The organism is Rhizobium sp. NFR07, from assembly GCF_900111905.1.
Taxonomy (GTDB): Bacteria; Pseudomonadota; Alphaproteobacteria; order Rhizobiales; family Rhizobiaceae; genus Neorhizobium.
Map to the genome: position 1 here is coordinate 1 of NZ_FOKM01000010.1, position 57,671 is coordinate 57,671.

Annotated in this window: 48 protein-coding genes and 2 pseudogenes (1 of these 50 running past the window's edge); 22 read left to right on the plus strand and 28 right to left on the minus strand. The window is 60.5% G+C overall.

Going from position 1 to position 57,671, the window contains the following annotated elements:
- The coding region (locus tag BM216_RS20195) for an IS3 family transposase (RefSeq protein WP_143102806.1) at positions 1-332 on the plus strand (332 nt) is incomplete at its 5' end.
- A 62-nt stretch (positions 333-394) separates the two neighbouring features.
- On the opposite strand, the gene BM216_RS20200 is transcribed toward BM216_RS20195, so the two are convergent.
- The 3 genes from BM216_RS20200 to BM216_RS20210 form a co-directional block, all read right to left on the minus strand.
- Positions 395-1,630 (minus strand): PQQ-dependent sugar dehydrogenase, encoded by a 1,236-nt coding sequence (locus BM216_RS20200; RefSeq protein WP_093001022.1) that lies wholly within the window; start codon positions 1,628-1,630, stop codon positions 395-397.
- A gap of 226 nt (positions 1,631-1,856) precedes the next feature.
- Positions 1,857-2,285, minus strand: a complete 429-nt coding sequence (locus BM216_RS20205) for a DUF3597 domain-containing protein (RefSeq protein ID WP_093001023.1) — start codon at positions 2,283-2,285, stop codon at positions 1,857-1,859.
- A 92-nt stretch (positions 2,286-2,377) separates the two neighbouring features.
- Entirely contained in the window at positions 2,378-3,565 is a 1,188-nt protein-coding gene (locus BM216_RS20210; protein WP_093001024.1) for a calcium:cation antiporter, read from the minus strand.
- Between the two features lie 217 nt (positions 3,566-3,782).
- Here BM216_RS20210 and BM216_RS20215 point away from each other — a divergent pair, with 217 nt between their 5' ends.
- The gene (locus BM216_RS20215; RefSeq protein WP_093001025.1) at positions 3,783-4,043 is read left to right on the plus strand and encodes a DUF2188 domain-containing protein; all 261 of its coding nucleotides are present in this window, start codon (positions 3,783-3,785) and stop codon (positions 4,041-4,043) included.
- Between the two features lie 141 nt (positions 4,044-4,184).
- On the opposite strand, the gene BM216_RS20220 is transcribed toward BM216_RS20215, so the two are convergent.
- From BM216_RS20220 to trxB, 4 genes are all read right to left on the minus strand, one after another.
- Positions 4,185-5,306, minus strand: a complete 1,122-nt coding sequence (locus BM216_RS20220) for an alkene reductase (RefSeq protein ID WP_093001026.1) — start codon at positions 5,304-5,306, stop codon at positions 4,185-4,187.
- Positions 5,307-5,361: 55 nt separating this feature from the next.
- Positions 5,362-5,658 carry an ArsR/SmtB family transcription factor gene (locus BM216_RS20225; protein ID WP_093001225.1) on the minus strand — a complete coding sequence of 99 codons (297 nt, stop codon included), beginning with the start codon at positions 5,656-5,658 and terminating at the stop codon, positions 5,362-5,364.
- A gap of 542 nt (positions 5,659-6,200) precedes the next feature.
- Positions 6,201-7,103, minus strand: coding sequence for a LysR family transcriptional regulator VtlR (locus BM216_RS20230; RefSeq protein ID WP_093001027.1), 903 nt, complete (start codon positions 7,101-7,103; stop codon positions 6,201-6,203).
- 2 nt (positions 7,104-7,105) lie between these two features.
- Positions 7,106-8,080: a thioredoxin-disulfide reductase gene (trxB, locus tag BM216_RS20235; protein WP_093001028.1), complete on the minus strand. Its 975-nt coding sequence runs from the start codon at positions 8,078-8,080 to the stop codon at positions 7,106-7,108.
- A 244-nt stretch (positions 8,081-8,324) separates the two neighbouring features.
- Between trxB and BM216_RS20240 the strand changes: the two genes are divergently transcribed.
- The 3 genes from BM216_RS20240 to BM216_RS20250 are packed head-to-tail and all read left to right on the plus strand — an operon-like array spanning position 8,325 to position 10,647.
- Positions 8,325-8,792, plus strand: coding sequence for an Lrp/AsnC family transcriptional regulator (locus BM216_RS20240; RefSeq protein WP_093001029.1), 468 nt, complete (start codon positions 8,325-8,327; stop codon positions 8,790-8,792).
- A gap of 4 nt (positions 8,793-8,796) precedes the next feature.
- Positions 8,797-9,606, plus strand: coding sequence for a glycosyltransferase family 2 protein (locus BM216_RS20245; RefSeq protein WP_093001030.1), 810 nt, complete (start codon positions 8,797-8,799; stop codon positions 9,604-9,606).
- A 12-nt stretch (positions 9,607-9,618) separates the two neighbouring features.
- Positions 9,619-10,647: a glycosyltransferase gene (locus BM216_RS20250; RefSeq protein WP_093001031.1), complete on the plus strand. Its 1,029-nt coding sequence runs from the start codon at positions 9,619-9,621 to the stop codon at positions 10,645-10,647.
- A 9-nt stretch (positions 10,648-10,656) separates the two neighbouring features.
- Here BM216_RS20250 and BM216_RS20255 read toward each other — a convergent pair whose 3' ends face one another.
- Both BM216_RS20255 and greA read right to left on the minus strand, forming a co-directional pair.
- Positions 10,657-11,742 carry a glycosyltransferase family 4 protein gene (locus tag BM216_RS20255; RefSeq protein ID WP_093001032.1) on the minus strand — a complete coding sequence of 362 codons (1,086 nt, stop codon included), beginning with the start codon at positions 11,740-11,742 and terminating at the stop codon, positions 10,657-10,659.
- A gap of 6 nt (positions 11,743-11,748) precedes the next feature.
- On the minus strand, positions 11,749-12,225 hold the full coding sequence (gene greA, locus BM216_RS20260; RefSeq protein WP_177230851.1) for a transcription elongation factor GreA: 477 nt from the start codon (positions 12,223-12,225) through the stop codon (positions 11,749-11,751).
- 239 nt (positions 12,226-12,464) lie between these two features.
- On the opposite strand from greA, the gene BM216_RS20265 reads away from it, so the two are divergent.
- Positions 12,465-13,697, plus strand: a complete 1,233-nt coding sequence (locus tag BM216_RS20265) for a putative DNA modification/repair radical SAM protein (RefSeq protein ID WP_093001033.1) — start codon at positions 12,465-12,467, stop codon at positions 13,695-13,697.
- Positions 13,697-15,145, plus strand: a complete 1,449-nt coding sequence (locus BM216_RS20270; protein WP_093001227.1) for a UdgX family uracil-DNA binding protein — start codon at positions 13,697-13,699, stop codon at positions 15,143-15,145. The genes BM216_RS20265 and BM216_RS20270 overlap by 1 nt, the downstream gene beginning before the upstream one ends.
- 837 nt (positions 15,146-15,982) lie before the next feature.
- Here the strand turns inward: BM216_RS20270 and BM216_RS20275 are convergent.
- The 6 genes from BM216_RS20275 to carB all read right to left on the minus strand — a co-directional run bounded on the left by BM216_RS20275 (position 15,983) and on the right by carB (position 22,579).
- Entirely contained in the window at positions 15,983-17,188 is a 1,206-nt protein-coding gene (locus BM216_RS20275; protein WP_093001034.1) for a T6SS phospholipase effector Tle1-like catalytic domain-containing protein, read from the minus strand.
- Between the two features lie 259 nt (positions 17,189-17,447).
- Entirely contained in the window at positions 17,448-17,675 is a 228-nt protein-coding gene (locus BM216_RS20280) for a hypothetical protein (protein ID WP_143102807.1), read from the minus strand.
- 68 nt (positions 17,676-17,743) lie between these two features.
- A complete protein-coding gene (locus tag BM216_RS20285) occupies positions 17,744-18,205 on the minus strand; it encodes an SRPBCC family protein (RefSeq protein ID WP_093001036.1) in 462 nt (153 codons plus the stop codon).
- 1 nt (position 18,206) lies between these two features.
- On the minus strand, positions 18,207-18,662 hold the full coding sequence (locus BM216_RS20290) for an SRPBCC domain-containing protein (RefSeq protein ID WP_093001037.1): 456 nt from the start codon (positions 18,660-18,662) through the stop codon (positions 18,207-18,209).
- The gene (locus BM216_RS20295; RefSeq protein ID WP_093001038.1) at positions 18,655-19,008 is read right to left on the minus strand and encodes an ArsR/SmtB family transcription factor; all 354 of its coding nucleotides are present in this window, start codon (positions 19,006-19,008) and stop codon (positions 18,655-18,657) included. Before BM216_RS20295 ends, BM216_RS20290 begins: the two co-directional genes overlap by 8 nt.
- An 88-nt stretch (positions 19,009-19,096) precedes the next feature.
- On the minus strand, positions 19,097-22,579 hold the full coding sequence (gene carB, locus BM216_RS20300; RefSeq protein ID WP_093001039.1) for a carbamoyl-phosphate synthase large subunit: 3,483 nt from the start codon (positions 22,577-22,579) through the stop codon (positions 19,097-19,099).
- A gap of 357 nt (positions 22,580-22,936) precedes the next feature.
- Here carB and BM216_RS20305 point away from each other — a divergent pair, with 357 nt between their 5' ends.
- A complete protein-coding gene (locus BM216_RS20305; protein ID WP_093001040.1) occupies positions 22,937-24,076 on the plus strand; it encodes an acyltransferase family protein in 1,140 nt (379 codons plus the stop codon).
- A gap of 144 nt (positions 24,077-24,220) precedes the next feature.
- Positions 24,221-25,432, plus strand: a complete 1,212-nt coding sequence (locus BM216_RS20310; protein ID WP_093001041.1) for an MFS transporter — start codon at positions 24,221-24,223, stop codon at positions 25,430-25,432.
- A 65-nt stretch (positions 25,433-25,497) separates the two neighbouring features.
- Here the strand turns inward: BM216_RS20310 and BM216_RS20315 are convergent, their stop codons facing one another.
- Positions 25,498-26,943 carry a methyl-accepting chemotaxis protein gene (locus BM216_RS20315; RefSeq protein WP_244530245.1) on the minus strand — a complete coding sequence of 482 codons (1,446 nt, stop codon included), beginning with the start codon at positions 26,941-26,943 and terminating at the stop codon, positions 25,498-25,500.
- A 291-nt stretch (positions 26,944-27,234) separates the two neighbouring features.
- Here BM216_RS20315 and BM216_RS20320 point away from each other — a divergent pair, with 291 nt between their 5' ends.
- The 3 genes from BM216_RS20320 (at position 27,235) to BM216_RS20330 (ending at position 31,689) form a co-directional block, all read left to right on the plus strand.
- The gene (locus BM216_RS20320; protein WP_093001042.1) at positions 27,235-28,140 is read left to right on the plus strand and encodes a KPN_02809 family neutral zinc metallopeptidase; all 906 of its coding nucleotides are present in this window, start codon (positions 27,235-27,237) and stop codon (positions 28,138-28,140) included.
- A 770-nt stretch (positions 28,141-28,910) separates the two neighbouring features.
- A complete protein-coding gene (locus BM216_RS20325; protein WP_093001043.1) occupies positions 28,911-30,164 on the plus strand; it encodes a TCR/Tet family MFS transporter in 1,254 nt (417 codons plus the stop codon).
- Positions 30,165-30,291: 127 nt separating this feature from the next.
- Positions 30,292-31,689 carry an MATE family efflux transporter gene (locus tag BM216_RS20330; RefSeq protein WP_093001044.1) on the plus strand — a complete coding sequence of 466 codons (1,398 nt, stop codon included), beginning with the start codon at positions 30,292-30,294 and terminating at the stop codon, positions 31,687-31,689.
- Positions 31,690-31,745: 56 nt separating this feature from the next.
- On the opposite strand, the gene carA is transcribed toward BM216_RS20330, so the two are convergent.
- Positions 31,746-32,951 carry a glutamine-hydrolyzing carbamoyl-phosphate synthase small subunit gene (carA, locus tag BM216_RS20335; RefSeq protein WP_093001045.1) on the minus strand — a complete coding sequence of 402 codons (1,206 nt, stop codon included), beginning with the start codon at positions 32,949-32,951 and terminating at the stop codon, positions 31,746-31,748.
- Positions 32,952-33,266: 315 nt separating this feature from the next.
- Here carA and BM216_RS20340 point away from each other — a divergent pair, with 315 nt between their 5' ends.
- The 4 genes from BM216_RS20340 to BM216_RS20355 all read left to right on the plus strand — a co-directional run bounded on the left by BM216_RS20340 (position 33,267) and on the right by BM216_RS20355 (position 39,812).
- Positions 33,267-33,719, plus strand: coding sequence for a GatB/YqeY domain-containing protein (locus BM216_RS20340; RefSeq protein WP_093001046.1), 453 nt, complete (start codon positions 33,267-33,269; stop codon positions 33,717-33,719).
- A gap of 142 nt (positions 33,720-33,861) precedes the next feature.
- On the plus strand, positions 33,862-35,880 hold the full coding sequence (gene dnaG, locus BM216_RS20345; protein WP_093001047.1) for a DNA primase: 2,019 nt from the start codon (positions 33,862-33,864) through the stop codon (positions 35,878-35,880).
- Positions 35,881-36,304: 424 nt separating this feature from the next.
- Positions 36,305-38,365 (plus strand): RNA polymerase sigma factor RpoD, encoded by a 2,061-nt coding sequence (gene rpoD / locus BM216_RS20350; RefSeq protein WP_093001048.1) that lies wholly within the window; start codon positions 36,305-36,307, stop codon positions 38,363-38,365.
- Between the two features lie 184 nt (positions 38,366-38,549).
- The gene (locus BM216_RS20355; RefSeq protein WP_244530246.1) at positions 38,550-39,812 is read left to right on the plus strand and encodes a DUF930 domain-containing protein; all 1,263 of its coding nucleotides are present in this window, start codon (positions 38,550-38,552) and stop codon (positions 39,810-39,812) included.
- Here BM216_RS20355 and BM216_RS20360 read toward each other — a convergent pair.
- The 10 genes from BM216_RS20360 to BM216_RS20405 form a co-directional block, all read right to left on the minus strand.
- Positions 39,809-39,994 carry a hypothetical protein gene (locus tag BM216_RS20360; RefSeq protein ID WP_177230852.1) on the minus strand — a complete coding sequence of 62 codons (186 nt, stop codon included), beginning with the start codon at positions 39,992-39,994 and terminating at the stop codon, positions 39,809-39,811. The genes BM216_RS20355 and BM216_RS20360 overlap by 4 nt on opposite strands.
- Before the next feature lie 218 nt (positions 39,995-40,212).
- Positions 40,213-40,458 (minus strand): DUF982 domain-containing protein, encoded by a 246-nt coding sequence (locus tag BM216_RS20365; protein ID WP_093001050.1) that lies wholly within the window; start codon positions 40,456-40,458, stop codon positions 40,213-40,215.
- A 188-nt stretch (positions 40,459-40,646) separates the two neighbouring features.
- On the minus strand, positions 40,647-41,381 hold the full coding sequence (locus tag BM216_RS20370; protein ID WP_093001051.1) for an SDR family oxidoreductase: 735 nt from the start codon (positions 41,379-41,381) through the stop codon (positions 40,647-40,649).
- Positions 41,378-42,706 (minus strand): FAD-binding oxidoreductase, encoded by a 1,329-nt coding sequence (locus BM216_RS20375; RefSeq protein ID WP_244530247.1) that lies wholly within the window; start codon positions 42,704-42,706, stop codon positions 41,378-41,380. Before BM216_RS20375 ends, BM216_RS20370 begins: the two co-directional genes overlap by 4 nt.
- A gap of 19 nt (positions 42,707-42,725) precedes the next feature.
- Complete coding sequence (locus BM216_RS20380) at positions 42,726-43,154, minus strand: GtrA family protein (protein WP_093001230.1); 429 nt, start codon at positions 43,152-43,154, stop codon at positions 42,726-42,728.
- Positions 43,151-44,602 (minus strand): UbiA family prenyltransferase, encoded by a 1,452-nt coding sequence (locus BM216_RS20385; RefSeq protein ID WP_093001053.1) that lies wholly within the window; start codon positions 44,600-44,602, stop codon positions 43,151-43,153. The genes BM216_RS20380 and BM216_RS20385 overlap by 4 nt, the downstream gene beginning before the upstream one ends.
- Positions 44,603-44,743: 141 nt before the next feature.
- On the minus strand, positions 44,744-46,264 hold the full coding sequence (locus BM216_RS20390) for a glycosyltransferase family 39 protein (RefSeq protein ID WP_143102809.1): 1,521 nt from the start codon (positions 46,262-46,264) through the stop codon (positions 44,744-44,746).
- Positions 46,265-46,914: 650 nt separating this feature from the next.
- On the minus strand, positions 46,915-47,373 hold the full coding sequence (locus tag BM216_RS20395; protein ID WP_244530248.1) for a hypothetical protein: 459 nt from the start codon (positions 47,371-47,373) through the stop codon (positions 46,915-46,917).
- 259 nt (positions 47,374-47,632) lie between these two features.
- The gene (locus BM216_RS20400; RefSeq protein ID WP_093001231.1) at positions 47,633-47,896 is read right to left on the minus strand and encodes a hypothetical protein; all 264 of its coding nucleotides are present in this window, start codon (positions 47,894-47,896) and stop codon (positions 47,633-47,635) included.
- Positions 47,897-48,355: 459 nt separating this feature from the next.
- Positions 48,356-49,279 carry a hypothetical protein gene (locus tag BM216_RS20405; protein ID WP_093001055.1) on the minus strand — a complete coding sequence of 308 codons (924 nt, stop codon included), beginning with the start codon at positions 49,277-49,279 and terminating at the stop codon, positions 48,356-48,358.
- A 333-nt stretch (positions 49,280-49,612) separates the two neighbouring features.
- Here BM216_RS20405 and tssI point away from each other — a divergent pair, with 333 nt between their 5' ends.
- The 5 genes and pseudogenes from tssI to BM216_RS34660 all read left to right on the plus strand — a co-directional run.
- Positions 49,613-51,946, plus strand: a complete 2,334-nt coding sequence (gene tssI, locus BM216_RS20410; RefSeq protein WP_093001056.1) for a type VI secretion system tip protein TssI/VgrG — start codon at positions 49,613-49,615, stop codon at positions 51,944-51,946.
- Positions 51,947-51,953: 7 nt separating this feature from the next.
- A complete protein-coding gene (locus tag BM216_RS20415; protein WP_093001057.1) occupies positions 51,954-53,015 on the plus strand; it encodes a DUF2169 family type VI secretion system accessory protein in 1,062 nt (353 codons plus the stop codon).
- Positions 53,015-54,664, plus strand: a complete 1,650-nt coding sequence (locus tag BM216_RS20420; RefSeq protein WP_093001058.1) for a PAAR-like domain-containing protein — start codon at positions 53,015-53,017, stop codon at positions 54,662-54,664. Before BM216_RS20415 ends, BM216_RS20420 begins: the two co-directional genes overlap by 1 nt.
- A gap of 8 nt (positions 54,665-54,672) precedes the next feature.
- Entirely contained in the window at positions 54,673-55,335 is a 663-nt protein-coding gene (locus BM216_RS20425; RefSeq protein WP_143102810.1) for a hypothetical protein, read from the plus strand.
- A 447-nt stretch (positions 55,336-55,782) separates the two neighbouring features.
- A pseudogene (locus tag BM216_RS34660) lies at positions 55,783-55,908 on the plus strand (ATP-dependent DNA ligase); the annotation flags it as partial.
- Positions 55,909-56,950: 1,042 nt separating this feature from the next.
- On the opposite strand, the pseudogene BM216_RS20435 reads toward BM216_RS34660, so the two are convergent.
- A pseudogene (locus BM216_RS20435) lies at positions 56,951-57,259 on the minus strand (SOS response-associated peptidase family protein); the annotation flags it as partial.
- A gap of 137 nt (positions 57,260-57,396) precedes the next feature.
- Here BM216_RS20435 and istA point away from each other — a divergent pair.
- A protein-coding gene (gene istA / locus BM216_RS20440) for an IS21 family transposase (protein ID WP_093001232.1) crosses the window boundary here: on the plus strand, positions 57,397-57,671 show its 5' end (the start). The gene runs 976 nt beyond the window's last position; 275 of the gene's 1,251 nt are visible here — the first part of the coding sequence; its start codon is at positions 57,397-57,399; the stop codon falls past the right edge of the window.

The window sequence follows — 57,671 nt, forward strand, 5'->3', positions numbered from 1 at the left end:
AAAAACTACCGGCCGGAGAAAAGCCGATCCTGCATTCCGACCAGGGCTGGCACTACCAGATGGTCGGCTATCAGCGGCAGCTCGAAAAGCACAACATCGTCCAGAGCATGTCGCGCAAGGGCAACTGCCTCGATAACGCAGCCATGGAAAGCTTCTTTGCCATTCTCAAATCCGAATTCTTCTACCCGACCAAATTCGAAAGCGTCCAAACTCTCAAAGACGGCATTGCCGACTATATCCGATATTACAACAACGACAGGATCAAACTGAAACTCAAAGGGCTGAGCCCTGTACAATACAGGACCCAGCCCTCAAAACTGCCCAGCGCCTAATCTGTCCAACTTAATGGGGTCAGTTCAGAAACGGCGGGCTTTTTCGTGCGCAGGGCTCAGGCTCAGGCCTTGGTCAGCTTGATGATGCTCGATTCACCGCTGCGGGTTTCCGTGACGGCGTAGACGGCACCATCCGGCCCGACCTTCACGTCACGAATGCGCGCATCGAGATCGACGCGCTCCTCATGGGCGACCTTGTCGCCGTCCAGATGGAGAACGACCACGCCCTGGCTGACGAGGCCGCCGACCAGGAAGGCGCCTTTCCATTCGGGAATGGCGTCGCCGTCATAATAGGCCATCCCGGATGGGCCGATGACCGGATCCCAGTAATAGACCGGCTGTTCGGTCTCTGCCTTTTCGGTAATGCCTTCGCCGACGGCGCTGCCGCTGTATTCGACGCCATAGGTCACTTCCGGCCAACCGTAGTTCTTGCCGGCCTGAGGCAGGTTCAGTTCGTCGCCGCCGCGTGGACCGTGCTCCACGGTCCAGAGACGGCCCTGGCCGTCGAGGGCTGCGGATTGCAGGTTGCGATGGCCGAGGCTCCAGATTTCCGGCAGCGCGCCTTCCTCGTTGACGAAGGGATTGTCCGGCAGCGCCTTGCCGGTCATGTCGATGCGGAAGACCTTGCCGAGGCCGCTTGCGAGATCCTGGGCCTGGACCCGCGGCTCGCTGTCGGAGCGCTCGCCAACGGTGACGTAAAGCTCGTTGTTCGGGCCGAAGACGAGGCGCGAGCCGAAATGCTTGTTGCCGTCATAGGTCGGCGTCTGGCGGAAGATGACGCTGACGTTCTCAAGCTTGCCGCCACCGTTTTCGTCCGCGACCAGCTTGGCCGAGGCGACCGACGTTCCATTGCCACCGTCGCGCGGCTCGGAGAACGAAAAGAAGATCATGCCGGACGTCGCATAGTCGGGAGCGAGCGCCACGTCGAGCAGGCCGCCCTGGCCACCGAAAGCAACTTCCGGAACGCCTTCGATCTCCGGACCGGCCTTGCCGTCGGCGGAGATGATGTGCATCTCGCCTTCCTTGGCGGTGACGAGCATCCGGCCGTCGGGCAGGAATTCCATCGCCCAGAGATGCGGCAGGCCTTCGGCGACGACCTCGGTGGCGATCTTCGGCATGGAGGCCGGCTGGGTGGCGCGCGTCTGGTTCTCGAAGGCTGGCTTCTGGTCCGGAGCGTTGGCGCGGCCGGTCTCGACAGGCTGGCCGGCGGTTTGCGCCAGGGCAGGTCCGGCAATGATGGCCGCCGAGAGGATGGTGCTGGTGATCAGGCTGGTTAGCAGGAGGCTGGGGCGTTTCATCGATAGCTCCCTTCGATGAGGCGTTGATGCGGTGTCGGCTTCCCTGTCGGCGCAGCTCCCTTCGGGAGAACGCCGGACAGTGGCAACGAGATAGGGCGCCGTGCGCGCGGGGCCGAACACGCGTCGTTCAAGATTACTTTATTGCCCGGGGCCGTCTTTCACGCACGGGACAAAAAAAAGCCCGCCTTGCGGGCGGGCTTTCGATCGAAGACGGTCAGTCGCGCCATCAGTCGAGAAGTTCGGCAGGAACCTTGCCACCGTTCTCGGACAGCTTTTTCATCAGCGCTTTGTGCAGCCAGATGTTCATCTCGGCGGAGCCGTCGTTGGCGCCGGTATAGCCCAGTTCATCGGCCAGTTCCTTGCGGGCGGCGAGGCTGGAATCGAGATCGAGGGCCTTCATCAGGTCGACGATCGACTTGCGCCAGTCCAGCTTCTGGCCGCTCTTGGCCACCGCGTCATTGAGGATGGGCGCCACATCGATGGGCGAGGAAGGCGTCGGCGCTCCTGCCTGGGGCGGCACGGGCGTGACCGGTGCCGGTGCGGCAGCCGAGGCTGCCGGCGGCGTCGGTGCGGCGCCCGCAGCTGGGGTCGTCTTGACGTCGGCGGCCTCGGCGCGGCCGAAAATCGCATTCTTGATCTTGTCGAAAATACCCATTGGTGAGTCTCCCATTTTTTAGGAATTCAGCATGGAAGTATCGCAGCAAGGTTCCGTTTCAAGACGCGCCAAAGGCGGAGCCGCCTGCGTTGCTACAATCCCAGGACCGTCAGCATGACGAAGGTGGCGAAGAGGACGAAATGCGTCATGCCTTCGATCGCATTGGTCTGCCCGTCGTTCAGGTTGATCGCCGCCACCACCAGCGTGATTCCGACCATCACGGTCTGGACGGGCGTCATGGCCATGATGAAGGGCTGGCCGGTATAAAGCGCGATGCCTTCCATTACCGGCACGGTCAGGATGACGGTCGAGAGCGACGCGCCCATGGCGATATTGACGACGGATTGCATGCGGTTGCGAAGAGCGGCTCTCAGCGCCGTCAGGATCTCGGGTGCGGCAGAGATCGCGGCGACCACGACGGCCATCAGGGCAGGGGGCGCACCGGTGCCTTCCAGCCCGGTGTTGAGGAAGGCGGACATGAATTCGGCGAGGAAGCCGATGATCAGCACGCCGACAAGAATTATGGCGATCGAGAGTGTTGCCGATTCCGCTTCGGCCTCGTCATGCGCAGGCCCATCGGGCATCGCTGCCTCCGTCTTCGTCACGGGCTGGGTGACCGCTGGAATGGCCGGCTGCGGAGCCGGCGAGGTAACCGGAGACGTTGCCATCGCCTGCGGCGTCCGCGGCGTGCGGCTGTAGCTGTAACTGAAGAAATAGCTGTGCGGGCCGACCTGCATGCGCAGGAAGAGCGCATAAAGCGCAATCATCGCAAGGATGGTGAAGGCCGAATAATAGTGCCATTTCGCCTCGGGAATGAATTCCGGCACGATCATCGAGATGCCCATCGCCGTCAGGATCATGGCGCTGTAGGTGCGGCTGGAATCGTCGTTGTAGATCTGCTCGCCATGGCGCAGGCCGCCGAGCAGGGCTGCAAGCCCAAGTATGCCGTTGATGTCGAGCATGACGGCCGAATAGATCGTGTCGCGCACCAGCGTCGGGGAATTGCTGCTGCCCATCATGATCGCCAGGATCAGCACTTCGACCGCAACGGCCGACAGGGTCAGGATCATCGTGCCGTAAGGGTCACCGACCTTGTGAGCGAGGATTTCCGCATGATGTGCGACACGCGTCGAGGCAAGCACGATGACGCCGATCAGCACTGCGGCGGCGATGAGAGACATCGTCTTGCCGCTTTCCAGCACGGCATGTTCGAACAGGTAGGCGACAAGCACGACGGCGAAGGCCGCAAGAAGGAAAGCCTCCTGCCGGACGAGCGACATTATTTTCAAAGATCCATCTCCTGTTCGCCGGGAAATCTAACGCGTCATCCGGCCGCATCAAGTCGAAGGGCGTAATGCCGCGGACCGTTTGCGCAAATTGTGCGATGATGACATTATTTCGCTCGTGGCCTGGAACCTCGCTGCGGTCTTTCGCATCTCCATTCAGAAGCCGTAGCCCAAAAATCAACAGTGATACGGCCACGCGTAAGGAGGAATTATGAGCAAGGTCGTTTACAAGGTCGTCCCGCATGACGGCGGCTGGGCTTACCGGCTCGGAGATGTGTTTTCAGAAACGTTTCCGACCCATTCGGATGCGCTCCAGGCCGCGCGCATTGTCGCTGCGGAACAGCAGGTAGGCGGAGAGCCCGAAGAGATCAGCTGGCAGGATGACAAGGGTGTCTGGCACACCGAGCACAGCGACGGTGGCGATCGGCCGGAAGCCGAGGTCCAGGACGAACAGCAGGCCGGCGCGCGATAAGCGCCGCTGTACGGCGTTGCTCCGGTTTGAAACTGGTCTCGCACCAGTTCTGCCTTGCGCATGCCATGGCGTAACGCGCCTTGCCCCTAGTGGCGGAAACGATTGGGGCCGTACGAAACGGCCCCAAAGTATGGTTGGAACTTAAGCGACCGTTTCGAGCGCCGGATAGTCGGTATAGCCCTTGGCGCCACCGCCGTAGAAGGTCGCCTTGTCGGGCTCGTTCAGGGCTGCGTTGTCCTTGAAGCGCTCGACGAGATCCGGGTTGGCGATGAACAGCTTGCCGAAGGCAACGGCATCCGCGTAACCGCTTTCGACGGCCTGTTCGGCGCTGTCCTTTATGTAGCCGTTGTTGACTACCCAGGCGCCGGTGCCACCCGCCTTGCGGTAGATGTTTTTCAGTTCGTGATAGTCGAACGGCTTGTCGCCCTGGGTGAAGTCGCGGTCACCGCCGGTCGCACCTTCCACGACGTGGATGAAGGACAGGCCGCGCGAGCCGAGTTCGTTGACCAGGTAGTTGTAGACTTCCTGCGGCTTCGTCTCGGTGATGCCGTTGGCAGGCGTCGTTGGCGAAAGGCGGATGCCGACGCGGCCGGCGCCGATTTCCTTGGTCACCGTGTCGACCACTTCAAGCGCGAAGCGTGCGCGGTTTTCGATCGAGCCACCATACTGGTCGGTGCGCTGATTGGCGCCTTCCTTGAGGAACTGCTCGATGAGATAGCCGTTGGCGGCATGGATCTCGACACCGTCGAAGCCTGCATCGATCGCGGCGCGTGCGCCCTTGCGATAGTCCTCCAGGATGCCGGCGATTTCAGCCGTTTCGAGCGCGCGGGGAGCCGAGGTCTCGACAAACGCACCGCTGCCGTCCGGATTGATGATGTAGGTCTTGCCGCCGGCCGGGATGGCGGAGGGGGCAACCGGCGCGCCGCCATTCGGCTGCAGCGAGACATGGCTGACGCGGCCGACATGCCAGATCTGGGTGACGATCTTGCCGCCCTTCCTGTGAACGGCGTCGGTCACCTTCTTCCAGCCGCTGACGGCTTCCGGAGAGTAGAGGCCCGGCACGTCGGCATAACCCTGCGCCTGCTGGGTAATCGGCGTCCCTTCCGTGATCAGCAGACCGGCGGTGGCGCGCTGCTCGTAATAGGTGACGTTGAGATCGTTCGGTGTCGCCTTGGGAGAGCGGTTGCGCGTGAGCGGCGCCATGACGATCCTGTTCGCCAGTTCGATGTCGCCGAACTTCACCGGGTCGAAGATAGTGGTCATTGCAGGGTCCTTTTGCCTTTGGCTTGGGAAGGGTGACGTTGAGGAGGAGGCCTGATCAGAGCGTCGATCTAAGCTCGGTCAGGAAGGTTGCGATCGTGTCCTCGTTGCGGGAATAGAAGGCCCATTGCCCGACGCGGTCCGATTTCAGCAGGCCTGCCTTCTCAAGGGCCGCCAGATGCGAGGAGACGGTGGACTGGGAGAGACCACATCTCTTTTCGAACTGCTTGGCGCAAATGCCCATTTCCAAGGGATGCGCCTGGTCGCTGAAATGCTGCTCTGGTTCACGCATCCATTCCAGGAACGAGATCCTTATCGGGTGGGCCAGTGCCTTCAGAATTTCCGTTTTGTCGATGGTCATCTATAAATCGCCTCCAGACGATATGTAGATCGTATTTTCTCGATTTAAAGAGGCAAAAAAATCGGGCCAACGGATTTCTCCGCGGCCCGCTAGGTGTGAAGGTCGATAACCTCCAGAGGGGAACAGCCAGCGCGGTGGCGGGGAAGCCACAAGTGGCGCTAGCTGATTATGAATATGGTCCCGCATATTCCGGACGACAAGGTCTGGATGGGATATTGAACGTTACTTTTGTAACGGCTTGCGTCTAAATTGTAATCGAGGGTTCCGGCCGGGCAAAAAAAAGAGGGCCACCGGATCACTCCAGGGCCCTTTTAAGTGTGAAGGTCAAAAAACCTCCAGAGGGGAACAGCTGGTGCGGTGGAACTGGGAGGAAAGCCACCGTGTGCATCAGCTGAGTGCGATATGGTGGTTTTTTGTGCAATGCGCAATCTTATTTTGTGCAGGACTGCCATGCAATGTGCGCAAGGCTGCTGTCTTAAAACCTGCATAATTGCCGGATGTGATCTTCGAATCGGAGGCTAAGCCGCTAATTCCGCTTAGAAATTCCAGTTTCTAGCCTTTGCGACGATGAAGTCACGAAAGACTTTCAGCTTCGCCGCGTTCTTCATCTCGTCCGGATAGCAGAAATAGGTGTCGAAGGTCGGAATGTCCGCATTGATGGCGAGCTGGATCAGGCCGGGGTCGCGACCGACGATATAGTCGGGCAGAACGGCGATCCCGATTCCCAGAAGGCAGGCGCGCTTGATCGAGGTCTGGCTGTTGATCTGCAGATGCGGCGTGCGCGTGTTGTCGGACGAGCGGCCGGCACTTTCCAGCCAGTTGACGTCCATCAGCCAGTTCGGCGCCGGCTCTCCGAAGGTGATGATGCGGTGGTTGTCGAGATCCTCGACCGTCTGCGGCTCCCCGAACCTGTTGATATAAGAGGGGGCCGCATAGACGTGCATATGCACGGTGAAGAGCTTGCGCTGAATGAGATCGGACTGCTGCGGCTGGCGAAGGCGGATGGCGCAGTCCGCATGGCGCATGTTGACGTCGACTTCCTCGTTGTCGAGGATCAGCTGGATCGACATTTCCGGATAAAGCTGCAGGAATTCCTGCACCTTGTCGGTCAGCCAGCCCTGGCCGAGACCGACCGTCGTCGTGACGCGCAGCTTGCCGGACGGCTTGTCGGTCGTTTCGGTGAGCTGGACCTTGACGGTTTCCAGCTTCAACAGAACGTCATGGGCCGTGCGATAGAGCAGTTCGCCCTGTTCGGTCAGGATCAGGCCGCGGGCATGGCGGTGAAACAGCTTCACGCCCACGTCCTGTTCAAGCGCGCTCACCTGGCGGCTGATCGCCGACTGGGAAAGGTGCAGCTTGTCCGCGGCATGGGTGAAGGAGCCAGCCTCCGCCGCCGCATGAAAAATGCGCAATTTATCCCAGTCGAGAGGAACGCCCATGCTTACTCCGCTGCTATGGCAACCGGCTGGATGCCTGCCAGATAACGTTCCGCTTCGAGGGCTGCCATGCAGCCCATGCCTGCGGCCGTGATGGCCTGCCTGAATGTGTCGTCGGTCACGTCACCGGCTGCAAAGATGCCGGGCACGTCCGTCGCGGTCGAGTCAGGCGCCGTCCACAGGTAGCCGCCGGTCTTCATCCTGAGCTTGTCCTTGAACAGCTCGGTCGCAGGTGCATGGCCGATAGCGACGAAGACGCCGTGGATCGGATGGTCGGTAATCGCGCCGGTCAGCGTGTTGCGCAGCTTGACGCCTTCCACCGATGGCGGGAGTGGCGGCTTGGCCGGCTTGCCGGTGATCTCGTGGATTTCGGTGTTCCACAGAATTTTGACGTTCTCGCGCTGGAACAGGCGTTCGCGCAGGATCTTTTCCGAGCGGAATTCGTCACGGCGGTGAACGACGGTCACCGTCTTGGCGATATTCGACAGATAGAGCGCTTCCTCGACGGCAGAATTGCCGCCGCCAACGACGATGACGTCCTTGTTGCGATAGAAGAAGCCGTCACAGGTCGCGCAGGCCGAAACGCCAAAGCCCTGGAAATGCTGTTCGCTTTCGATGCCGAGCCACTTTGCCTTGGCGCCGGTGGAGATGATGATCGTGTCGGCGGTCCAGACCGCGCCCGAATCGGTGCGGATCGTGAAGGGCCGGCCGGTCGTGTCGACTTCGGTCACGAGGTCGTTGACGATCTCGGCGCCGACATGGGTCGCCTGCTTGAGCATCTGCTCCATCAGCCAGGGGCCCTGGATCGGGTCGCCGAAACCTGGATAGTTCTCGACGTCGGTGGTGATCATCAGCTGGCCACCCTGTTCCATGCCGGCGATCAAGACCGGCTTCAGCATGGCGCGGGCTGCATATATGGCTGCCGTATAACCGGCGGGGCCGGAACCGATGATCAGCACTTCCGTGTGACGGGCGGACATGAAGACTTCCTTTCAAGGATCGGTCAGAACGTTCGCACCCAATATAGGAAGGCCTTTCCCGCTCTGCCGCTTTTTGTAAACCATGTAATGTTGATCCATGCGGTAGTGCAAGGGCAGGTTTGCATTAGTAACAGGACAGTTGGACGCAACAGCCTGAAAACCGGCGCAAAGCGGAGTGCATTCGCTTGCGCCTTGCGTTAAACGAGGTTTCGATTAAAAGCCTTCCCATTCATAGGGGAACACCGTGCTCCAGGCCGATCTCGACGCCATTGACATCAAGATATTGAGGGAGCTCCAGCGGGACGGCCGTATCACGAATGTGGAACTTGCCGAACGCGTGGGGATTTCCGCACCGCCTTGTCTGCGGCGTGTCCGCAAGCTGGAAGAAGCCGGAATCATCGAGGGCTACCACGCCCTTCTGAACGGCCCGAAGCTCGGCTTCGACCTCGTCGCTTTCTGCATGGTCGGACTGAAGCGCCAGTCGGATGCGGATCTCAAGGGATTTTCCGCCAGAATGCAGCAATGGCCGCTGGTGCGCGAAGCCTGGATGGTCAATGGCGACAGCGACTTCCTCCTGCGCTGCACGGCCGAGAACCTGACGAAATTCCAGGATTTCGTCATCGAGGTCCTGACCGCCGACGAGCATGTGGATACGGTCCGCACCATGCTGACCATTCGCCAGGTCAAGCAGCTCGGCCTCGTGGAAGTCTAGGGCCATGTCCAAGCTACCGATCTCGGCCTTCATCATTTGCCAGAATGAGGAGACCTATCTCGGCCGGTGCATCGAGAGCCTTGCCGACTTCTCCGAGATCATCCTGGTTGATTCTGGCTCTACCGACGGCACGCTCGATCTGATTCGCTCCTATGCCGACAAGGGCTGGCCGATCCGGCTGTTCGAGGAAAAATGGCGCGGTTATGCGGGACAGAAGCAATTCGCTCTCGAGCAATGCAACGAGGCCTGGTGCCTCAACATCGACTCCGACGAGCGGCTCGACCGTGACCTGAGGGCTCTTCTGCCCGAGCTGATCAAGGCGCCGGATGATGTCGTCGGCTGGCGGGTCGCAAGACGCCCTTACCTGATCGGCTTCGGCTATACGCCGGCGCATGTGAAGGAGCGCAAGAACCTGCGCCTGATCCGCAAGGGCAGGGGATGCTACGATCTTTCCCAGGCCGTGCATGAGGGGATCGTCCCGGATGGACGGGTCGACAATGCCGCGACGGGATCGCTCCTGCATTTCCGGCCGCTGATCATCGACGAGCAGATCCTCAAGGAAAACAAGTATTCGACGCTGAAGGCCGACCAGCAGTTCGCCTCGGGCAAAAAGCCGAGCACGTTGAAGCTCCTCTTTTCGCCCTGGGTCTATTTCCTGCGGCTCTATTTCAAGAACGGTCTATGGCGCTGCGGCGTGCCGGGTTTCATCGAGGCGATGACCGGCGCCGTCTATTCCTTCCTAACCCAGGCGAAGCTGTTTCAGCGCACAGCGCTCAGGGATCGGCCGAACCAGGATGATGCCGAACGGCACTAGGACATCGATGCAATGAAAGTACATCACTATCACTTCGGCAAGGACGGCGGTGCGGAGAAGTTCTTCGTCCATCTGGTGGGCGCGCTCGGTCGACGCGGCGTCGAGCAGAGCGCGATCATCAGGCCGGATCGCATCTGGCGAAAGGATATCGCACCCTACGCCACGATCATCGAGAGCAATTTCCGTAATCTCTCCCCGGACCGCCTGCTCCTGCCGATCAAGGCGACGATGATGGCGCGACGGGAAAAGCCCGATGCACTGATGTCGTGGGCCACGCGCGCAAGCCGCCTCATGCCCGCTTACAAAGGCTGCATCAAGCTTTCTCGGCTCGGCGACTATCCGACCAACCTCAGCTATTTCAAGAATACCGATACGCTCGTCTGCAACACGCCCGGCATTGCCGAACACGTGCGCCACAAGCTCGGATGGGACAGGGGCGTGGAGGTGATCTCCAACTTCACCAATACCGAGAAGGTCCTTCCCGTCGACCGTGCGGCTTACGACACGCCCGCAGATGTTCCGCTCGTCATGTCGATGGGCCGCTTCGTCCGGCGCAAGGGGTTCCACACGCTGATCGAGGCTGTCGCGCAGCTTCCGCATGCATGGTTGTGGCTTGCCGGCGACGGCGAGGAACGTCAGGCCCTGGAGGGGCTGGTGCGCGAAAAGGGTATGCAGGACCGGGTCCGCTTTCTCGGCTGGCAGAAGGATACGCGCGCCTTCGTCGCTGCCGCCGACGTCTACGTCATGGCATCCGATCACGAGCCGCTCGGCAACGTGATCCTGGAGGCCTGGGCCCAGGAAAAGCCGGTCGTATCGTCGAAATCCGAAGGGCCTGTCTGGTTCATGCGCGATGGGGAGAACGGGCGTCTCGTCGATATCGGTGATGCCACGGGGTTTGCGACGGCAATCGGAGAGATCGTGCTGGACGCGAAACTCGCCCGATCGCTTGCGGAAGGCGGCCATCGCACGCTGATGGCGCAATTCTCCGAGGAGGCGATCGCCGGCGCCTATATCGACCTGTTCAAGTCGCGACCGCGCTAGGTCTGGTTTTCAGCGAGAATTGAGCAGCGCGTCGTAGACCTGGCCCAGCGCCTCCACCTCGTTGGTGATCGAGAACGATGCGCGTGCGTGCTGCAACGCGCGCGCCGAGGCGGCATCGCGTCGAATGCCGTCATCCATGAACTGCGCCGCGGTGGTTGCCATGGCCTTCATGTCGTCGCGCGGGACGATGGCGCCGGTCTCTTCGTTGCCGGTGACGATGAGTTCAGGAAAAGCGCCGACATCGGTCGCGATGACCGGGACGGCGGTTGCCATGGCTTCCAGCGGCGTCAGGCCAAAGCCTTCCCAGCGCTGGGGAGCAATGAAGAGGTCGAGCGCGCGGTACCAGTCATTGATATTGGTGTGTTCGCCGACAAACAGGATGCGATCGGCAAGACCGGCTTTCGCTATCCTGTCGATCAGGCCTTTTTCGTAATCGACATGCGGACCGGTAGCACGGCCTGCCACGATCGCGATCCAGTCAGGACGGGCCGGCAGGACGTCGATCATCGCATCGACGAAGAGGTCGGTGCCCTTCTGGTGACGGACCCGGCCAAAGCAGCCGACGATCTTCTTGTTCGCGGGCAGGGCGCATACGCGCTTGGCTTCGGCCTTGTTGGCCGACGGTACAAAGCGCTCGGTGTCGATGCCGTGCAGGATGACGGTGTTCGGCACGGTGAGGTAACCCGACGTGCGGCTGCTGGTGGCGATCACCGCGTCCATCTTCGAGATCAGCCATTTCGTCCAGCCCGTGTGCTTGCGCTGCGAGGCCGAAGTGAAGGCGATCTTCAGCTTCATCCGCAAGACGTCGCGCAGGAAGATCGCCGGCAGCATCTCGATGTTACGGCGGGCATGCCAGACGCGCACGCGTTTTCCCCGCGGGGCCTTCCAGCCGTGCAGGAGATCGCGAAAACGGATATGGGGAGTACTCGACGGCAAGCCCGGCCCAAGCGCTGCCACCTTGTAGCCAAGGGCACGCTGGACCGGAACGAGCTGTATGATGGTCGAGGTGACGCCGGAAAGGCGCCGCTTGAAATTCGGCGCGATTACTTCGACGTCACTGATGTCGACGACGGCGTCGTCGCCTCTCTTACTCACCGGGCATCAGCCCCAGGAGATGGAGAGGATCTCGTAGGCCTTGGAACCGCCTGGCGCCACGACCTCGATCGAATCGCCGGCTTCCTTGCCGATCATCGCACGCGCGATCGGGGAGGAGATCGAGATGCGACCCTTCTTCACGTCGGCTTCCTGGTCGCCGACAATCTGGTAGATCTTCTCTTCTTCGGTATCTTCATCGACGAGCTTTACCGTCGCACCGAACTTGATCGTCGAGCCGGACATCTTGGAGAGGTCGATCACCTCCGCGCGGGCGGTGAAATCCTCGAGTTCGGTAATGCGGCCTTCGTTGTGGCTCTGGGCCTCCTTGGCGGCATGATATTCAGCGTTTTCCGAAAGGTCGCCATGGGCGCGCGCTTCCGCAATCGCTTCGATGATACGGGGACGCTCTTCCTGCTGTCTCCAGCGCAGTTCTTCCTGCAGCTGAGAGAACCCGCTCGGCGTCATCGGTACCTTATCAACCATTTCCTTGTCCTTCAGGGGTGTGCACGCGGCTACCGCGGACACAAAAAGAAACAGGTTCCGGAGCGTAAACTTCGGAACCATCACATCGTCAAAATATAGGTCACTATAGCAGAATTTCGATGTTCCCCGTGAGGAAATTCGAAAAACCGTCATGTCTCCCGCACAGATATCTGATGTGAACCGCGGTCGTTTGTCAATCTCTTGACGCCCAAAATGAGAACATATATAGAACAAACATAATGAAGAAGTCGCTGAAAGAACGATTGGCGATCCTGTCGGACGCCGCCAAATATGACGCTTCCTGCGCCTCCAGTGGGACGACGAAGCGGGATTCGTCGGCATCCGGAGGCTTGGGCTCGACGGAAGGCTCCGGCATCTGCCACGCCTATGCGCCAGATGGTCGCTGCATCTCGCTTTTGAAGATTCTGCTCACCAATTTCTGCGTCTACGACTGCGCCTATTGCATCAACCGCTCGTCCAGCAATGTCGAGCGGGCACGCTTCACCCCGGAAGAAGTGATCTGGCTGACGCTGGAATTCTACCGGCGTAACTATATCGAGGGCCTGTTCCTCTCCTCCGGCATCATCCGCTCCTCCGATCACACGATGGAGGAGATGGTGCGGATTGCCAGAGAGCTGCGGACGATCCACAATTTTCGCGGCTATATCCACCTGAAGTCGATCCCGGAGGCGTCGGCCCATCTGATTGAGGAGGCGGGGCTTTATGCCGACCGGCTGTCGATCAATATCGAATTGCCGACCGATGCCGGGATCGGCCAGTTCGCGCCGGAAAAGCGGCCTGACAATATCCGCCGCTCGATGGGCAATCTCAGGCTCAAGATCGAGGAAATGGCCGAGCCGACATTGCAGACGAAGCGGCGCAAGAAATTTGCGCCCGCCGGACAGAGCACCCAGATGATCGTCGGGGCGGACGGCGCCAATGATGCGACCATCCTCGGCACCAGTGCGCGGCTATACGGCAGCTATGGTCTGAAGCGCGTCTATTATTCCGCCTTCAGCCCCATTCCCGATTCGTCGCGCAACCTGCCGCTGATCAAGCCGCCGCTGATGCGCGAGCACCGTCTCTATCAGGCCGACTGGCTCTATCGCTTCTATGGCTTCGATATCGGCGAGATCACTGCGGGTGGCGTCAATGGCATGTTGGATCTCGATCTAGACCCGAAGCTCGCCTGGGCGCTCGGCCATCGGGACCGCTTCCCGGTCGATATCAACCGCGCCGACCGGGAGATGCTTTTGCGTGTGCCGGGCTTTGGCACCAAGACGGTCAAGGGCATCCTCTCGTCGCGGCGCTTCCGGCGCCTCAGGCTCGATGATCTGAAGCGGCTCGGGGTGTCGCTGAAGAAGGTGCAGCCCTTCGTCGTCTGCGACGGATGGACGCCGCACCGGCTCGTCGACCGGTCGGACCTCCGCGCCATGTTTCAACCAAAGCCGGAGCAACTGTCGCTGTTATGATGTTCCGCTATTCTTTGCGGGGGCGGGGGGATCCGACCGAGTGGCGGGATGCGGCCCGGGCTTTCATGCTGGCCGGCATCGAGCCTGACATTATCGACTGGCGCACGATGGACGATGCCGACGGGCTGTTCGGTTTCGACGACAACCGCCTGCCGGAACCGTCTCCTCTCTGCAACAAGCCGATCGTGTCGTCGGCATTCGTCCGGCTTGCCGAGGCGGTTCTCTGCCATTCCGACCCGACCCGCTTCGCGCTTCTCTATCGCATGCTCTTTCGCATCAGTTTCGGGCGCAGGCTGCTGCAGGATGCGAGCGATCCGGATGTGGTCGCGGCCAACCGCATGGCGAAGTCGGTCGGGCGCGATTACCACAAGATGACGGCCTTCGTGCGCTTCAAGGAGCTGCCGCTGCCGGAGGGGACTGTCGGGCGTCGGCGCTTCATCGCATGGTTCGAGCCGGACCACTTCATCGTCAAGCGCGTGGCGCCCTTCTTCCAGCGCCGCTTCACCGATATGGACTGGCTGATCCTGACGCCCAAAGGCTCGGCATCCTGGGATGGCGAGGAACTGCGCACCACCGACGACCCGGCGGAAAAGCCCGATCTTCGCGATGAGACCGACGAGCTTTGGCGCACCTATTACGCTTCGATCTTCAACCCGGCGCGGCTGAAGGTGAAGATGATGACGAAGGAGATGCCTAAGAAATACTGGAAGAACCTGCCGGAAGCCGAGCTGATCCCGAGCCTCATCGCCAATGCCGAAGCGAGCGTGCTGGAGATGGCAGCGAAGCAGGCGAGCGAGCCGCTGCCCTTCCATCATCGTATCCAGGAAGCGGCGGCGAAGGTGCCGGCTGCGCCGCGCGCCGCTTCAGGCACGCTCGAAGGATTGCGGGAGGAGGCACGGTCCTGCACGCGCTGCGACATCTATTGCCGTGCCACGCAGACGGTGTTCGGCGAGGGGCCGGCCAATGCCGCAACGATGATCATCGGCGAGCAGCCGGGTGACCAGGAGGACCTGGCTGGCAAACCCTTCGTCGGGCCGGCGGGACAACTGTTCAACACGACGCTGAAGGAGGTCGGCATCGACCGCCACAGCCTCTATGTCACCAATGCGGTGAAGCATTTCAAATACGAGCCGCGCGGCAAGCGCCGAATCCACCAGAAGCCGAATATGGGCGAGGTACGGCAGTGTCGCTGGTGGCTCACCCGGGAGATTGAGCTGGTGAAGCCGAAGCTCGTCGTAGCGATGGGCGCGACGGCGCTGTTTGCGCTCACCGACATGCGCCAGAAGCTGGAGGATGTGCGCAGCGAGCCGATCGCCATGGAGGATGGCCGCACGCTCTTCGTCACCGTCCACCCGTCCTACCTCCTGCGCATTCCCGACGAGGGCCGCAAACGGGAGGAGCTCCTTCGCTTCCGCGACGATATGGCGGCGGTTCAGCGCCTGATGTGATGCCGGGCAATCCGGCGTCGAGCGATCGGGCGGCGAGGGCGGTTGCGCGAGGTCAATGACATGGGCAGCAGTGCGGATCAGTCTTCCTATGAAGGTCCTGTTGCCTTCTGGAGGATAATGTCATGGACATATTGCAGCATTTTTCCCTGTTCGACGCCGGCCTGCTGGTCCTGCTCGCCGCGGCGCTGCTGGTGGGTCTCATCAACGAGGCGTGAAGCGATCGTCTTTACAGCGCCGGCATGCCGCCATGGTGTGAGGGCGATTTCGACCGGGATGGCGGCATCAGCACGATCGGCCTTGCGCAGTCTGCTGGCGCAACTTTCGCCGGAGCTTGGGCATTCCCGGTCGACGTCCGACACGCGGTGTCGCCCGCCTGCGACGCCATCCGGCAACCGCACAACGCGCGATAATCATGCCCTGTTTCCGTTGCAATCTCGCCGCGCCTGCTGTGCCATTGCGAGACCAAGTCGGCGCGAAACGATACGGGCTGCGAGATCTTGTGTGCACTGCAGCGTAGTCTCTTAAGACTTCCCAGTCTTCAATCGGGACAGGCCGAATTTTGGCCTCTAGCCTATCCCAGGATCAATTCTGGAGGTGCCGCCGCATGACGAGGCGGGTTGCTAACCTGATCATGTCGATCCTCGTCGCGGTCGCGACGTGGACAGCCTTGGCTATTGTCGCCTTGCTGATGTGGAAATATTTCCGGGATTATGCCGGATGACCCGCCAGCGGACATGTTGTATCGCGCCGCGGCGCGCAGCGATCCTTCGTATCTGATCCTCGGGCGTCCATACCGTTTCTGCGGAGCCACTCAGCCAGTTTCCCACGAGATAGCCGTCACGGCACGTAGACCGGATCCTTCGGCAGGTTCGGCGGATTGTAGCCGCCTGCGTCGATCCGGATTCTGACGGAATCGTGCAGCATCGCGCCGTCTGGAATGAGGCGTCGATCCTTGCAGGGGATGTAGATCGTGCGCCGGTCGCCACGCTTGCGCCAGGAGTTTTCCGGCACGCGACGGGGCACGGCCTCGAGCAGACGCCAGCCGAAGCTCATGGAATTGTGCAGGGTCGCGAGCGGATCGAGTGGCACGTATTTGTTGTCGCGCTCGCCGCGCACCAGATTGTCGACGGTATGCTGCTGAAAGAGCAGCCCGGTGGGTTCCGTCTCGCGGATCATCCAGTCGAGCGGGATCTTGATCTGGCCGCTTTCGGCCTCGGGATAACCGCCGCCGATATCGCCATGCACGCCGGAAAACCAGACTTCCCTGAAATTCTGCTTCGCCTTCACCTTCTTGAACGGGCTGCCCCTATAGTCCTGATCGGCCGCCCAGAGTTCCGGCTGGAACATGGTGCGGCGCTCGTCGATGGCGACCGCGTGGCGCACCCATTCGACGCTCGGGTTTTTCCGGGTGAAGGGATGGGTCTTCATCTGCAGCCAGTGTTTTCCGGGCTCGATGACGGAAGCGACCGTGTCGAACAGGCCGAGCAGCTTGATCGGCGGCCTGCCGGTGCGCAAAGTGCGCTCGTAGAGGCGCATCGAGGCGAAGGCCGACCGCGCATCGCCGTCCTGCACCATGTCCTGCCCTCTCTCTTCCCGGTCGGAAATCCCCTTGTAGGTGTTGTAGGCGTAATCCAGCAGGTTGAGATGGTACCGGCTCATGAAGCCGAGCGCGTGGATGAAGCCCGCCAGAACCCGGGCGGTATAGGCGCCGCGGCTGAAGCCGAAAATGTAGATGCGGTCGCGATCCACATGGTTGCCATCGGCATCCGTCGGACCGGCATCGTAGTTTTCGATGAGAAACCGATAGGCTTCCTTGACGTTCTGGTCGAGCCCCCAGCCGGTAGCCAGCCCCCAGACCTCGACCGAATTGCGATAAAGCTTCGACCAGGCATTGTTGGCGCCGAATGTGCCGACGCCTGGATCATAATGGACGATCTGGCGCTCCGAACGCTCCAGCGCGCCGAACAATCTGAGCACATTGGTACGGTCCGCAGAAATCTCGTTCGACGTCCCGTCGAACAGAATGACGATGTTCTTCGACATGCCCGCCCCCTCGCGAATGCATGAGGGAAATTACCAGCCGTGTCGGGGATGTTCAATGAAGGGCGGGTTTCAGATGGAATTGGGGGCTAGGGCTACTTTTCACAGATCAAGCCAAGGCAGGCGGCTTGTCGGCAGGTACTCGGAAATACAATGGCTTGCGGCAAGATCTTTGAAGATTGAGTCCGTGGTCTAATCCACATCCTGAACGCGGTCGGGAGGCGCGGCTCTCATTGCTGCCAATACCGCTCTATACGGGACGTTAACTCAGGGCCGCGCCGAGAATGTCCCAGATGATCGATGGTCGGGCGCCGATGAAGTAGCCCAGGCCACCTCCAAACGGGAAGAAAAGCACCGCGCCTATCCAGCCAGCCATCACGAACCCGAACCATGCGCCGGCAACAATGCCGACGCTGATCATGACAATCGCAATGATGGCCTGCGGCTTGCTCATGCAGGAGAAAATGGGTGCGCGGCAGCGCGTAATCAATATGCGCCTATTCCTGTGCTGCCCAGGAGCGGGAAGGGTGCTTGAGGCGAACTCTTCGAATCGATCTTCTAGTTCAACGTCCCCACATACCTATCGAGCTTCGCAAGCGTCTGCTGCCCACCTTCCACCGCGCCGAACTCGACAACCGCCTGCTTGGCCTCTGCGGTCGGCAGGATAAGGGTGAGCGTGATGCGGGTCTTGCCGCTTTCCTCGTCGAGCGTGATCAGGCCGGTGAAATGCGCGGGCTCATCCAGTTCGCCGCCGTGGTCATAGGCGATGCGGGAGGGGGCGGTGATCTCGGTGTAGCGGATCCAGTTCGGCCAGTCCTTTCCATCCGGACCGTGCATCGTGTAGTGCCACAGCCCGCCAACTTCGAAGGTCATGGCGTGCGTCTCGTTGGTGAAACCGTCCGGTCCCCACCAGGCGTCCAGATGCTTGGCATCGGAGAGGGCCGCGAAGACGAGTTCGCGCGGCGCGTCGATCAGGCGGTCGAGGCGGATGATTTTGCTCGGGTCGAGTTCTGCACTCATCTCAGCGATCCTTTTCCAAGTCGGACAAGACGGCTTCCAGCCGGTCGAAATTCTGCTCGTTGGCGGCCCGGAGGAGTTTCTCGATCTGCCGGTTCTCTTCCGTGTCCTCAAAGGACATGCGCCAGGTGAGGCGGGTATCGGCGTCAGCCTCATGGAAGCCGATCTCGAGGCCGAAGGCGTGCATCGGGCCGTGATGGAAGGCGACGATGCGCTCATCCGGGCGGATATCCTCGAAGGTCCAGTGGTTTTCGAAATCGGTGTCGCTGGAGGAGGTCATGACGATCATCCATGTGCCGCCGTTCTCGAACTCGAATTTTTCGATGCGGTTGGTGAAGCCATGTGGTCCCCACCATTTCGCCAGCACATCCGGGTCGGAGAATGCCTTGAACAGGGCAGAGCAGTCCGCCGCAAACACCCGTTCGTTCTCGATGATCAGTGAGCGGTTCCCATCAGCCATTGTCGTCCTCCCGTTTGTCTTCCGGCTGTTTCAGTGTCGCGAGATAGTTTTCCAGCCTGTCCAGCCGATGTTCCCAGAGCTTGCGGTAGTCGCCGAGCCAGCCGTCGACAGCCTTCAATGGTTCGGGCTCCAGGCGGCAGGGGCGCCACTGGGCGGTGCGGCTACGGGTGATCAGGTTGGCGCGCTCCAGTACCTTCAGATGCTTGGACACGGCCGGCAGGCTCATGTCGAAAGGGGCCGCCAGTTCGTTGACCGTCGCCTCGCCGGTCGCCAGCCGTGCCAGGATCGCCCGGCGCGTCGGGTCCGCCAGTGCGAACATCGTCTGGGAGAGTGGGTCGAGGGACATATTTATCCGATCGGTTAATTAACTGATCGGATAAATACACGGCAAAATAAAACCGGTCAACAGCGATGCTGACCGGTTCCGATTTGGCTTAGAAATAGCTCTGCAGCGGTTGGACTTCGAGATTGCCGGCCTTGAGTGCCTTGATTGCCATGGCGGCAGCTTCGGCGCCGGCCATGGTCGTGTAATAGGGCACCTTCTGCATCAGCGTGGCGCGGCGCAGCGACTTGGAATCCGAGATCGCCTTGTTGCCATCGGTCGTGTTGATGACGAGCTGGACCTGGCGGTTGCGGATGGCGTCCTCGATATGCGGACGGCCTTCCAGAACCTTGTTGATCTTGGTCGCCTCGATGCCGTTTTCGGCGAGGAAGCGGGCGGTACCGCCGGTTGCCATGACCTTGAAGCCCGATTCCGTCAGCAGGCGGATCGCCGGCAGGACGCGGGTCTTGTCGCTATCACGAACCGACACGAAGACCGTGCCGTCGCGCGGCAGCTCGACATTGGCGCCGAGCTGCGACTTGGCGAAGGCCAGCGCGAAATCCGTGTCGAGGCCGATGACTTCGCCGGTCGAGCGCATTTCCGGGCCGAGCAGCGTATCGACGCCGGGGAAGCGGGCGAACGGGAAGACGGCTTCCTTCACGGCGATGTGCTTGAGGTTGCGCGGGTCCGGCTTGGTGCCGTAGGCGGAGAACAGCGGGTCGAGCTTCTCGCCGGCCATGGCGCGGGTGGCGATCTTGGCGATCGGCGCGCCGATCGTCTTCGCCACGAACGGCACGGTACGCGAGGCGCGCGGATTGACTTCCAGTACGTAGACCGTCTCGTCCTTGATGGCGAACTGGACGTTCATCAGGCCGACGACGTTGAGCGCCTTAGCCATGGCCTTGGCCTGGCGCTCCAGCTCGTCGATCATCTCATTCGACAGAGTGCGTGGCGGCAACGAGCAGGCACTATCACCCGAGTGGATGCCGGCTTCCTCGATATGTTCCATGATGCCGGCGATGAAGACGTCCGTGCCGTCGCAGAGGCAGTCGACGTCCACTTCGATGGCATTGGACAGGTAGCTGTCGAACAGAAGCGGGTTCTTGCCGAGGAGCGTGTTGATCTGGCCGGTCTTGTCGTTCGGGTAGCGCTGCTTGATGTCCTCCGGGACGAGTTCCGGCACGGTGTCGAGCAGGTAGGTCTGCAACTGGCCTTCCGAATGCAGGATCTGCATGGCACGGCCGCCGAGAACGTAGGACGGGCGCACGACGAGCGGGAAGCCGATCTCGCTGGCAACAGTACGGGCCTGTTCGACCGAGTATGCGATGCCGTTGTTCGGCTGCGTCAGGTCGAGCTTCATCAGCAGTTTCTGGAAGCGGTCGCGGTCTTCGGCAAGGTCGATCATGTCCGGAGCGGTGCCGAGGATCGGGATGCCGTTCTTTTCCAGTGCTTCTGCGAGCTTCAGCGGGGTCTGGCCGCCCAGCTGGACGATGACGCCGACGACTTCGCCCTTTTCCTGTTCCGCGCGGAGAATTTCGATCACGTCTTCTGCCGTCAGCGGCTCGAAATAGAGGCGGTCGGAGGTGTCGTAGTCAGTCGACACGGTTTCCGGGTTGCAGTTGATCATGATCGCTTCATAGCCGGCATCCTTCAGGGCGAAGGCGGCGTGGCAGCAGCAATAGTCGAACTCGATGCCCTGGCCGATACGGTTCGGGCCACCGCCGAGGATGACGACCTTCTTGGCGGCCGAGACTTCGGCTTCCGAGCGCAGCTCACCAACGAAAGGCTTCTCGTAGGTCGAGTACATGTAGGCGGTCGGCGAGGCGAATTCGGCGGCGCAGGTGTCGATGCGCTTGAAGACCGGGCGGACGTTCAAGGAGTTGCGCAGTTCGGCAACTTCCTTCGGACGCTTGGAGGTCAGCGAGGCGAGGCGGGCGTCGGAGAAGCCCATGGCCTTCAGCATGCGAAGGTTTTCGGCATCGGTCGGCAGGCCGTGTTCGCGGATGCGGGCTTCCATGTCGACGATCGCCTTCAGCTGGGCGATGAACCACGGGTCGATCTTGCAGGCCTCGTGGACTTCATTCTCGGTCATGCCGAGGCGCAGCGCCTGGGCGACTTGGCGCAGGCGGTCTGGGGTCGGCGTGCCGATCGCGGCGCGGATGGCATTGTGATCGTCGCCGTCGCCGAGGCCCGGGATCTCGATCTCGTCGAGGCCGGTCAGGCCGGTTTCCATGCCGCGCAGCGCCTTCTGCAGCGATTCGGCAAAGGTGCGGCCGATCGCCATGACTTCACCGACCGACTTCATCGCGGTGGTCAGAACCGGCGAGGCGCCCGGGAACTTTTCGAAGGCGAAACGCGGGATCTTGGTGACGACATAGTCGATCGACGGTTCGAACGAGGCGGGCGTCGCGCCGCCGGTGATGTCGTTGTCCAGTTCGTCGAGCGTGTAGCCGATGGCAAGCTTGGCGGCGACCTTGGCGATCGGGAAGCCGGTGGCCTTCGATGCCAGCGCCGAGGAACGCGAGACGCGCGGGTTCATCTCGATGACGACAAGGCGGCCGTCGGCCGGGTTGACGGCGAACTGCACGTTCGAGCCGCCGGTCTCGACGCCGATCTCGCGCAGAACCGCGATCGAGGCGTTGCGCATGATCTGGTATTCCTTGTCGGTCAGCGTCAAAGCCGGCGCGACAGTGATGGAATCGCCCGTATGGACGCCCATCGGGTCAATGTTTTCAATCGAGCAGATGATGATGCAGTTGTCCGCCGTGTCGCGGACCACTTCCATCTCGTATTCCTTCCAGCCGAGCACCGATTCTTCGATCAGCACTTCGGTGGTCGGCGAGGCGTCGAGGCCGGAGCCGACGATCTCGAAGAATTCCGAGCGGTTATAGGCAATGCCGCCGCCGGTGCCGCCGAGCGTAAACGACGGGCGGATGATGGCGGGCAGGCCGACGACGTCGAGCGCCTGGGCGCCGATCGCCATGGCATGCGCCATGTAACGCTGCTTGCGGTCGGTCTCGCCGAGGTTCCACTGGTTTTCCAGCGCGTCGAGCGCCTTGTCGAGATCGGCGCCGGAAAGCGTGTCGCGCAGCTTGGCGCGCTCGGCCTCATGCGCCTTGCGGTCGGCATCCTTGATGTCGGTGGCGTTGGCGAGCATCGACTTCGGCGTTTCCAGCCCGATGCGGGCCATGGCTTCGCGGAACAGCGCGCGGTCTTCGGCCATGTCGATTGCGGCAGGCTTTGCGCCGATCATCTCGACATTGTAGCGGTCGAGCACGCCCATGCGCTTCAGCGAGAGCGCGGTGTTGAGCGCGGTCTGGCCGCCCATGGTCGGCAGCAGCGCGTCGGGGCGTTCCTTCGCGATGATCTTGGCGACGACTTCCGGCGTGATCGGCTCGACATAGGTCGCGTCGGCGAGGCCGGGATCGGTCATGATCGTTGCCGGGTTGGAGTTGACCAGGATGACCCGGTAACCTTCCTCGCGCAGCGCCTTGCAGGCCTGGGTGCCGGAATAGTCGAACTCACATGCCTGACCGATGACGATCGGACCCGCGCCGATGATGAGGATCGATTTGATATCTTGGCGCTTTGGCATGGTCTCTATCCACTGTTTTTCTACGCGAAAAGCCGGCTCGGGGCGTGGAGCTCCGGTCGGGTCGTGTGCGTATCATTTTTCTGGCTAGACGCGGCTTATAGGCAAATGTTCTGACGAACGGAACCCCATAAATCCGCAAATCGACAGGAAATCGCCGTTCGGCAGCGGGGAGAGGCAGCGCGAATGCGACCCTGCCGCGACGATGTGCCATTTCCACGCGTCCGGCTTGCCGTTCCCCAAGTTCGCCCGATCGGAATCAGCCTGCTTCCGACTGTTAAGTAAATTAGCAGAAACTAATGACTGTGTCGGCCAGAATGGCTATTCCTTTCAATGTAACGAGCGGGAGGGATTGGCTCGATGAGCGCATCGCCACAACAGAAGAAGACAGGTCAACGCAAGCTCCAGTCGATCCAGATCCTGCGCGGGCTGGCGGCCGGTTCGGTGGTCATCGCGCATGTGATCGAGCATCCGAGCGAACAGCCGAACAACGAGATCCTGACGCTCGGCCTGTTTGGCGTGATCGTCTTCTTCGCGATCAGCGGCTTCATCATCGCCCATATCAACAACGGCACGTCGGATGCTCGTTTCGATCCGGTAAGCTTCCTTGTGCGGCGATTCTTCCGTCTGGTGCCTCTCTACTGGGCCTGCACGCTCCTGACCTATCTTTGCGCGCTCTTCCTGCCGTCGCTGTTCAAGAACACCACGGCCGATCTCGGTTATCTCATCTCCTCGCTGTTCTTCATTCCCGCTACCGTGCCGGGCGACCCGAGCGACTGGCGGCCGCTTTTGAAGCTCGGCTGGTCGCTGAACTACGAGGTGTTCTTCTATCTCGTCTTCGCCGCCTGCTTCTTCATCTCCAGCAGCCTGAAACGCACGATCGCGCTGACCGTCGTCTTCGGCGCGATGGCTGCGACAGCCTTCGTGATCCCGCCCAATTCCGGCATCCTGTCATTCTACCTGAACTTTTCGCTGCTCGCGTTCATCGGTGGCCTATGGCTGGCCGAGGTGGAGCGTCGGCGGCTCTTCGACAGCGTCCCGGTGATGGGCCTCGTGCTCATGGCACTGATCGCGCTCGCTGCGCTCGGCAATCTGTTCAGCCTCGACTTTCGGGATTTCGCCGGCTTCTATGGCTACAAATGGCTGGTCATCGCCGCGCTCTCGCTGGTGGCGCTCTCGCTCGCCTGCGAACGCCTGATCGGCAGCGGTCTTCTGGTCCGCGGTCTGGTGAAGCTCGGCGACGTTTCCTACTCGCTCTACCTCACCCACATGTTCGTCGTCGGCTTCGGCTGGTTCGTCATCCGGCGGCTTGCGCTCGGCGAGGTCGCGACGGTGGCCGGCATGGCGCTGATCGTTATCGTCGCCGTGATCGGCTCGCTGATCTCCTATGCCGTGATAGAGCAGCCGTTCAATCATCTGGGCCGTCTGGCGACGCGCGGGCGCGGCCGACGCGCCGAGGTTTCGGGCGAGGTGCCGTCCGAGGCCCGGGGCAGGGGCTGATATTTCAGCCGTAGAGTACCGTTCCATCCAGATCAGCCATGGACACCTGCAATCGGCGGGAGTAGGGCTGCCGAACCCATACAGGCTGCGGCTGCTTTCAGAGCGACCCTCGGGCGAAAAGGCCCTCCGCGGCAAGGAGAGAGCATGGCTGACGCGACGTCGAAACCCGTAGCCGCCGCTGCGGCGGAAAAGACCGTTCTTCCGATCATCCTGGCAGCCAGCTTCTGCCATATGCTGAACGACATCATGCAGTCGATGATCTCGGCGATCTACCCGATGCTGAAAGCCGACTTCAATCTCGACTTCTGGCAGATCGGCATCCTGACGCTTGCCTTCCAGTGCACCGCCTCGCTGCTGCAGCCGGTGATCGGCATCATCACCGACAAGAAGCCCTATCCCTATTCCCTGCCGGTCGGCATGGCCTCGACCTTCTTCGGCCTGTTCATGCTGGCGGCTGCGCCGACCTACGCGATGCTGGTCATCGCCGCCGGTCTCGTCGGCATCGGCTCCGCCGTGTTCCATCCGGAGGCCTCGCGCGTGGCGCGGCTTGCGGCCGGCGGGCGCTACGGTTTCGCCCAGGCGACATTCCAGGTCGGCGGCAATTTCGGCCAGTCGATCGGCCCGCTTCTCGCCGCCTTCATCATCGTGCCGAACGGGCAGGGCAGCGTCGCCTGGTTCTCCGGCATGGCGCTTCTCGGCATCATCGTGCTTTTCTGGATCGCCCGCTGGTACAAGGCGCATATGCTGGCCAACAGGGGGAAAAAGAAGGCCCTCAGCGCCCATAACCTGCCGAGGCGGACGGTGGTGATCGCACTCACGGTCCTTGCCATCCTGACCTTCTCCAAGAATGCCTACATGGCTTCTATCAGCAGCTACTACACCTTCTTCGCCATCGAGCGCTTCGGTGTCTCGGTGCAGATGTCGCAGATCATGCTGTTCGTCTTCCTCGGCGCCGTGGCGCTCGGAACCGTCGTCGGTGGCCAGATCGGCGACAGGTTCGGTTCCAAGGTGGTGATCTGGATCTCCATCCTCGGCGTGCTGCCCTTCACGCTCGCCTTGCCCTATGCCAACCTGCCGTTCACCATCCTCCTGTCGGGCGTCATCGGCTTCATCATGGCCTCGTCCTTCCCGGCCATCATCGTCATGGCGCAGGAACTGGTGCCGGGTCGCGTGGGCATGATCGCCGGGATCTTCTTCGGCATCGCCTTCGGCGTCGGCGGCATCGCGGCGGCCGTCCTCGGCGTACTCGCCGACCATCACGGCATCGCCTTCGTCTACGGGCTCTGCTCGTTCCTGCCGGCAATCGGGCTCTTGACCGTCTTCCTGCCGAGCAAGAAGCAGCTGCAGGTGGCGTGACATGAAGAAAAAAGCCCGCCAGGTAGGCGGGCTTCAGGTCTTTCAAATTATCTGCGAGTGCAGGATCATGCCGCGTAGCGACGTGCCGGCGTGGAGTGGGCGGCTGGCCTTGAGGTTTCGCCGACACTGAACTTCGATACGAGCTGCGCCAGATCCTGAGCTTCCCTGACGAGGCCGTGGCTTGCCGCGGTCGTTTCCTCGACCATGGCGGCATTCTGCTGGGTCATCTGGTCCATCTGGTTGATGGCCGTGTTGATCTGCTGCAGGCCGGTCGACTGTTCCTGGGTCGAGGAGGCGATGTCGCTGACGACCGCGTTGATCTCGTTGATCTGGGTCGAGATGTTGCGCAGCACGTCGCCGGTGCGGTCCACCAGGGCAACGCCCTCCTGAACCTGCTGCGACGAGGTGTCGATCAGCGTCTTGATCTCCTTGGCGGCGTTTGCCGAGCGCTGGGCGAGTTCGCGGACTTCCTGGGCGACGACGGCAAAGCCGCGGCCGGCTTCACCCGCGCGGGCCGCCTCGACGCCGGCATTCAGCGCGAGCAGGTTGGTCTGGAAGGCGATCTCATCGATGACGCCGATAATCTTGCCGACCTGCTGCGACGATTGCTCGATCTGGGACATGGCATTGACCGTGCTGTCGACGACGGTTGCAGAGGTCTCTGCCGCCTGGCGGGCCGATAGCGTCAGCGTTGCGGCCTGCTTGGAGCCGGCGGCCGTCTTGCTGACGGTCGAGGTGATCTGGTCGATCGCGGACGCGGTTTCTTCCAGCGCGGCGGCCTGGCGTTCGGTGCGGGTGGCGAGGTCGTCAGCTGCGTGGCTGATCTCGCCGGCCGTGCCATGCATGCTTTGCGTCGCATGGGCGACGGAGGCGACCATGGTTTGCAGCGTCTGGATGGCGCGGTTGTAGTCGTCCTTCAGCCGGCGGGTCTTTTCGGCGAGCTCGGCATCGATGCGGTAGGTGAGGTCGCCCTTGGCCAGCGCTGAGAGGCCCGACAGGAGGCTCTCGATCGCCGTCTGGTCTTCGGCGGCTTCGCGCGCGGTCTTCTGCTCGAGCATGACCTGCTCGTGGACGTCGGTAAGCGAACCGCAGGCGCGGATCGTCTGGCCATCCGGCTGGTGACGGCAGCCGCCGGTGGCGCGGAACCAGCGGTAGGAGCCGTCCTTCATCTTGAGGCGATAGTTGACCCGATAACGGGCGCGGCCGGTCTTGTCCGTCAGGTGGCCGGCAAAGGCCGCGAAGGTCGGTTCGACATCGTCGGGATGCAGCTTGTCGGACCAGGACGTGACGACGTTCGGGAAGTCGGTGGCATTCTCGTAGCCGATCATCCGGCGGAATTCCGCCGACCAGGTCCACTTGCTTTCCGGGTGCATCGCGTCGCCGTTGACGAGCACCGCTTCCCACAGGCCGATGCCGCATGCTTCGTCCAACAATTCGGAGCGTTCGCTCACCGCCGCCAGACGTTCTTCGAGTTTCGTGGTGGCGCTTTGCCGATTGCCGAATATTGGCATGGAATTTCCCTTGCGTGATCAGTAAAACTGCCGGCAGGGTGAATGTTCTTGGTTAGTTTTTTCTGAATAGATCCAATAATTTATGTGATACTGTGTTGTGTTTCCGGAGTGTTTCGGTGAGATATTTCGTTGTGATGTATAGTGATGCGATATGCCGCATATATACTTCGCTTCTGGCGTGTCTCTTCGGTCTTTGCTCGCAGTCGTCATCGCGCCTGCCATCGGCAATGGATTTGTGAGCGGGCTGCCATATATACCTTTGCCGAAGTCTGCCGCTGGAGGGTGCGCGCCATGGAATGGAAAGGTCGACGTCAGTCCGACAATGTCGAGGATCAGCGTGGCGCATCGATGGGCGGCAGCCCGTTCGGGCGCGGCGGCATGCGCATCCCGATCGGCGGAGGAGGGCGCAGGGGTGGCGGTATCGGGATCGGCGGCCTCGTCGTCATCCTGATCATCTGCTGGATCACCGGCATCAATCCTCTGACCCTGCTTTCCGGCGGCGATATCGGTTTCGACGATGGCGGCGGCACCCAGCAGTCGCAGCAGCGCACGCCCGCCGATGACGAGATGACGGCCTTTGTCCGCACCGTGCTTGCCGATACCGAGGATACCTGGAAGGGCATTTTCCAGGCGAGCGGCCAGACCTACGAGGACCCGACGCTCGTGCTGTTCTCCGGCCAGGTCAGGTCGGCCTGCGGTTTCGCCTCTTCGGCATCGGGACCGTTCTACTGCCCGGGCGACCGCAAGCTCTATCTCGACACGACATTCTTCAAGGAACTGTCGCAGCGCTTTGATGCATCGGGCGATTTCGCCGAGGCCTATGTAATCGCCCACGAGGTCGGCCATCATGTCCAGAACCTGATCGGCGTATTGCCGAAGTTCAACCAGATGCGCCAGCGGATGAGCGAGACCGAAGCCAACCAGATGTCGGTCCGCGTCGAACTGCAGGCCGATTGCTTCGCCGGTGTCTGGGGCAAGCATACCGACCAGAAGGGGCTGCTCAGCGAGGGCGACCTGCAGGAGGCGCTGAACGCCGCCCAGCAGATCGGCGACGACACGCTGCAGAAGCGCAGCCAGGGCTATGTCGTACCGGAAAGCTTCAACCACGGCACCTCGGCGCAGCGCATGCGCTGGTTCAAGCGCGGCTTTGACAGCGGCGACACGAATGCCTGCGACACGTTTTCGGGGGATGTCTAGAACGGTCCACCTCCGCACGCAGGTTCGCCCACGCCGGAGGTTCGGCATGGTGCGGCGAGGGGCATTGCGGGAATGGGGCAGGCGTCCGGCATGAGGGTTTGGTGGTAGGTTTTTCACCTGCCCCGGTCACTTCCTGCCTTCGTTTCGGGACTTGTCAGTTCCCGCCATTCCGGCATCTGCGACCATCATCGGAAACCTGAGTCCTTGAACCTTGGTGAAGGAGCCGGTTCGCGAACCCGGTTTCCCGCCCGATGACACGATGATTGTCGCGGATCGGCCGGGGGCGGGGATGCAAGGCGCGATGTGGCTGCCCTAAGCTGTTGGAAATGGGAGGTTGTTTTTTCAAGAGAGAGGAAAATGTCCCCGGATGATTCCGTGCGGCTAATATCGGTCGTTTTGCCGTGTCGGCCCCCCTCTGCCCTGCCGGGCATCTCCCCCACAGGTGGGGAGATTACCAACTGCACGACCTTCGTCCGGATATCCGGCGTCCGTCCGGATTTGCGATCGTTGATTTACGGGGCAGGGCCGCGCCCAGGCTGATCTCCTCGAGATGCCCGGCAGGGCACAGGGCGCCGCCGCAGGGATATCGTATCCGACTGAAATTGCCGTATTCTGGAGCCGCTCGTGCTCGATGAAGCCGTATTCCCCCTAATCAATCGCATCAAAAAACTTCATGTGTTCATGTATTGTTCTGTTTTTCATATTTCGGTATGTAACATTCGGGCGACCTGATCGTCTTTCAACGGAATGCCAAGTTAGAGAGACGTTTCATGCCTGATCCCAAATTCGTCCGTCGAGGCCTGTTTCTCGTCTTCATGATCCTGTTTCTCGATATCATCGGGATCGCGATCATCATGCCGGTCCTGCCCGCATTCCTGCAGGAGCTGACGGGCGACGATGTGAGCACGGCTGCGATCGACGGCGGCTGGCTGCTGCTGATCTATTCGGCCATGCAGTTCATCTTTGCGCCGGTCATCGGCAATCTTTCCGATCGGTTCGGCCGCCGGCCGGTGCTTCTGGTCGCGGTGCTGACTTTCGCGCTCGACAACCTGATCTGCGCTGCCGCAACGAGTTTCTGGATGCTGTTCGTCGGGCGGGTTCTCGCCGGCATTTCCGGTGGGAGTTTCGCGACCTGCTCCGCCTATATCGCCGATATCAGCACCGACAAGACAAGGGCGCGCAATTTCGGCCTGATCGGCATCGCCTTCGGCGTCGGTTTCACCGTTGGCCCCGTCATCGGCGGGCTGCTCGGGGAACTCGGGCCGCGTGTGCCGTTCCTCGGTGCAGGACTTCTGTCGCTCGCCAATTTCGTCGCCGCATGGTTCCTGCTGCCCGAAACGCTGGAGCGGCATAACCGCCGTGCTTTCGATTGGCGGCGCGCAAATCCGCTCGGCGCGTTGCGCCAGATGCGCCATTATCCCGGCATCGCCTGGGTGCTGATCGTCACCTTTCTCTACTGGCTGGCGCATGCGGTCTATCCGTCCGTCTGGCCCTTCGTCGGCAGCTATCGCTACGGCTGGAGCGAGGCTGAGATCGGCCTGTCGCTCGGCCTGTTCGGAATCTCGGCGGCCGTCGTCATGGGCGTCGTGCTGCCGCGGCTGATCCCGGTGCTGGGAGAATGGCGAACGGCCGTGCTCGGCATCTCGTTTTCCTGCCTCGCCTTCATCGGCTACGCGTTTTCCTGGCAGGGCTGGATGGTCTATGCGGTGATCCTGCTGACGACGATCGAAAACGTCGCGGACCCGGCGCTGCGCAGCATCGCGGCGGGCAAGGTGCCGCCGTCGGCGCAGGGCGAATTGCAGGGCGCAATGACCAGCCTCACCAGCCTGACGACGATCGTCGGGCCGGCGATCTTCACCCAGCTCTTCAGCCGTTTTACCGGGGAAAATGCGATCACGGAATTTGCCGGCGCGCCTTACCTGATGGCGGCGACCTTCATGGGCCTGGCGGGAATTCTCTTCACCTTGAAGATTTCTCGATCGGAGACAATAGGCTCGGCCAAGGAAATCCATCAGGTTTCTTGAAGTCTCCAGCACAAAAACTTCTGGATCGGCCCTTGGTCTTGCTGGGGCGTCCTGCCTTCTTTATAGGCAAAGTGCTGCGCCGCTGACCAATACTGGAAGCGGCCTTTTCTTTTATCGAGGTTCTTCCATGTCGAGCTCGCTGGACACTTTTGCCGTTGAGACCAGGGAAAATTCCTGGGCGTCGCATCTGCGTGCGACATTCGCCCTCGGCATTCCTCTGGTCGGCGCCCAGCTGGCGCAGATGGCGATCCACACGACCGACGTCATCCTCGTCGGCTGGCTCGGCACGACCGAACTCGCGTCCGTCGTCATCGCGACGCAGGTCTTCTTCATCGTCTTCATCTTCGGCACGGGCTTTACAAGCGCTGTCATTCCGCTTGTGGCGCAGGCGCTCGGCCAGAGCGACAAGGTCGGCGTGCGCCGTGCCGTGCGCATGGGCCTCTGGGTGGTGATTGCCTATTGCGCGCTGATGGCGCCGGTTCTGTGGTTTTCCGGGCCGATCCTGCTGGCACTGGGGCAGGCCCCCGACGTCGCGGCCAATGCCGAAGGGTATCTGCGGATCGCGCAATGGGGCATGTTCCCGGCGCTGGGGCTTTTCGCCATCCGCAGCTTCGTCACGGGTCTCGAGAAGGGCAGCATCGTCCTTTACGTGACGCTCGGCATGTTCGCGATCAATTTCGTCGTCGCCTACCTCACCGTCTTCGGCCATTTCGGCGCGCCGCAGCTCGGGCTTTACGGCGCCGCACTGGCGTCGGTCTGCGCCAATATCACCGGCTTCGTCATCATCGTTGCCTATGTGCAGATGCAGCCGGCGACGCGGTCCTACGAGATCTTCGTGCGTTTCTGGCGGCCCGACTGGCCAATCATCCGCGAGGTCTTCGTCCTCGGCCTGCCGATCAGCTTCACCATCCTTGCCGAAACCAGCCTGTTTGCCGCGGCCTCGCTGCTGATGGGGATGATCGGCAAGCTGGAACTCGCAGCCCATGGCGTCGCCCTGCAGCTCGCCTCGATCGCCTTCATGATCCCGCTCGGCCTCGCTCAGGTCGCGACCGTGCGGGTCGGGCTCGCCAACGGTCGCGGCGATGATCTGGGCGTCAGGCGGGCGGCCGGCGCCATTCTCGTCGTCTGCGTTGTCTTTGCGGTCTTCGGCAGCCTTCTATATGCCGCGCTACCGGCATTCTTCGGCGGACTGTTCCTCGACACGTCGCGGCCGGACGCGGCAGCGGTGCTCGCGCTTGCCATTCCGCTGATCGTGATTGCCGGTGCCTTTCAGCTCGTCGACGGCCTGCAGGCGGTCGGGGCGGGGCTGCTGCGCGGATTGAAGGATACCCGGATCCCGATGATCCTGGCGCTGATCGCCTATTGGCCGATCGGTTTCGTCTGCGCCTATGTGTTCGCCTTTCCGCTCGGCTTCGGCGCGGAGGGCGTCTGGTTCGGCTTCGTGCTGGGTCTCGGTGCCGCTGCCGCCTTTCTCTGCGGCCGCTTCTGGGTGCTGGTCAAGCAGCATCGGAAACTTGCCCTCTGAAACGAAAATGGCCCGCTGAAGAGCGGGCCATTTTTTTATCTCAGATTATCTGAAGATCAGCGTTCGGCGAGAGCCGGTTCGCCCTTCCTTTCGCGCACCATGTTGATGAAGCGGCGGAAGAGGTAGTGGCTGTCCTGCGGGCCGGGCGATGCTTCCGGGTGATGCTGGACGGAGAAGACCGGCTTGCCGGACACGCGCAGGCCGCAGTTCGTGTTGTCGAACAGTGAGATGTGAGTCTCTTCAACGCCTTGCGGCAGCGACTTCGAGTCGACCGCGAAGCCGTGGTTCATCGAAACGATCTCCACCTTGCCGGTCGTGTGATCCTTAACCGGGTGGTTTGCGCCATGATGGCCCTGGTGCATCTTCTCGGTCTTGGCGCCGAGCGCCAGGCCCAGCATCTGGTGGCCGAGGCAGATACCGAAGGTCGGGATGTCGGTCTTGATGATGTCCTGGATAACCGGCACGGCATATTCGCCGGTCGCAGCCGGGTCGCCCGGGCCGTTCGACAGGAATATGCCATCCGGCTTCAGCGCCAGGATGTCTTCGGCGGAGGTCTGCGCCGGCACGATCGTCACCTTGCAGTCGAGACCGGTGAAGAGGCGCAGGATGTTGCGCTTGACGCCGTAATCGATGCAGACGACGTGGTACTTGGCGTCTTCGGCCTTCAGTTCGGAGAAGCCTTCGTTCCAGACCCAGGGCTTTTCCGACCACTGGCCGGACTGGCCGGAGGTGGCGACCTTGGCGAGGTCGAGGCCTTCGAGACCGCTCCATGCCTTTGCTTCGGCCTTGAGCGCTTCGATGTCGAAGACGCCGTTCGGGTCGTGGGCGATGACGGCGTTCGGCGCGCCATGCTCGCGGATCCAGGCGGTCAGTGCGCGGGTATCGATACCCGACAAGCCGATGACGCCGCGGCTCTTCAGCCATTCGTCGAGATGTTTTGCCGCGCGGTAGTTGGACGGGTCGGTGATGTCGGCCTTGAAGATCGTACCGACCGCGCCGTGGCGTGCTGCCGGCGTCAGGTCTTCGATGTCTTCGTCATTGGTGCCGATATTGCCGATATGCGGGAAGGTGAAGGTAACGATCTGGCCGAGATAGGACGGGTCGGTGAGGATTTCCTCGTAGCCGGTCAGCGCCGTGTTGAAGACAACTTCGGCCGTCACCTTGCCGGTCGCGCCGACGCCGGTGCCTTCAATGACGGTGCCATCGGCGAGAACGAGGAGGGCGGTGGGCTTTTTGGGCGTCCAGGGTGCGGTACCGGTCATAGCTATCCTTCTGACCCATCGTTCCGGTCTTTGGGCAAAGACAGGCTGCAGGGGTTTCTTGTTGTCGCAGAAAAGTGCCCAAGCGATATCGCCGGCGGCTCTTCAAATCCAAATGTCGTGCAGGTGCGGGAAAATAAACAAAGCCTGAGGCCGGGTCAATCGCATCCGTTAAAGAATCACCCTCAATCCGCGCCCGGGCATTGGAAAAGATTGATCGGTCCGCAAGGCTGATCTATCACCAGCGTCAAATGCCCCGGGAAATCTTCCGGCGGGGCGCCGCGGCACGATTGCCCGCCATGACGGAGACAAACGAAGATGATGCGCGAAAAGCTGACCGAATCCATGAAGGACGCGATGAAGGCAAAGGATAGCCGCCGGCTCTCCACCGTCCGCCTGATCCAGGCTGCGGTCAAGGATCGCGACATCGCCAACCGCGGCACCGGCAAGGATGCCGCGACCGACGACGAGATCCTGCAGATCCTGCAGAAGATGGTGAAGCAGCGCGAAGAATCGGCCAAGATCTACGAGGATGCCGGCCGCGCGGAACTCGCCACCCAGGAGCGCGAGGAAATCGATGTTCTGAAGGCATTCATGCCGGAACAGCTTTCGGACGCCAAGGTGGACGAGATCGTCGCCGGCGTTGTCGCCGAGACGGGTGCTGCCGGGATGAAGGACATGGGCAGGGTCATGGCGATCCTGCGCGAGCGCTATGCCGGCCAGATGGACTTCGCCAAGGCTTCCGGCGTGATCAAGGCAAAGCTCAGCTGAGGCCAATCCGCGCAGTGCTGATTATCGCGGCGCCTAGGGGCGCCGCTTTTCGTTTATTGAGGGGCTGTGAATAGCGGGCAGGACGCGTGTTGATGCGCTGTTGCCCGTGGCGCTTCCTTCGACTTCCACCTATATGTGACCCATGCGCTTTTCCAACTCATTCCTCGACGAGATACGCGACCGCGTGCTGATCTCCACTGTGATCGGCCGGCGCGTGACGTGGGACCGGCGCAAGACCAATGTGTCGCGCGGCGATTACTGGGCCTGCTGCCCGTTCCATGGCGAGAAAAGCCCGAGCTTTCACTGCGAGGACCGCAAGGGCCGCTACCACTGCTTCGGCTGCGGCGTGTCCGGCGATCACTTCCGTTTCCTCACCGATCTGGAAGGCATGAATTTTCCGGAGGCCGTGCAGCAGATCGCCGATCTCGCCGGCATCGCCATGCCGCAGCCGGACCCTCAAGCCGAAAAGCGCGAGAAGGAGCGGACCTCGCTGCAGGACGTCATGGAGATGGCGACCCTGTTCTTCCAGGACCAGTTGCAGAGCGCCAGTGGCGCCAAGGCGCGGGCCTATCTGCGCGATCGCGGGCTGACGGGTCGCACGATCGAGACCTTTCGCCTCGGCTTTGCGCCGGAGAGCCGCAATGCGCTGAAGGAACATCTTGCCGGGAAGGGCGTGCCGCGCGAGCAGATCGAGGCTTGCGGTCTCGTGCGCCACGGGCCTGACATCCCGGTTTCCTACGACTATTTCCGCGATCGCATCATGTTCCCGATCCTGTCGTCGCGCGACAAGGTGATCGCCTTCGGCGGCCGCGCCATGTCGCCGGATGCGATGGCGAAATACATGAACTCGCCGGATACCGAGCTCTTCCACAAGGGGCAGGTGCTCTACAATTTCTCCCGCGCAAGGCGGGCGGCGCAGGCGGCCGGCGATCGTCGGCAGAGCGGCACGCTGATCGCGGTCGAAGGCTATATGGACGTGATCGCGCTTTATCAGGCGGGCGTCGAGAATGCAGTGGCGCCGCTCGGTACCGCGCTGACCGACAACCAACTCGATCTCCTGTGGAAGGTGACGCCGCAGCCGGTGCTCTGCTTTGACGGTGACGGTGCCGGGATTCGCGCCGCCAATCGTGCGGCCGATCTGGCTCTGCCGGCGATCAAGCCTGGGAAATCGGTGAGTTTCGCGCTGCTGCCCGACGGCAAGGATCCTGACGACCTGGTGAAGAACGAGGGCAGGGCGCCGTTCGACCGGGTTCTGTCAGAGGCGCGGCCGCTTGTCGACATGGTCTGGCAGCGGGAGACCGCCGGCGCGACCTTCGAGACCCCCGAGCGGCGGGCCGAGCTCGATGCCCGGTTGAAGCAGATCGTCTCGGTGATCGCCGACGAGAGCGTGCGCTATCATTACCAGCAGGATATCCGAAATCGCCTCGGTGCGTTCTTCTCTCCGAGGTCCGGCGGCGGTGGCGGAGAGCGCCGCCAGGCGTTCCAGCGAGGGGAAAGGCAGGGTGCGCCGGGCAAGCGTGGTGCGCCGCCTTCCGCTCACGCAGTCGGCGGTGCGATGGTCGAAAGCGGGACGGCCGGCAGTGCCAGGTTGAACCAGATGCTGAAACTGTCTTCCCAGTCCCGGCCGGCGCTGCGCGAGACCGTGCTGGCGCTGACGATCGTCAACCACCCGCAATTGCTGCTGGACGAATATGACGAGATTTCCTCGATCGATTTCGAGAACAAGGACCTGCAGCGTTTCTGGTCCTGCGTGCTTGGCGTCGTGGCGCGTCTCGGCGAGAAGATCACAGCGGAGGATCTGCGGTCCGGCCTTTCGGCGGAAGGCTTCGGCGATCTCCTGGCTTCCATGAGCCAGCAGGTTCGCAATGCCCGGCTCTGGACGGCGACGGAAGCGGCGGATCCGCATGATGCGCTGCAGGCCTACCGGCAGACGAGGGCGCTTCATTCTCGCAACAAGGAACTGCGCCACCAGAAGCTGGAACTCGAGCGCGAGATCGCCGAACTGACGGGTGACGACGACGATGCTGAACGCGGCGAGATTTTGCTGCGGGCGCTTCTGGAGATCCAGAACGAGATCACCAGGCTGGAAAACCAGGAAGCCATCATCGACGGCTTCGGCGTGTTGTCCGGACGGGTGAAGGGAGCGGCGGTGAGCCATTAGGTTGGCTTTGAAAATACGCCTTCTCGCATAGGCTGCGGCAATTGTGTTTTGGTTAACTCTTGTCTTATAGAGCGGGCCGCCTACATAAGCGTCGAACTGGTGAACAGGCCCGGCATGCCGGGCGCAACGCGTCTTTTTCCACTTTTTCTGGGCAAAGCCCCGAGAAAAGCTTGACGGATCGTTAATTTGTGGGAATCACCATTTCTAGGCAACATAGGCGGATTGGGTCAACTGCGCCGGTGCGATCGGCAATCTATTACCGGCGGTCCAGATATGCTGACCGCATCCGGTAATCGGGAATTAAAGGTCATTCCGTTACGAGTGGGCAAGTGATTCGCGGTTGGGGATGAAGTCTTCGACCGCAGGCCACGAGCGTGGCTCTTGAGATGCAGCGCAGTGGCGTTCAGGGAAAGTGACGAACTACATGGCAACAAAAGTCAAAGAAAACGAAGAAGCAGAGAACGAACGCGAAGGCTCGCCGGACGGTCCGCTTCTCGATCTTTCTGATGACGCGGTCAAGAAGATGATCAAGGCCGCGAAGAAGCGCGGCTATGTGACCATGGACGAGCTGAATTCGGTCCTGCCGTCGGAGGAAGTCACCTCCGAGCAGATCGAGGACACGATGGCGATGCTGTCCGACATGGGCATCAACGTGATCGAGGACGAGGATGCCGAAGAGGCATCCGGCGGCGACGACGACGACAGCTCGGACAGCGATGACGGCGACAGCGAAGGCGGCGAACTGACGACCTCGACGGGTACGGCAGTCGCGACCGCCAAGAAGAAAGAACCCACCGATCGTACCGACGATCCGGTGCGCATGTACCTGCGCGAAATGGGCTCGGTGGAGCTTCTGTCCCGCGAAGGCGAAATTGCGATCGCAAAGCGCATCGAGGCCGGTCGCGAGACGATGATCGGTGGCCTCTGTGAAAGCCCCCTCACGTTCCAGGCGCTGATCATCTGGCGCGACGAACTGAATGAGGGGACGACGCTGCTGCGCGAGATCATCGATCTCGAAACGACCTATTCGGGTCCGGAAGCCAAGGCTGCTCCGCAGTTCCAGAGCCCGGAAAAGATCGAGGCGGACCGCAAGGCTGCCGAGGAAAAGGAAAAGAGCCGCAAGGCTCGCATGACGGCTGCCAATGACGACGACATCACGTCCGTCGGCGGCGAAATGCCGATCGAGGAAGAGGAAGAGGACGACGATGAGTCGAGCCTTTCTCTCGCCGCGATGGAAGCGGAACTGCGTCCGCAGGTCATGGAAACCCTCGACCTTATTGCCGATACCTACAAGAAGCTGCGCAAGCTGCAGGACCAGCAGGTGGAAGCCCGCCTGTCTGCCGCCAGCACGCTGTCTTCGGCCCAGGAGAAGCGCTACAAGGAACTGAAGGACGAGCTGGTCACGGCGGTCAAGTCGCTGTCGCTCAACCAGAACCGCGTCGACTCGCTCGTCGAGCAGCTCTACGACATTTCCAAGCGCCTGATGCAGAACGAGGGTCGCCTGCTGCGTCTCGCCGATTCCTACGGCGTCAAGCGTGACTCGTTCCTGGAGCATTACCAGGGGGCCGAGCTCGATACGAACTGGCTGGAAACGGTCGGAAACCTTGCAGCCAAGGGCTGGAAGGAATTCGCCAAGGCGGAAACCCGCACGATCACGGAGATCCGTTCGGAAATCCAGAATCTTGCGACCGAAACCGGCATTTCCGTCGCGGAATTCCGCCGGATCGTCTCGATGGTGCAGAAGGGCGAGCGCGAAGCGCGTATCGCCAAGAAGGAAATGGTTGAAGCGAACCTTCGCCTCGTCATCTCGATCGCCAAGAAGTACACGAACCGCGGCCTGCAGTTCCTCGATCTCATTCAGGAAGGCAATATCGGCCTGATGAAGGCAGTCGACAAGTTCGAGTATCGTCGTGGTTACAAGTTCTCGACCTATGCGACTTGGTGGATCAGGCAGGCGATCACCCGTTCGATCGCCGACCAGGCCCGCACGATCCGTATTCCGGTGCACATGATTGAAACGATCAACAAGATCGTCCGCACGTCGCGCCAGATGCTGCACGAGATCGGCCGCGAGCCGACGCCGGAAGAACTGGCCGAAAAGCTTGCCATGCCGCTCGAAAAGGTCCGCAAGGTCCTGAAGATCGCCAAGGAGCCGATCTCGCTCGAAACCCCGGTGGGCGACGAAGAGGATAGCCACCTCGGTGACTTCATCGAGGACAAGAACGCGCTTCTACCGATCGACGCCGCCATCCAGGCGAACCTGCGCGAGACGACGACACGCGTTCTCGCCTCGCTGACGCCGCGCGAAGAACGCGTTCTGCGCATGCGTTTCGGCATCGGCATGAACACCGACCATACGCTCGAAGAAGTCGGTCAGCAGTTCTCGGTTACCCGCGAACGTATCCGTCAGATTGAGGCGAAGGCGCTCCGGAAGCTCAAGCATCCGAGCCGCTCCAGAAAGCTGCGGAGCTTCCTGGACAGCTAAGGCCGGCGACAGCCGCTTTCAATTTTGCGAGAACAAGCCCGGTGTGCCCTGCACGCCGGGCTTTTTTCTTGCCGAGAAGCGGAGAGGGGGACTCGATCCCGCCCGCCTTTCATCCTACATCGGGACGATGCAGGAGAGATCACCCACACCGCGACACAAGATATACGGAGGCGTTGCTGCCTCGGTGGCGGTGCATGCGGTGATCGTGGCCGCGCTGCTGATAAGCCTGCCCGTTCCCGAGCCGGAGCCTCCACAGAAGGAGGAGACCGTCTCCGTCGAGATGGTGCCGCCGGAAGAGGCGCCGCCCGAAACTGCTAAGGAGGAACCTGCCAAGGAGGAAGAGCAGGCACTCGACCTGACCATGCCGGAGGAAAAGCCGGAAGAGCAGAAGGCGGAAGTTCCGCCACCACCGGAGCCGCCGCAGCAGGAGGCCGAGGAGCAGGGCGCGCCACCGCAGCCGCCGGCCGAGGAACAGGCCGCGACGGCGCAGGAGGCGGAACCGCCGCCGCCGCAACAGAGCGAACAGCAGGAACAGGCGGCCGAGCCCCCACCGGAAGCAGAGCAGCAGGCCGAGGCGGAACAGCCTCCTCCACCGCCGGCCGCCGAAGAGCAACCACCCGAGCAGGCCGCCGAGCCGCCACAGCAGCAGATGCCGCCGCCATCCGAGCAGATGGCAGATGCAGGCGAACAGCAACAGGCGCAGGGGCAGGTCATTCCGACGCTTCGTCCGGTGTTCGAGTTCGGTGAGGAGAATGCTGGGCCTGAGGTCGCGCAGGACGGAGATGCCGCGGAACAGGGACAGGAGACGGAAACGCCGCCCGATGCGGCAGAAGCCGATACACCAACCGACACGACCGAGCAGGCGAATGCAGAGGCCGACGCGACCAGCGAGGACGCGACTGCCGAGCCGTCGCCGGCCGATGATATTGCGGCACCTCAGATCGACGGGACGACCGGCGAACCGCTGGCTTCGAGCGAAGACCAGCCGGATGACGGCGCAGCGGTCGCGATCATCCCTGAGCCTAGGCCGGCCCCGCCGGCACCGGAGAAGCCTGCAGAGGATGCGCCAAAGCCCGCTGGGCAGCCCCCGAAAGAGGTCAAGCGGCTGTTTTCCCAGCAGGATACCGACGATCCGGTTGCGATGACGGCGATGGGGAGCATTCCGCGCGACATCCGCGCAAGCCAGCTCTGCGCAACCGAGCTCAGGGAACAGCTCAGGCATGCGTCTCCGGCCTACCAGCCGGAACTTCTGCCATCCTATCGCCTGCCGGAGGGAACCGTTCTCGACATAAGGCAGGCGGCGTTTCGGGCCAATGGTCAGTGGTTCAATATCGGCTTCCGCTGCGAGATCGACCAGAACGCCACGAAGGTCGTGTCTTTCGGCTTCGATGTGGGCGGTGCGGTGCCGCGCAGCCAGTGGCGCGAGCGCGGCTTTCCCGAACTTTAAGCTTGAGGTCTAGGTAGGTAGGGCTCGTCGAGCATCTGGACGAGTTCTGTGATGGTCGTCAGTGCCTCGTTGAGGATAACCAGCACCTCGTCCGACGACATGCTTTCGAGATGCTCGATCGCATCGCTCAATTTCGCCACTACATCCAGGCTCATCTTCGAGGCTGTATCAGGTCCGGCCACAATCCAATCCCCATCTTGCGCGCTGCGCATTGCAGCCACGTGCTCCGTCATGGGGAGCGCCCCGCGAAAGGTGTCATGAAAAGCCAGGATGTCAACAATCTTGCCTAACGAGGACCACGTCGACTGGTGCCAATAGGATCGCTGCGAACGCCGGTCACATTGGGTTATTGCAATGAAGGCTACGGAGCCAGATCGTGGGGTTGGGCCGCAGCGCAAGCCTATGAGCGGATCAATACGCCGGCTTCCTGGGCTGCCTCGACAAATGCCTGCCGGGCTTCCTCCGGTTTGCGCTTGCCGGCGTCTACTGCGGCACAAACGGAAAGCGCTCGGTCCAGCAGCGTGCCATCCTCGACCGGCCAGTCCTCGATCATGGCCCAGGCGGCACCCTGCGTCGTTTCAATCACGGTCTCTTCCTTCGGCTCTCCAATAAGGACGACGACCGGCTTCTTCCAAGGCGTATTCATAAATCCAACTTCCAGTGCACTATCTCGAAACGTCTTAGGCCGATTCAGCGCCGGTGGCGAGGTGCCGACACGCCCTGCCGCGCGCAAAGTCGTCGATTGCTTCGGTGCGATCATAACTGTCTCGGCTTGCCCGCGTGTCCGCTCGCTACGACCTCCATCGTTCGCCCATGCGGCTCCGAGACTTGTGATCAGAGGGATAGACTCTTGAAGATCGGCTCGGGTATTGCCCGTATGATACTCATGAGCGGACGCCAGAGCGGCTTCACATAGACGACAGACCGGCGAAGAGAAACGGCGCGATAGATCGCGTCTGCGACAACGTCCGGCGTTGTGGTCAGCGCGCCAGGCAGGTCCATTCCGTCCGTCATTCGGGTTGCGACAAAACCGGGTTTGACCGTGACCACGTGAACGCCGCTTTTTGAAAGGCGGTTTCTGAGCCCCGAAAGAAATGCCGTGAAACCCGCCTTGGCCGAGCCATAGATATAGTTCGAGCCACGTCCACGGTCGCCTGCCACCGAACTGATACCAACGATCGTTCCGTGACCGCGTTTTACCATCCGCTCGGCGAGAAGACCCAGCGCCACGGCCGGTCCTTCGTAATTGGTGCGCATCACCAGGGTCGCGGCCTCGGGATCGCATTCGCTCTCTCTTTGCTTGCCCATGGCTCCGGCGACACAAACCACGATCTCCGGCAGGGATCCCAGGCTATCGACAAAGGCCGCCAGTGCCTTCGTCTCCAGCACGTCGAACTCATGAAGCGTCGCCTCGACACCATGTCGGATCGCTATATCCGAACGTGTTGCCTCAAGGTTTTCAGCGTTCCTTGCCGCAAGGGCCACCGGATGGCCAAGCATCGCGAAACGATGTGCGACAGCGACACCGATGTCAGACCGTCCACCAAGAATAAGCACTGTTCCTGTCATAGGTGGAACCTTTGCGACTGATCGGATGAAAAGGTATGTTCGAGATGTCGCATCCGCCGCATGTCGCGGAAGGCGTCGATACGGGCGTCCGAGCGGCAAAGCGTCTCGGAAGACATGCGCGCGTCTTTTGCCAGGTAGAACCGGCCCCCGTGATCTATCACGACCGCATCAAGCCGCTTCAGGAGTGCAAGCGCTGTCGGTGTCGCTGGAAAATCGAGTGCCAGGGTGTAGCCTTCCATCGGGAAGGAGAACCGGCTTTGTTGTGCTCCTAGGCGCTTCAGAACCGCGAGGAACGATCCCTGCCCAGCCTGTGCTGTCTCGGTCAGCAGCCTGGTCAGACCGCTTTTTGCGTTTTCAAGGGGGAGGGCGCATTGGAACTGGAGGAAGCCACGCCGCCCGTAGATCCGGTTCCATCCCAGCATCCGGTCTAGGGGATAGAAGAAACTGTCGTAGTCGACGAGTGTTTCTCGCGGCGCGCGCAGACCCAGTTGCCAGTAAAGCGCATTGAAGGCTCTTATGGAGAAGCGATTGAGCACAATGCCCGGCGCGTCGAAGGGGAAGGTGAACCTGCGCCTGACGGGCGTCTTGAAAGGATGGGCACGATAGTCCCGTGGCAGGTCATTCGCATCCGCATGCTCCCCGGTCATGACCAGTGTCCGACCGAGCGAAGCGCCTCTTGCAAGGCAATCGATCCAGCCGACCGAGTACAAGGCTTCGTCCGCGGTCTCGAATGCGGCCATCGCGTCGGCGAGATTGGCAGCCGGGACGGTGGTCTTGCGGATCCATCCGCTTCCCACCCGTCGCAAACGGAATGCCGCGCGGACAATGACCCCGGTCAGTCCCATTCCGCCAAGGGTCCATTCAAACATTTCAGAATTTTCGTCGGGGCCGATGCGCACGATCTCTCCGTCCGCACCCAACACGTCGATCCAGTCCACGAAGGCACCGAAGGAACCGTTTATGTGATGGTTCTTTCCGTGCACGTCCGCGGCGATTGCGCCCCCCAGGGTCACGAACTTGGTGCCTGGGGTCACATAAGGAAACCACCCCCTCGGCAGGAAGGTCGCGATTACATCCGAAAGCAGGACGCCGGCCTCCGCCGTAAGCTGGCCCGTCGCTTCGTCGAAGGCGAGCATCCGGTTCATTCGCCGCATGTCCAAGGTCAATTTCGTCCCGATGGCGCTGTCACCATAAGCTCGCCCGGAGCCGCGTGCGATGAGGCCGCCGTTCCTCGCCAGCAAGGCGATCTCGCTTTCGTTCCGGGGAGAAGCCATCCTGACGGAGCGTCTGGAAAATCGCCCCCAGCCCGAAAGCTCCGTCGTCACGCACCGAGGTTCCAGGATTTCAGTCATGCCATCCCTCCGCCAAGGACCGCCTGTTGAAGACGAAGCGTCGGTCGAGATGGTACTTTACGACATAGCCGACCGCGAGGCCGAACAATGCCCCGGCTTCGCGCATGAACTCGGTGCGCCAGATCGCCCAGAAGGCCGTCTCCGTTCCCCAGAAGAGCGCGGTCGTGGCAACCCCCATCAGCGTATAGAGCGCGAACTTCTCCCCATGGGCTGCGATCCCGGTGGAGCGGTCGCCGAATATCCATCGCTTGTCGAGAAAGTATTTGAGTGCCAGCCCTGCCAATGTGCCCGTAAAGACCGCGGTGGCGAATGACGCGGGACGATCATCTATCGCCAGTACCATGCGCTGTACCGCGAGATTGGCGATCGTGGCCAATATCGCAAACATGGCGTAGCGGATGACGAGCGACCTCGGCGTCACATCCACACCCCTGCGCCGGCCAGGGCGAAAATAAGGGTGCCGCAGGCGATGGAGATCTTGTCCTTTGCGGCGAAAACAACCGGATCGTCATGCATCCAGCCACGATGCGTCATCATGACCATGCGGCTTATCCAGTAGAGCAGCAAGAGGCAGATCCCCCATAGGGGAGCAGTCTCGCGATAAAGCTGCTGCACGGTGGGAGAATTCAGGTAGAGCGCCATGACGAGGACTGAAATATATCCCGACGAAACCGCCATGGTTGCGATCAGGGGCAGGTCATCGACCTGATAGCCCCGGCCCTGTGCCCCTTTCCGATTGATCGCTGCGGCGGAAACGAGCTCGGCCTGCCGTTTCATCGCCGCCAGTGAGAAGAAAAAGAAGATCGAGAACGCCAGGAACCAGACGGACAAGGGGATTTGCGTCGCGACGCTGCCTGCGATCAATCGCAGCGTATAGAGCCCCGCGAGCGTGCAGATATCGACGACGAGTCGGCGCTTGAGGTTGAAGGAATACGCGGTCGTGACGACACAGTAAAAGGCGATCACCGCAACGAACAGGGGGCCGATAACCATCGCGAAAGCGAAACCGGCAAAGAGCAGGAGCGGCAGAAGGGCGGTTCCCCAGGAAAGCGGCAACTGCCCGCTCGCCAAGGGTCTCAGTCGTTTGCGGGGATGTGCGCGGTCCGAACCGAGATCGAGAAGATCGTTCAGCAGATAGACCGAGGACGCAATCAGGCTGAAAGAGACGAAGGCAAGCAGCGCCAGCAAAATCGTCGCAACATCAAACTGATGGGCGGCCATCATGGGCAGGAAGACCAGCATGTTCTTGAGCCATTGGTGCGGGCGCAGAGACCTGACCAGCGGACCCAGGCGGCTGCCCCGGGTCGTCAAATGTTCCGCATCGACGGCAAATTGGTCGACCTTTGTTTGCAGCGAAGTCGAAATGTCGACGGTCACGACGCGGGTTGCCGCCTTCCAGACGTCGAGGTCTGCGGATGCATCGCCGATATAGACGAACCCGTTGGGGAACCGTTCGGCGAGAAAGGCTGCTTTTCGCGCCCCTTTGAGATTGATCGTATTGTCTGACCCATGCACTTCGTCGAAGGGGCCAATATGGTCGACGACGGTCCGCACCAGATCCTCGTCGGTGGCCGAGACCAGGGCCGTCTTGCCGCCCTGACCACGCCACGCCTGCACGTAAGCCAGCACGTCCTCGTTGAAGGGTAGTTTTGCGGCGTCGACAGATGCGAGTTCAGCCAGGCGCCGCTTCAGCGCGGCCTTGCCATTCCTGCTCGCCAGCGCGATCGGAATGATATTCATGAAACGCCGGGAGAGCGCCGCCCAAAATGTTTCGTAGAGCATGTCCGTTCGGATGAGTGTGCCATCGAGGTCGACGACGAGCATCTCGTCGGTCGACTGGCGAGGCTGCAGGGCGCGGTACTGATCCATCTTTGTTCCCCCTGTCCTTTCGCCATCCTCCGTCGAGCGATGTTCCGGCGGCAATCTTACGCCGATGCCGAAAGGCTCACTGCGCATCAATGGCAATAGATCGTTGTCACCGGCATGGTCGCGGACTTGCAGCCCGCGGGGTCACTGCCTGGTGACGAGTTCGCATGTCAAATGGTCGCCAGAGAGGTATGCCTGGCTTGCCCGTTCGACCGCCGGCCTTTGCAACACGCGCCAACCGGTTCCCGGAAACAGCTCTCTGTCGCACGCACGGATCTGGTCATAGAAGGCGGACCGGTAACGAGGCTGCATCAATCGAGGATTATCGATCTGATAAAGGTTGAGGCGCGAGATCACCAAAGCGCCGCTCTTCGAGATGAACCCGGGGCCATGGGTCTGAAGCTCGACGATCTGGTCGGGCAGGCCGGCCTCGGCGGCCAGCCAGCGTCGGAACCCTTCACTTTCGATGGTCAGGACATTCCGGCGCAGCGACATATCCTGCCACAGGCCACCTGCCGCCAGGGCCGGCCGGAAGACCAGTTCTCCGCTTGGCGATCTGTCGAACAGGAAAATTGAAGCCACGTTCTGCATGATCGAGAGTGCCAGGATAATGCCCACGACGAGGTGGCTGTTGACCGCCGACATTAACCAGACAAGTCCGAGAACGAGGGGAATGAGGAGATATTCCAGCTCGTCCGGCAGAAGCGCAAACCGCACAGCAAAAAGGACTATCGCGAAAAGAAGGGCATGTCCGAAGACGTCGCGCACGATGTTCGTGCGACGCACGCCGATCGGCACCGCCGACGTCTTTCCATATAGATCCATCAAAAAGATCAGGACAGCAAAGATGCCGACAAGTTGCAGGGCATTGCCCACGCCCAGGACGGCCCGGACGAGACGGCGTCCCCAGGGTTCCGTCTGAAGAACATCGGCGGAGAGGAAGCTCAGGCCGCCATTCAGAACGGAATAGATGGAGATCGAAACGACGCCGATCAGGACAAGGAGCGCTAGCTGCATGACCAGGAGGCGCAGCGACCCCGTTCGCCACCCGTGATAAGCCAGGGCCGTCCCCATGGAAACAACGAGGATTGCGGCGTCGATACGGGTGAGCACGAGCGCCACGCCAATGACTGCGGTTGCGACAAGCGCGCTTCTGGAAGGATCCCGCGCCAGTCCCGCGTGAAGTGACAGGCAGCAAAAGGCGAGGGCAAGTGCGAGGCTTGCTTCGGTTTCCATCAGCGCGGAACTGTTGGTCAACATCAGGGGATGCAGGGCAACAGCAACGATAACCGCCGAAACCCCGATGGGCGTGGCGCCGATCATTCGGGCCAGAACAGCGGCAGCACCGACGGCAATCAGGGATCCCATCAGCGAAAGAAGGTTGACGGCGACGAGCCCCGCACCTGTCGCCAATGTCCCTGCAACGAGACCTTCGTAGAGCGGGTTCCCGAATGACCGGCTCGGGATGTATCTTCCAGCCAGGATGTTTTGTGCAGCCTCGACCAGCGATCGTGAATCGCTGTCAGCGGCTAGACCCAGAAATGCCCCATATATCCCGGCAGCGCATAATGCGCCCACGGCCACCGCTGCGGCGACCGACGACCCCACACCAACCCCGTCCTGGCTGCGCAGGCTGGAACCGGAAACGTACAAATGCACCCCCATCGTCATGCAGATCCCGCGCGGTGTGAAGGCGGAAATTCCTCCCGACACCGACTGCCGAGAAGGCTACAGTTGATCGACCAGGGCTGACAGCTACTCTTAGGACCAATCCCCCGGCCCGAATCTCAGTCCTTTTAGGGTGGGGGTCCTCCGAAGAGAGGAGATTAGGCGGCCGAGGTTTATCCTGCGAGCGTCTTGGGGTGGATGGGTGTTCACACGACGGACCTGGACGAGATCAGTAGACTGTTGTCGATGACGAGTGAGATCAAGACCATTAAAATGGCTGGACTGCCTTTATGTGAAGAAGCTGACGACGGGTGCCGCTGCCAAAGTCGAAGGGGGTTTGGAGAATAAGAACGGAAAATGGAAGCTCATAGGCAAAGCGAAGGCTGCCGTTGGGACGGGGAGAACTCTCGGTGGCAGTATCGAAGGCGGGAAGATCGGACGATGAAGAACACGTTCACTACAGGTTGCTTGGCGATCTTGTTTATGTATGGCGCTGGAGTGACGAAGGCAGCAGATATGTCTAGATGGATAGGTGAAGACGACGGCTTCAAGGCGACCGCTTTGTGCGAAGCGTCTGACTTTCAAATAGTATTACCCCCGTTCTCCACCGAAAACGTGATCTCCGATGGTGGCACATGCGGAAAAGTTTATATCTTCACGGACAGCGACCCGGACGAACGCATCGCTTTCGGAACAGGCCGATCCCATGCGGCGCGTTCGCTCACCGCGCGCAAAAGCTTGATCGATGTGGCCTGAGCTTCCTGTGGAATTTCAGAGAAACGGTCGCTGATCAGAAGGCTGCCCATGATCGTTCGCGCGAAATCGGCATTCATTCGCTCGCTGACGCCAAGCGCTACAGCAGCTTTGTCCTTGAATGGGGCCAATGCTTCAACCAAGTATTCGTCACCATATTCCCATGCAAAGCAGGCGATGTCGAACATGTCGCGTGGCTGGAGGGACGCTCCCCGATAAAAGATCTTCTTCGCAATGATCTCGGCAGGTGTTTCGAGGTCAACGGCTATTCCATGGACCTCGTTCTTGGTCACGGGCTCAGCAGTGAGGCGCGCATCAATTTCAACGATACTCGCCAAAACGATCTTAAGCACGCGCGTTCCGTCTGTCCTGTATTCATCCGGGTTTAGTTCGATTTGTATCCCTGCGTCTGGGGATTGAGATAGGGCAATACCTTTGGGTCATCGATGAAGAGATCGATGTCGAAGCTCTCCCGATGGTCAAACTGCAACATGAGAGCTGTATCGCCCCCAAACGACCAGTCAATTGACGATCGTGAATGAAGAATTGGCCTGATTTATGATTGACACGCCTGATCAAACAAGCTGTCCCAACGGCTCATCAGCGCATGCCTCAGGCAGCTAGAGCTAGCGGATATCCAGCTAGATTAGAAAATCCCTGAGCGACCTTGGATGCAACAAGATGATCGATATTCATCTCATACAGGAATTGGTTCTGAAGGTCGCAATCGACTTCGGAGTAGAACGCAAAGGCCGCCGCGTCGAAACCATCAACGCTGGCAAGATCGGAAATCTTCAGCGCAAGCTGCTCAGCCGAAAGGCTCGTCCCGTAAGGGGCGTTCACCGTCGACAGGATTGATAGCGAAATGTTAGACATGCTGATCACCAAAGGTTTCTTCGACTTATATAGGATATTGGGCTCTTTGTAGCAAGAAACGCAGGGAGCCCGGGCTCCCAAGGTTGTTACCAGTAGCTGCCAGTGGACAACATTGGCTTCAACAATATGGCCGGCGATAAAGAGTATTAACTCTCAGAAGACGAGCGCGAGCGGAGAGAGATAAGGGCCGTTATTTCGCCAGCAACTGACTTTTTTGCTGCATTCCAATCGACAGGGACGGGCCACCATTCAAGTGCGATAAGCGGCATAGGCGTGACTCGAACTCGCTAGGCTTGTAAAGCTCGAGATACCCACAGAGTGCATCTCATCGGAATGGGAGGCCGCGTCGGGGACGAACTTCCGACGTGTCGAATAATCCGTGAACTTGGCGAGCGCTCAACGCTTACGGCCCTTAGATGCTCCCTGTAGCTTCGCTTCACCACGCGCAACAGACAGCCGCTATAGGCTCAATTCGGCTTTTACTGGCACCCAGACGAGAACATTGAAACCTTCAGATACATCGAACGCCCCTTCAGTCAGCAGCGCATCACCGTGCACCTCGGCGAACCATTGCGCCACATCGGCATCATAAACGGCCCCGATCGTCGAGTAGATCCTGGCTCTTACGCTAGCGCGTATCTCCTCCGGCGACAGCGATGCGGTATTAATCTGCATCAGCTTGCGCTGTGCCGGCTGGCCGCCGTCGGAGACGGCGATCGAAAGGCGGTCCTTGCCGTAGCTCTTCACCCGGACCCGTAGCCGGGGAGGGCGGTACGCGTCGAAGCGAGCGTTGATCTCGGCAATCCGGGCGGCGACCTCCTCAGCGCTGATCTGCACCTGCGGGAGAACGTTAATGGCGGGCGTCAGTTGTTCAGCAAAGGTGGTGCTTGTGATGGCCTCTGCATGATGGGCATAGGCGAGATGTTTGACTGGTAATCCCCTCAGCCACCTTGCACGCTGGGCGATCGCCATCGATTTAGCCGCTTCCTCGCCATAACGACCGACGGCAAAGTTCTCCTTCTTCTGTCCATCCTTGGTTAGCAATGTTGCCTGCCAGACGTCGCCCTGATCAGTCTCCACCCGCCGCACGCCGGATATGCCGCTTTGATTGTTCCGGCGCAGCTTGACTGCCTGTTCCAGATTGGTGGGCGGGGGCAGGGCGGTGATGATCGCATCGCGATAAGCGCGCGCTTGGGTGTAAGCGGTCTCGGCGGAGCCGTAGATGCTGTCCTTGAACAGCCGCACAATCTTATGGCCGCGGCGGCGAAGCGCCACCGACCAGCCGGCGCCTCGGTTTTTGTTCGGCTCTTCCCGTGTCAGCGCGTAGGTGTCCGCATCGTCTTCCGGTCGCTGACCTGCTCTGCTCTTGTCGTTTGAGCCCAATCGATGACCCGTCCCGTCAGATATCCTGATCCTTGCTGCCCTCTGCATCCCGCTTGGCGTTCGGCGCAACAAGAAATAATGCCGGGTAATCAGATATCGTCCATGCTCGACCTACGCAAGGACAGCTCCATCGCCCTAATCCATATTGAGGCAGAATGCTAAATCTGGGCCGGGCAGCTATTCAGGGTTGACCTTCGAGATCCGGACATTATTTTCAACACCGCAAACATGACGTGCATTTTTCAAAGCATTGTCGGTGTCGGCAGGCCGTCAATACAATGCCTGTCGCCGGTGGTGCCTTTCTTGATTTTTTAGAAGACCATCGAGGCCCTCATGGACACTGGCATCTCCGGCGCGTCCGCCGATTTCATCCAGGCAGCGCGCATCCTGAAGATCGTTTCGCCGCTGGGCGAGGATCAACTGCTCGCCGAACGGGTGACCATCGAGGAAGGTGTCTCGTCGCTGTTCGAGATCCGTTTGTCCGCCCGCACCAAGAAGAGCCAGATCAAGCCGGAAGAGCTTATCGGCCGGCTAATCGACGTGTCGATCGAGGTGCAGCAGGGTGATGGCGAGGAGGGCTCGGCCATCCGCCGGCCGTTCAACGGCCTGGTCACCGAATTGAACGAAGGCCCGCCGATCACCCGCGGCCTGCGCTCCTATGCGATGGTGCTGCGCCCGCAGATGTGGCTTCTGTCGCGCCGCTCCGACTGCCGTATCTGGATGGACAAGACGTCTATCGAGATCTGCGAGACGCTGTTTTCCGAACACGGCATTCCGGCCCCGGACTTCTCGGGCGTCATTTCTGCGCCACCATCGCAGCATTACTCAGTTCAATGGAACGAGAGTGATTTGGCCTATCTGACAAGGCGTTTCGAGGAGGACGGGCTGTTCTACTGGTTCAGCCATGAGGACGGCAAGCACAAGCTGCATGTGGCCGATACGGCCAATGGCTGGCTCGGACCGTCGCCCTCGGCGCAAGGCGAGGGCAGGGTGCGCCTGGCGCAGGGCTCGTCCGACCGCAACCACATCAACGAATGGGCAAGGCGGTTCTCCTATGTGCCGGGCCAGCGGGCCGGCGCCGACTGGAATTTCGAAACACCACGCATGGTGCCGGGCACGATGACGCCGTCGCTCGTACAGATGCCGGAGGCGACGAAGCGCGAGCTTTACGAATACCCGGCCCGTATCTCCTCCGTCGCTGAAGCCGAGCGGGCGCAAAAACTGAGGTCGCAGGCGTCGGAGGCCGACCATGACCGGGTCTTCGGCGCTTCGACTAGCCGCATCCTCGAGGTCGGCCGCCGATTTAGCCCCTACGAGGTCGCCCATCCCGACCATGCCTATGACGAGCATGTGCTGATCAAAGCAGTCTATACGGTGGTCGACCGATCCTACGAGACCAATTCGAACGAGCCGGAATACAGGAACGAGTTCGAGGCGGTGCCGTCACGGGTGCCGATGACGCCGCATCGCGAGACGAAGCGGCCGCGCATCGAGGGCACGCAGGTGGCGATCGTCGCGGGACCGGAGGGCGAGGAGATCCATCCCGACCAGTACGGCCGCATCAAGGTCTGGTTCCCCTGGGACCGCAAGGCCAAGAAGGATGGGTCGGACACGTGCTGGGTGCGAGTCAGCCAGTCCTGGGGCGGCGGCACCTGGGGTGCTCAGGTCATTCCGCGTATCGGCATGGAGGTGATGGTCGCCTATGTCGATGGTGACCCGGACCGGCCTGTCGTCATTGGCGCAGTGACCAACCCGTCAAATTCCGTTCCCTATGACCTGCCGGCCAACAAGACTCGCATGGTGATGCGGTCGAACACCCACAAGGGCACGGGCTTCAACGAGATGACCTTCGAGGACGAAGCGGGCAAGGAGAATATGTTCTTCCATGCCCAGAAGGATCAGACGACACGCGTCCTCAACGACCGTACCAAGCGGATCGACCGGCACGAGGTTTCGGCAATCGGCGCGAACCGCACGGTCGAGGTGGGCGGCAACCAGAAACATGAGGTCGGCGGTTCCATGAATACCGTCGTCGGCGGCACCGGACCAGCGGCCCAGATGCTGATGACAGCGGTGCAGGGCATGGCGGGCCAGACGTCCGGCCTTCTTGGGCAGGTGGCTCAGATTGCCGGAGCAAGTGGGCCGGGAGTTTCCGCCTTTGCGGGTACGCTCGCGTCGTCCGCTCTCGGCTTCCTCGGAGACAGCGGGTTGGGAAGCCGTCAAGGCGTTGTCGCCGGATCGAGTCCACGCGCAGACGCCGGGACGGCCTTAGCAGGGTCAGGCTCGGGTGTGGGCGATGCTGCGGCCAGTCTCTTTCCTCTGCCCGGCATCATGAACACCATTGTCGGTTCGTTCAAATCCGACACGGTCGGCATTGCGCGCGTAGAGCAAATCGGCGTCTCCAAGGTCACGAACATCGGACAGACCGCGATCGAGAATGTCGGCAAGTTCAAGAAGGTGATCGTCGGCGAGGAATTCGTTATCGAATGTGGCGCCTCGAAGTTCATCATGCGCAAGGACGGCACGGTCATCATCCTCGGCACGCATTTCAACTTCACCGCATCCGGCCCGACCCAGATCAACGGCAGCGTCGTCGATCTCAACAAGCCGGGCGGAGGATTTGCCGAGGCATCGCCGACATCCTCGGATACAACGGCCAAGGGCTGAGGTACCTATGTCCGTCGACAACCACACTCCGTTCCCGGCACTGGCCTTTCGACAGTTTAATCTGAATGGAGACTTGCTCGGTGTCGTCGTTGCGCGCGGAACCTTCAAGCTCAGCAACGGCGGCCCTTTACAAGTGGATCCGGTTCAGCGCCCGCTTGTTATGTCTGATACATATGATGGCGATCCACATCAGACATCCCAGATGGCTTGCACGGATCTTGCTCCTTTCAAACCCAGTACAGACGTGACCTTCGTAGGTGCTTCCTTCGCTCCTGACGGCGTACCCGCGTCTTCCTGGACGTGTGGTTTGAAGGTCGGGTCAGTCGAAAAAAAACTACGTGTTCACGGACCACGCACGTGGCGCGCTAGAGTTCGCCCGACCTGGCGCGGGTTGATCGACAGAAAGAGAGAAAAAGTTCTCGAAGGTTGGGAACTGACTGAGGGAGAAGCGGTCAGCCATGTTCCAATCGATTGGCGCCTTTCCTTTGGTGGAAAGATCGAAGGCGGCGAGGTGTTCGAGCGAAACCCAATAGGCGTCGGCCTGGTCGACAATGTCAACTTTGCGGAACAGCCCATTTGGCCTGCGCCTCAAATTGAGGATGAGGGATGCCCCATTCTGAGCATTGATGACCGCCCGGCTCCAGCTGGCCTTGGACCAATTTCGCCGTTCTGGCAGGATCGCGTGGACCGCGCCGGAACTTACGACCAAGAGTGGCTCAACAACCGGCATCCACTATTGCCAAAGGATTTTGATTTTCGCTTCTGGCAAGTAGCTCATCCGGACTTGGTCGCAGAACGATATTTTACCGGTGACGAACCTTTCGCGCTTCGAAACCTATTGCCCGCGCATCCTCTCCTTGAAGGAAGTCTGCCGGATATCCAGCTGGGAGTGGAGATCGATCGAGGCACCGGACCTGCTAGGGGACTGATGAAGCTCGATGGAGTGCATTTCGATCTGCGGCCGGGCGTTGGGCGTGTTTTTCTTACATGGCGCTGCGGATTTCCTTGGCCGATCAGGGCCGGGTTGCCCAGCTTGCTGATATTCTCTGATCAGTCAAAGGTTGCCTGATGGCCCAGCAAGTTGGAGTCACAGCGAATCACGTGCGTGACGTCAGTCGAGCGGCGGTTGAAACCGGCGCGATTACTAGAAACGGGCTGGATCCGTCCCAGCCCGTGATGTGGAACACGGGCGGCGATTACTTCTACCAGTACGATAGCCCCACGAGCCTAAACCCGCCCAAGGAGTTTAACGACGAAGTACTCGCCGCTCGCGTTAAAGAGGATGAGGCAAAAAAAGAGGCGAGAGAAGTCGGACCACCACGCCCAACCAGCGCGACCCCTCCGCCGCCAGAATTCATTCCTGAAGACAGTGACGCGATCGCGATTTGTCTCTCGCCAGACGTGTGCAGGTCTCCTGAGAAACCGGTTCCTTACCAGACCTGGGGACGCGCCTCTGATAGCCGCAATTACTCGCCCAATGTTCGATCCAATGGGCGAGTGGTCAAACGACAGGATTCAGTTTTTTTCTGTTGCTACGGTGACGAGGCGGGAACTGGGCTTGGTGTCAAGTCAAACACTGTTGGTGACATCGTAGAGCCGGTTACATCGTCTGGGACCGTCCGCATCAACGGCGTCTGGGCACAAAGACACGATGATCGATGCACCCTGAATAGCGGCAACACGCTTGGTGAATACAGCAATAGTCAGTGCATCGACGCGCATGCGGCACCCGATGGCAACGATCAACAGGATAAAGCATGGTACGAGCGGACGCTGGACACCGTTCGTGATGAAGGGGCGCACTTCTGGGAAGGAATGACGTCTACGTCCGACACCGCAGCGGCAGGCGAGGGTATTTTCAACAAAGTCGGAGAGTACTGGAATGACCCTGCCCAGATGGGGCGCGACGCCCAATCTGTGTACGAGAATCTACCGACCGGCAGCGAAATATGGGAGGGCACAAAAAATGTGGCATACGGTGCTGCGCATGTTGCAGGTGATGTGTGGAACGATCCCGTTGGAAGCGTGAATTCAGCTGGAAGTTGGGTAAAAGACACAGCAGTCGATGCATGGCAAGGCGTCGAAAAAGGCTATGCGGAGCACGGAGTATCGGGAGCTGTCGGTGCGGCCGCTGGGCTCGGTCTAGAAATCGTCAACCCACTTAAGAAGCTTCGTATGCTTGAACGAGCTGCCGAAGCTGCTGAGAAGATCGGGGACTTCGAAAAGGCGGAGCAGTTAAGGAAAGAGGCTGAACGTTTAAGGCAGGCCGAAAAAGATGGGAAAGACGGGACCCGAAGCTCAAAGGCGAAAGGCAAAACGCCCAAAATTCGTCGCGACCGACTTGGACGTATCGTTGAGTGGAAAGACAGAGTTGGGCCGGATGACATCGGAACAGGAACACCCACGAACCAAGCTGCTCGAGACCATGCCCGCGCTCTTGGCAAGGAAACGGATGATGCCGGACATGCCCGGGGATCTAATCTTGGCGGAAGCGGCACCGATTTGGACAACATCTTTCCACAGGCACCATCGGTTAACCGCGGAAAGTTTCGTGTCTTCGAACAAAACGTTGCAGACCGTATAGCCTCCACAGGCCAGAGCGCAGACATAACTTTGACGCCCACATACGCAGGCTCATCGACAAGGCCCTCGTCGATGAACTATAATGTGCGCTTTGACGATGGCACTTCAATTTCCAAAGATTTTCCTAATCCTTAGGTCAACAAATGTATCTGACAAATCAGACAGACACGCCAATCATTGGTTTCTCAGGTTGTCCCGTGGAACTCCTCAACCAGTTGCCCGGAAGTTCTTCCGAGGAAAGCAAATTTCTCGGGATGTTCACTGTGGATCTGGGAGATGTCCCAGGGCATGAGAATTTGGCTCTGGCGTTCTTCCTGGACATAAATTTCGCGGATGAGGATTACATCATCCCCCCTAAGTCAACCATCGATCAGTTCCCGGACCGGCTCACTGAGGGAGATATACTCTCACAGCAGGTGGGTTACTGGTGTACCATTTACTCCAAGGACCTAATCAATTCCGAAGTCGAGAGCCTGATCACAAGGAAGTATATTTCTGAAGACGTCAATGAAAGTGGCGCAATTCAGTTTGGTCGAATGGATAGAAATCCTCACTGGAAAGGCAATGATGAGACACCGCCTGAGGGGCCGCAGGGCTCCCCAGATTTCTTGTTTCAGGTCTCAGAGAACCTCATTCTTCCGGCAGATGATGCCGCCCCAAGGCAGAAGATCGTTGATTATTTTTCCGCAGATCAAGTGAGCTACAGAAAAGATCACAGCTACCAGATATTCGCGGGAAACGAGATATATTTTTTCTCGTACCAAGTCGGTGAGAAGAAGGTGCCCTTCATCGTCGTTCAATCTTGAACCAGAAATCTTGTCGGTTGATATCCGTTGGACCCGACCCGCTAGGAATGTTGTTGATGCTTTTCGTTAGCGCGAGTGATCTTGGGCCCAAAAGCTCAGGCTATAGCGGGTCGGAAAACTATCTCACGCTAGCAGACGGCGGAAGATCAACATTGCGTCCGCAGCGCTGCGCGCCTGACGTAGCTACGAGTAGTGATATGGATACTGCAGCACTTGTAGTACAAACCGAGGGAACGGTCGCAATTGGCGCAACTGCGCCGTGACAGCCGTCGGCCGTAACATAACATTATGTCATGACAGTCTTCGCCTCACGCTGAAGCGTTCTATCCAGCTATCCAGTGCCCTTCTCACAAGTTGCTTCGATCACGTCAAAGACGACGCCCTCAGCGAGGATCGTGTTTTCAATCATTCGTCGATGTGGAAGGGAAGGGCGTGGTGCATACGACCCCGACACTCATCGCCGAGATGTAGTATCGCGCGTGGACGCTCGATCAGAAGCGACGCTACCCGTCCTACAAGGGCTTTCGCGATCGGCAGGACAATGCCGATGTTTATCGCATCGCTGAAAACTGAACTTCGCCCAACTACCCTTGTGGTCGATTGGACCTCTGCCTCCCACGCAGCGCAGTCAAGACGTCTGTAGTCGTAGACAGAGGTGCTTTCGTACCCAACGAACAGTCAGCAGGCTGCAGAAAGGTAGCAGGTCAGACGGCGCATCCACCTGAGTTTGTCCTCGGTCGCCCTCCCATATCGATATCACTCTGCCGTGTAAGTTGGCGGTCCTTGCGGCTTCCTCTACGCCGAAGATGCGCAGCCTTCGATTGGTTGCTGCGATGCGCCGAAATTCAGCTGGAAAAAGGGCTACGATCAAGTCTTCAGAGCCTCTTCGCACGAGAGCAATATCCACTTTCTGCAAAAGAGTTCTCCGTTTGAGAGCCATATGGCTGAATGAACCCAAACAAATTAGATCCAGAGACGTTCCGTCGTTCAAATCTACCGATAAAAAAATCAGAGCGAAAAGGCGTTTCGCTTGATTGACGGAGAAGAACAAATAGGGAACTATCGGATATGAGCAGACGAAAAGGCGAACTCACCGCTAGTGAGATTGATCGAGGTTGGCCACACCAGATTGCCCAGCGGGAAGCCATGTCACTGGGGCAGCTTGGTTTCGAGCAGGCTGAGTTCTGTAAGAAGAACCGCCTTCTGCGGTGCGAACGAGGCCATACCGTATTCTATGAGGACGAGCACTATAACGTCCACTGCTTCGCCACCAAACCCGCCGCAGAGGCTTTCCTAGAGAGGTTCGGCGGGGAATGGTTCGATCCTCGCAAACGCGGGAAAGGTGTGAATTGGAACAAGTGGTACAAGGGGAGCGAGGGTCGGCGGGCCTGAACCACAATCACTGCAGAATGTCCGCGATCTCTGCCGCAGCAAGCCGCGCCTCACCATGGCGGGGCAGACCCCGATAGAGGCGCGGCAGATGCTCCGAGCGATACCATGGAGGATGGCGCAGTTTTCCTCAAAGCCTAGCATCCCTGCTTTCTGTGACCGTCGTGTTCGCGGTAGTGGTTGACGTGAATGCTGGCTCCAGGCAGAGCGGTGCGGCTCTCGTCATTCATAGAAGACTTCCCTGCTGCTCCTCGACAGGCAAGAGAATGAGCCCGTTGTCGGGCAGTTTTATCGCTTCCTCCCAAGACGCGTTCATCCAGACCTCGATGTCCTCCTCAGTCGTGAGGATAACTGGCATTGCTTTCGGATGGATCGGCTGCACCACGGCATTAGGATCGCATGTCAGGAAGCCGAATAGCTCGTGCAAACCCTCGCGGGGTGTTTTCATCGATCCTCGCGTTCCGTTCCACTCCGTCCAGATGCCAGCGAAGAAGGCGAGCGGCCGATCCTCGTTGATGGCAAACCATCTGTCAGTACCGGAGCAATACTCCCCAATAGTGCCGTTTGAATGTTCCCCAGGTGCTGCGGCCGCTGGTCTTCCGGGGCGCGCCCCGGAAGACCAGCGGCGCGACATCGCCGATACTCCTTCCGATGGTCGGAAGGGGGATGTCGGTGATCAATCTGAGGGAGACGATTATGATCCTGGACCTGCATCAGCAGGGCCTGACGGTGTCGGCCATTTCCAGAGAAACGGGTATCGATCGCAAGACGGTGCGCAAATACATTGAACGAGGCCTCGAGGCTCCGGCTTATGGACCGAGAAAGCCTCGCGCGACGGTCATCGACCCGTTCGCTTCATACCTGCGGGAGCGGGTGAAGACATATCCCGGCCTCACAGGCAGTCGGTTGCTTCGAGAACTCCGGGATCGTGGGTATACCGGCGGTTA

Bases quoted from the DNA above. Each gene is read 5' to 3' on its own strand.
- greA (WP_177230851.1), bottom strand. From the start codon at position 12,225: ATGGTTGATAAGGTACCGATGACGCCGAGCGGGTTCTCTCAGCTGCAG.
- BM216_RS20285 (WP_093001036.1), bottom strand. From the start codon at position 18,205: ATGAGTGCAGAACTCGACCCGAGCAAAATCATCCGCCTCGACCGCCTG.
- BM216_RS20275 (WP_093001034.1), bottom strand. From the start codon at position 17,188: ATGTCGAAGAACATCGTCATTCTGTTCGACGGGACGTCGAACGAGATT.
- BM216_RS20230 (WP_093001027.1), bottom strand. From the start codon at position 7,103: ATGGGCGTTCCTCTCGACTGGGATAAATTGCGCATTTTTCATGCGGCG.
- BM216_RS20315 (WP_244530245.1), bottom strand. From the start codon at position 26,943: ATGCCAATATTCGGCAATCGGCAAAGCGCCACCACGAAACTCGAAGAA.
- dnaG (WP_093001047.1), top strand. From the start codon at position 33,862: ATGCGCTTTTCCAACTCATTCCTCGACGAGATACGCGACCGCGTGCTG.
- BM216_RS20420 (WP_093001058.1), top strand. From the start codon at position 53,015: ATGGCCCAGCAAGTTGGAGTCACAGCGAATCACGTGCGTGACGTCAGT.
- BM216_RS20340 (WP_093001046.1), top strand. From the start codon at position 33,267: ATGATGCGCGAAAAGCTGACCGAATCCATGAAGGACGCGATGAAGGCA.
- BM216_RS20200 (WP_093001022.1), bottom strand. From the start codon at position 1,630: ATGAAACGCCCCAGCCTCCTGCTAACCAGCCTGATCACCAGCACCATC.
- BM216_RS20290 (WP_093001037.1), bottom strand. From the start codon at position 18,662: ATGGCTGATGGGAACCGCTCACTGATCATCGAGAACGAACGGGTGTTT.
- BM216_RS20295 (WP_093001038.1), bottom strand. From the start codon at position 19,008: ATGTCCCTCGACCCACTCTCCCAGACGATGTTCGCACTGGCGGACCCG.
- BM216_RS20320 (WP_093001042.1), top strand. From the start codon at position 27,235: ATGGAATGGAAAGGTCGACGTCAGTCCGACAATGTCGAGGATCAGCGT.
- BM216_RS20325 (WP_093001043.1), top strand. From the start codon at position 28,911: ATGCCTGATCCCAAATTCGTCCGTCGAGGCCTGTTTCTCGTCTTCATG.
- BM216_RS20425 (WP_143102810.1), top strand. From the start codon at position 54,673: ATGTATCTGACAAATCAGACAGACACGCCAATCATTGGTTTCTCAGGT.
- BM216_RS20250 (WP_093001031.1), top strand. From the start codon at position 9,619: ATGAAAGTACATCACTATCACTTCGGCAAGGACGGCGGTGCGGAGAAG.
- BM216_RS20310 (WP_093001041.1), top strand. From the start codon at position 24,221: ATGGCTGACGCGACGTCGAAACCCGTAGCCGCCGCTGCGGCGGAAAAG.
- BM216_RS20390 (WP_143102809.1), bottom strand. From the start codon at position 46,264: ATGGGGGTGCATTTGTACGTTTCCGGTTCCAGCCTGCGCAGCCAGGAC.
- trxB (WP_093001028.1), bottom strand. From the start codon at position 8,080: ATGTCCGCCCGTCACACGGAAGTGCTGATCATCGGTTCCGGCCCCGCC.
- BM216_RS20245 (WP_093001030.1), top strand. From the start codon at position 8,797: ATGTCCAAGCTACCGATCTCGGCCTTCATCATTTGCCAGAATGAGGAG.
- BM216_RS20415 (WP_093001057.1), top strand. From the start codon at position 51,954: ATGTCCGTCGACAACCACACTCCGTTCCCGGCACTGGCCTTTCGACAG.
- BM216_RS20365 (WP_093001050.1), bottom strand. From the start codon at position 40,458: ATGAATACGCCTTGGAAGAAGCCGGTCGTCGTCCTTATTGGAGAGCCG.
- BM216_RS20305 (WP_093001040.1), top strand. From the start codon at position 22,937: ATGAGCGCATCGCCACAACAGAAGAAGACAGGTCAACGCAAGCTCCAG.
- BM216_RS20370 (WP_093001051.1), bottom strand. From the start codon at position 41,381: ATGACAGGAACAGTGCTTATTCTTGGTGGACGGTCTGACATCGGTGTC.
- BM216_RS20220 (WP_093001026.1), bottom strand. From the start codon at position 5,306: ATGACCACTATCTTCGACCCGGTGAAGTTCGGCGACATCGAACTGGCG.
- carB (WP_093001039.1), bottom strand. From the start codon at position 22,579: ATGCCAAAGCGCCAAGATATCAAATCGATCCTCATCATCGGCGCGGGT.
- BM216_RS20330 (WP_093001044.1), top strand. From the start codon at position 30,292: ATGTCGAGCTCGCTGGACACTTTTGCCGTTGAGACCAGGGAAAATTCC.
- tssI (WP_093001056.1), top strand. From the start codon at position 49,613: ATGGACACTGGCATCTCCGGCGCGTCCGCCGATTTCATCCAGGCAGCG.
- BM216_RS20400 (WP_093001231.1), bottom strand. From the start codon at position 47,896: ATGTCTAACATTTCGCTATCAATCCTGTCGACGGTGAACGCCCCTTAC.
- BM216_RS20205 (WP_093001023.1), bottom strand. From the start codon at position 2,285: ATGGGTATTTTCGACAAGATCAAGAATGCGATTTTCGGCCGCGCCGAG.
- BM216_RS20385 (WP_093001053.1), bottom strand. From the start codon at position 44,602: ATGGATCAGTACCGCGCCCTGCAGCCTCGCCAGTCGACCGACGAGATG.
- BM216_RS20215 (WP_093001025.1), top strand. From the start codon at position 3,783: ATGAGCAAGGTCGTTTACAAGGTCGTCCCGCATGACGGCGGCTGGGCT.
- BM216_RS20210 (WP_093001024.1), bottom strand. From the start codon at position 3,565: ATGTCGCTCGTCCGGCAGGAGGCTTTCCTTCTTGCGGCCTTCGCCGTC.
- BM216_RS20270 (WP_093001227.1), top strand. From the start codon at position 13,697: ATGTTCCGCTATTCTTTGCGGGGGCGGGGGGATCCGACCGAGTGGCGG.
- BM216_RS20265 (WP_093001033.1), top strand. From the start codon at position 12,465: ATGAAGAAGTCGCTGAAAGAACGATTGGCGATCCTGTCGGACGCCGCC.
- carA (WP_093001045.1), bottom strand. From the start codon at position 32,951: ATGACCGGTACCGCACCCTGGACGCCCAAAAAGCCCACCGCCCTCCTC.
- rpoD (WP_093001048.1), top strand. From the start codon at position 36,305: ATGGCAACAAAAGTCAAAGAAAACGAAGAAGCAGAGAACGAACGCGAA.